The organism is Agrobacterium deltaense RV3 (assembly GCF_900013505.1).
Taxonomy (GTDB): Bacteria; Pseudomonadota; Alphaproteobacteria; order Rhizobiales; family Rhizobiaceae; genus Agrobacterium; species Agrobacterium leguminum.
The window spans coordinates 913,732-970,212 of record NZ_LT009745.1; the positions used below are offsets into that span (position 1 = coordinate 913,732).

Here is a 56,481-nt window from a genome sequence, read left to right on the forward strand (position 1 = left end):
CAAGGGCAGCGATAGACCGAGAGCTTGCCCCCTCATCCGACCCTTCGGGCCACCTTCTCCCCGACGGGGAGAAGAAACCCAGCCGCACTCGCCCGGTCCCTGGGCGCTCGCTCCGCCTTGAAGCGCAAAGGTGCCAAAGACCAGGTCTTCGGAGGAAACCTCATGGAAAACAAGGTTCAGGAAATGTCTGTCGCATCTGTTTCCGGTTGTGCGGAAAAGGGCGAGGGCGCTATTGTCCCGCACATGAAGATTCTTGTCATTGAAGACGACCTCGAGGCTGCGGCCTATATGACCAAGGCGTTCCGCGAAGCCGGGATCGTCGCAGACCATGCGAGCGACGGTGAGAGCGGCCTGTTTATGGGTTGCGAGAACGCTTACGACGTGATGGTGATCGACCGTATGTTGCCGCGCCGCGACGGACTTTCCGTCATCAGCGAGCTGCGCCGCCGCGGCATCGAGACGCCGGTTCTGATCCTTTCTGCGCTGGGGCAGGTGGATGACCGCGTCACCGGCCTGCGCGCCGGCGGCGACGATTATCTGCCGAAACCCTATGCCTTTTCCGAACTGCTCGCCCGTATCGAGGTGCTGGGCCGCCGCAAGGGCAAGCCCGAGCAGGACATGATCTACCGGGTCGGCGATCTCGAACTCGACCGGCTCTCCCACGATGTCCGCCGCAATGGCAAGGAAATCCTGCTGCAGCCGCGCGAATTCCGCCTGCTCGAATATCTGATGAAGAATGCCGGTCAGGTCGTGACCCGCACCATGCTTCTCGAAAACGTCTGGGACTATCATTTCGACCCGCAGACCAATGTCATCGACGTGCATGTCTCGCGCCTGCGCTCGAAGATCGAGAAGGACTTCGAGAAGCCGCTGCTGAAGACCATTCGCGGCGCCGGTTACATGATGAAGGACGAGGGCTGATTGGCGAAAATGGCCCGCCTCAGAATAGTGTTCCGGTCGACAGCGGTGCGCCTTTCGGCGCTCTATATTTTGCTGTTTGCGCTCTGCGCCGCCTTCCTGGTCTTCTATGTCACCGCCCTTTCCGAACGGCTGCTGAACCAGCAGACGCGTGACGCCGTCTTGCAGGAAGTTTCGGATGTGCAGCGCATCTATAATCGCGGCGGCATCAACCCGCTGCTGCGGATGATGGAACGCCGTGCCCGCCAGCCGGGGGCGAGCCTTTACGTCATCGCCGGGCCGAATGGCGAAATCCTTGCCGGCAACGTCGCTTCGGTGCAGCCGGGCGTTTTCGACAAGGAAGGCTGGACCGGTTTTCCTTTCCGTTACGAGCGTTACTCCGAAAGCGGCGACAGCGTGCAGCATCTGGCCACAGCCAATGTCTTCATGCTGGACAATGGCCTGCGCATCCTGATCGGGCGCGACCTCGGCGAACCCACCAAGTTCCGGGCGCTGGTGCGCAACGCGCTGATGGTGGCGCTCGCCATCATGGGCGGCGGCGCGCTGCTCATCTGGTTCGGCATCGGCCGCAACGCGCTGAAACGCATCGACCGCATGTCAGCCGCGACCAAGAAGATCATGGCGGGCGACCTTTCGCAGCGCCTGCCGCAGGGCCGCTCCGGCGATGAATTCGACCGCCTGTCCGGCTCGCTCAACGCCATGCTGGGCCGCATCGAAAAGCTGAATGAAGGCCTGCGGCAGGTCTCCGACAATATCGCCCATGATCTGAAGACGCCGCTGACGCGGCTGCGCAACAAGGCGGCCGCAGCGCTTGACGACAATGACGAGACGAAACGGCGCGCAGCGCTTGAAGGCATCATCGCTGAATCCGACCAGCTTATCCGCACCTTCAACGCACTCCTGATGATTTCCCGCGTCGAGGCCGGCTCAATTGCAGCAGAAATGACCGATGTGGACGTCTCGGCGATTGCCGCCGACAGCGCCGAACTCTACGAGCCGGTGGCCGAGGATGCGGGGCTTGTGCTGGAGGCCGAAATAGAGGCTGACCTTTCGGTAAAGGGCAACCGCGAGCTGATCGGCCAGGCACTCTCCAACCTCATCGACAACGCCATGAAATATGCCTGCGAGGGCGAAGGCGATAAAAAACTCGTTGTGCGTCTGGCAAGGGAACCGGAGGCCATCGTGCTCTCCGTCGCCGATAACGGCCCCGGCATTCCCGCCGACAAACGCGGCGAGGTGCTGAAACGCTTCGTCAGGCTGGATGAAAGCCGCTCGAAACCCGGAACCGGGCTCGGCCTGTCGCTGGTGGAGGCCGTGATGGAGCTGCATGGCGGATCGCTGACGCTGTCGGACACGGATGCCACGAATACCGCCTGTCCGGGGCTTACCGTTTCGATGGTGTTTCCCCTTCCGAAACCCTGATGCGTCTCGTACGAACCCGGCATGGTACATAACAGTCAAACCGCGCCGGTAAAACAGGGTCGAATTTTGCAGGAATTCGTGGCGTCAGAGACGCCTGCAATCTGTCCTGTGACGCAAGCGTTCGTAACCAATGGTGATCACCGATGTTTGCGTGGAAACTCCTCGAAAAATAACTGTCTTTTGCGATTGAATTGACAGATGATCGGAAGAATATTCGTCTGGATTATTGCTGAACTTCATAGGTCGGTTTGATGTGATCGACAAAAGGACTTGCGACGGATGGCAGGCACAATTCCCTTCGCCGGCGACCGGCATCACCCGATCATCCTCTTCGATGCCGAATGTGTGTTGTGTTCCGTGAATGCGCAATTCGTTCTGCGGCATGACAGGCGGGGATACTTCCGGCTCGCATCCATGCAGGGAGAAGCGGGGGCGGAAATCTATCGGCGTCATGGCATGGACCCGAAAAATCCGGTCAGCCTGCTGGTCGTGGATGGCGACAGGGTGCGGCAGGACAGCGATGCCGTGTTGAGCATATATGAAGCATTGGGCATGCCCTGGCGGCTGGTCACCGTACTACGCATCGTTCCCGCATTCCTGCGCGATCCCGTTTATCGCTTTGTCGCCCGCAATCGCTACCGCTGGTTCGGAAAACGCGAAGAATGCTGGGTAGCGCCGCCGGAGTACCGGGAGAGAATCCTTTGACCATGGCAATGGCCACCCGTTCAGGTAAACCGGGCATCGGCACAGAGGCGTCTGCTGGGCAATGAAAATATTGATCCTCGGCGGTTATGGTGTGTTCGGCGGTCGGCTGGCGGAACTGCTTGCCGATATGTCCAGCCTTGAAATTCTCGTCTGCGGCCGCAGCGTCGCACGGGCGGAGGCCTTTTGCACAGCCTGGCGCGGACAGGCGCAATTGCGCCCGCTGATGCTCGATCGCCGCGATGTCGCGGACGCCCTGCGCATCCACAAGCCCGATCTTGTCGTCGATGCATCGGGGCCTTTCCAGACCTATGGCAGCGCATGTTACGGCGTGATAACGGCATGCATCGACGCTGGAATAGACTATCTCGATTTCGCCGATGCCGCCGATTTCGTTTTCGGCGTCAGCCAATTCGACGAGCGGGCAAAAGCCGCCGGTGTTTTCGTCCTGTCGGGCGTCAGCAGTTTTCCCGTCCTGACGGCCGCCGTTCTGCGCGAAATGGAAAGGACCATGGACATTCTCGCCGTCGAGGGCGGAATAGCGCCGTCTCCTTATGCCGGGATCGGCCTCAACGTCATGCGGGCGGTCGTGGGTTATGCCGGCGCGCCGGTAAAACTCTGGCGGCATGGCGGGCCGTCGCATGGCGTCGGCCTTGCGGAAAGCAGGCGCTTCACCGTCGCCGTGCCCGGCAGGCTGCCGTTGCGCAATATTCACTTTTCGCTGGTCGATGTGCCGGATTTGCAGGTGATTCCACCGGAACACCCGTCGATGACCGATATATGGATGGGGGCCGGTCCCGTGCCAGAGTTTTTGCACCGCATGTTGAACCTTCTGGCGAAAGCGCGGGCGCGGTTCGGCCTTCCCTCATTCGCGCCGCTATCGCCGCTGTTTCATGCCGTGCTGAACCGGATGCGCTTTGGCGAACATCGCGGCGGCATGTTCGTCCGCGCGCAGGGGCGTGCAGCGGGCAGGCCGATGGAGATGAGCTGGCATTTGCTGGCCGAAGGCGATGACGGTCCCTACATCCCTTCCATGGCGATCGAGGCTATTGTCCGCAAGATGCTGAGCGGCGAGCGCCCGCTGCCCGGCGCACGCGCTGGCACGGATGCGCTGAACCTTGCCGATTACGACCGGCTTTTCCGCAGCAAGACGATCTACACGGGGTTCCGCCGCGAGGAACGCGACGTCCCGCTGTTCCGCCAGCTTCTCGGCCCGGTTTTCGATGACTTGCCGCCGCGCCTGCGGGAACTGCACGACAGCAAGGATCCGCGGCAATGGAGCGGGGTCGCCGAGATACGCCGCGGGCAGGGCATGCTGGCCCGCATGATTTCCGCGCTCGTCGGCTTTCCGCAGGCGGGAAAGCAGATTCCCGTCAGCGTCACCTTCACGCCGGAAAAGGGCAAGGAGCGCTGGACGCGGAATTTCGGCGGGCGGCGCTTCTCGTCCACACAGTCGGCCGGCTTGGGCAAGGATCAATATCTGCTGGCGGAGCGCTTCGGCGTCGTTACCGTCGCTCTGGCGCTGGTGCTCGATGGCGGCCGGCTGGCTCTCATCCCCCGGCGATGGCATCTTCTGGGCGTACCGCTGCCCGGCTTTCTTCTGCCGAAGGGTCAGAGTTTCGAGTCAGAGGAAAACGGCCGCTTCCACTTCGATGTGGAAATTTCTCTGCCCTTCATCGGTCTCGTCGTCGCTTATAAGGGCACGCTGGAACCGGTCGCTCGTTCTGTGGAACATCGCGGTCCCGGTGAAACGCTTTGCGGCGCTTCACCGGGTGAGGAGGCGTGAGGGCAGGGACGCCTTTCCTCATTGGGGACGTCGCGGAGTTCGCATCCGTGGCCGCGCGGTTCTCCTGCTCGCGGTTCAGAACGTGTAAGCCACGCCCACCATCGCAAACGGCTGAATATCTTTCTTCGACAGGGGGCTGTCCTTGGCATCGCCCAGCAGGAAGCCGACGCCGCCTGTGCCGGTGATAGACCAGTTCTCGGTCATAAGGTAAGTGACGGAGGCGCTGGCGTCGACGCGCTTGAAGCCCGATTTCGCGTCGAAGCGGCGCAGGCCCGAGCGGGCGGACTGGGCCGGGGTGACGCCGAAATAGGATTTCATGTGCTTGTCGTCCGCCCAGGTGGCGGAGAGGTCGGCGCCCAGGATGAACTGATCGACCTTGTGCGAGACGCTGGCGCCGATGGTCGCGGTCAGGCCTTCGCTGCCGTCGATTGTCTTGTCCACCTTGGCGTAGATTTCGAAGGGGTCCACGCCATAGGCGATAACGCCGCCGACCACGCCGGCCGCCTTGATATCGCCCATTCCGCGCAGGTTTTTCCTGTCGTCCTTTTCCTTGCGCCCGGCTTCCCAGCCGCCCTTCACACCCAGTCTGAAGCCGTTGTGGTTCAGCAGGTTGACGGTGACGCCGCTGAAATCGATGCTAAGCGTATCGCCATATTCGATGGAAACCAGCGGCACGGCGCCTGCTTCCAGCTTGTCCGAACCCTCATATTTCGGGGCGTAGGCGGCACCGACACCGAGCGTGATCTTCCAGTCGCTGGAACTGCTGTAGCGGGCATTGTCGAAATTGCCCTGCGGATCGGCCACCCGGTCCGATTTGCCGATATCGGCGGCAAAAACGGGCGTGCAGACGGCCTGCGCCATGGGCAGCGTCGTCAGGCAAAGGGCCATCGCGCGCAGGTTCTTTTGCAATTTCACCGTAAAAATCTGTTTCATGATCATATCCGTTGCAACACCGAGCGTTGGAAAACCGGGGAGTCGGGTTTCTTTGAGGCTGACGCTACGCGGGCACAATTGCGGAGACATTACGGGGTAGGGCGCTTTGGAAAACATCGCCATCGACGGTTTTATGATCGCAAAGCGGCCTGCATTTGTTACAACGCCAGATGCATGCGCCGGGAGGATTCCAAGAGGTGCGGCGGCAGGGACGTTTCGGGTGCGGCGCATCCGGTCCTGAAAACCGCATGTCAGGGAGCGGCGAGAGGATAGTCGTAAGAGGGAGAGACACAGTGACGAAACGGGAAACCGCTGAAAGGCGGCTGAGCGAGGTTCTGCCGGGCGTGATCCGCCCCTACACGCAGACGGAACTGAAATCCGTTCTTTCGACGCTGAAGGATATCGGCAAAAGCGAGCCGCCGGTGGCCGCGCTGCTTGCCGGGGAAAGTCCGCTGAAGGATTTTATCGCCGCGGCTTTCACGCTGTCCCCCTATCTGCGTGACCTGGCGTCGGCGGATGAGGGGCTTTTGTCGCTGGCGATATCGAAACCGCTCGAGCCGCTGCTGGCGGGTCTTGTCCATGAGGCGCGCGATTGCTGGAAGCCGGGCGAAGAAGGCGGGGTGCCGAGCGAAAACGAGGTGATGTCGCGGCTGAGGGTAGCCAAGCGGCGGCTCTCTTTCATCGCAGCACTTGCCGATCTGGCGCGCATCTTCACCGCGCGCGATACGACACGCTGGCTGAGCGACATGGCGGATGCATCGCTTTCCGCCGCCATCGATCACCTGCTGCTCGCCGCCCATGAGAGCGGCAAGCTGAAACTGAAGAATGTCGCAGCCCCCAGCGACGGGTCGGGTCTCATCGTGCTCGGCATGGGAAAGCTCGGCGCGCGCGAACTGAACTATTCTTCCGATATCGACGCCGTGGTGTTCTTCGAACCCTCCGCCGGCATCATGGACGATCCCTATGATGCGACGGAGAATTTCGGCCGGATGATGCGCCGCCTCGTCCGCATCATGCAGGAGCGCACGGCCGATGGCTACGTTTTCCGCACCGATCTTAGGCTCCGGCCCGACCCCGGCTCGACGCCGCTCGCCATCCCCGTGGAGGCAGCGCTGCTTTATTATGAGGGCAGGGGCCAGAACTGGGAACGCGCCGCCTATATCAAGGCGCGGCCGGTAGCCGGCGATATCAAGGCGGGTGAGAATTTCCTGCGCGAGTTGACGCCCTTCATCTTCCGCAAATATCTCGATTATGCGGCGATTGCCGATATTCATTCCATCAAGCGGCAGATCCATGCCCATAAGGGCCACGGCGCGATTGCGGTGAAGGGCCACAATGTCAAGCTCGGGCGCGGCGGCATCCGCGAGATCGAGTTCTTCGCGCAGACACAGCAGCTTATTGCCGGCGGCCGCATGCCGGCGCTTCGGGTGCGCGCAACGCAGGAGGCGCTTGCGGCGCTAACCGAGGCGAAATGGATCGACGCCGAAACGCGTGACAGCCTGACGGAGGCCTATTGGTTCCTGCGCGAGGTGGAGCACCGCATCCAGATGGTGCGCGACGAGCAGACCCATGTGCTACCCGACACCGAAGCCGAACTGAAGCGCATCGCCTTCATGTTCGGTTTCGAGGACACCAAGGCCTTTTCGGAAAAGCTGGAACAGGTGCTGCGGCTGGTGGAGCGGCGTTATTCGGCGTTGTTCGAGCAGGAGGTGAAGCTGTCAGGCGAGGCCGGCAATCTGGTCTTCACCGGCCAGAAGGACGATCCCGATACGTTAAAGACGCTCTCCGCCCTCGGCTTCGAGCGGCCGGAGGATATTTCCCGCGTCATCCGCACCTGGCACAATGGCCGTTACCGGGCGACGCAATCGGTGGAGGCGCGCGAGCGGTTGACGGAGCTGACGCCTGACCTGCTCAGGGCCTTCGGTGAAAGCAAGCGGGCCGATGAGGCGCTGCTGCGTTTCGACAATTTCCTCTCGGGTCTGCCCGCGGGCATCCAGCTCTTTTCGCTGCTCGGCAACAACCCGGCGCTGCTTGACCTGCTGGTGACGATCATGTCGTCCGCACCGCGCCTTGCCGAAATCATCGCCGCCCGCCCGCATGTCTTCGACGGCATGCTGGACCCGGCATTGATGAGCGACGTACCGACTCGCGATTATCTCGCCCACCGCATGGGAAGCTTTCTCTCCAACGCCCGGCATTATGAGGATATTCTCGACCGGCTTCGCATTTTCGCCGCCGAACAGCGCTTCCTGATCGGGGTTCGGCTTCTCACCGGCGCAATCCGCGGCGAGGTCGCCGCCCGCGCCTTCACCCACCTTGCCGATCTGGTAATCGAGGCGGCGCTGAATGCGGTTCTGGCGGAGATGGAAGCGGCGCATGGGCCTTATCCCGGCGGGCGCGTGGCTGTCATGGGCATGGGCAAGCTCGGCTCCTTCGAACTGACGGCAGGTTCGGATGTCGATCTCATCCTGCTTTACGATTATGACGACGACGCCCATGAATCGACCGGCGCAAAGCCGCTCGATGTCGTGCGTTACTTCACCCGCGTCACGCAAAGGCTGATTGCGGCGCTTTCCGCACCGACGGCAGAGGGTGTGCTTTACGAGGTGGACATGCGGCTTCGCCCCTCCGGCAACAAGGGGCCGGTGGCGACGCGTATCTCCGCCTTCGAGAAATACCAGCGCGAGGAGGCCTGGACCTGGGAGCACATGGCGCTCTCCCGCGCCCGCCTGATCTGCGGCGATGCCTCGCTGATGGAGGATGCGCGCCGCATCATCGCTTCCATCCTGTCGCAGAAGCGCGATGTGGCCAAGGTCTCTACCGATGTGCTGGAGATGCGCAGCCTGATCGAGCAGGAAAAGCCGCCGGAAAACAACTGGGATTTCAAGCTCATCAATGGCGGGCTGATCGACCTCGAATTCATCGCCCAATATCTGGCGCTGGTGGGGCCGGTGAAGGGGCTTGCCGCGCACGAACCGGGGCGCAACACGGCCGAGGCGCTGCAAGCGCTCGCCGCCCCTGTCATGGAGCCGCAGGCTTTCGATGACTGCATGGCGGCGATGGGGCTTTATACGGAAATATCGCAGATCGTACGGCTGTGCATCGATGGCGCCTTCAACCCGAAGGAGGCGCCGGCGGGCCTCACCGATCTCGTTTGCCGGGCGGGGGATTGCCCTGACATTCCCACACTGGAGGGAGAGGTGAAGCGGCTAGCGAAGGCGGTGCGGAAGGCGTTTGTGGGAACGGTGAAGAATGGTGGGTGATGTTTCACCCCTCTGCCCTGCCGGGCATCTCCCCTCAAGGGGGGAGATCGATATGCGGCAACGGTGCGATCATCTCAAACGTTGCGAATTTGGCGGGGAGCATCCGTCTAGCTGATCTCCCCCCTTGAGGGGGAGATGCCCGGCAGGGCAGAGGGGGGTAATCGCGCACGCGACCTGTACATATTGCAGGAAACTCAGCGCGCCCGACGCCAACTCAATGCACCGTCCCGCAGCACCCCGCCGCATGCGGAATGATGATTGTCACCACCGTGCCACGGCCCTCACACGAGCGGATTTTCATCGTGCCGCCATGCAGCTTGACGAGCGAGCGGGAAATCGCAAGCCCGAGGCCGGAGCCGCCCTGGCTCTTGGCATATTGGCTCTGCACCTGTTCGAAAGGCTGGCCGATCTTGTTGAGCGCCTGGGCGGGAATGCCGATGCCGGTGTCTGCGATGGTGAGGATCATGGCCGCCTGATGCACATGGGTGCGCAGCGCGATGCGGCCGCCGTCGCCGGTGAATTTCACGGCGTTGGAGAGCAGGTTGAGCATGATCTGCTTCATGGCGCGACGGTCGCCCTGCATGGTCAGCCCAGCGCAGACCTTCTGCTGCACGGTGATGTTCTTCTGCTCGGCCTGAATGGCGGTCAGCCGCAGGGTTTCCTCGATCAGCGGCGCGAGATCGATTGTCTCGCGGTTGATGCGCATATGGCCCGCCTCGATCTTCGACATGTCGAGAATATCGTTGATGACGTTGAGCAGGTGTTTGCCGCTATCGTGAATATCGCGGGCATATTCGGAATATTTCGGCGAACCGACCGGTCCGAACATTTCGTTTTGCAGGATGTCGGAAAAGCCGAGAATGGCGTTGAGCGGCGTGCGCAGCTCATGGCTCATATTGGCGAGGAATTCGGATTTCGCCCGGTTGGCGGCCTGGGCGCGCTCTTTTTCGGCGAGGTAATTGGCGTTGGCGTCGGAAAGCTCGGTCTTCTGCCGCTCCAGCTTGTGCTGCGAGGCGGAAAGATCGCCGATGGTGGCCATCAGCCGGCGCTCGGAATCGCGCAGTCGCTCCTGATGGCGCTTGAGAAGGGTAATATCGGTGCCGACCGAGACGAGACCGCCATCGCGGGTGCGGCGTTCGTTGATCTGCAGCCAGCGGTCATCGGCAAGCTGCACTTCGGTGGTGCGCGACAGGCCGGACTGGTCGGGGTCGGCAACGCGACGTTCAACGACGGGGCGGGCGGCTGCGGCATAGACGGTGCTTTTTTCCGTGCCGGCCACCAGCACGCTGTCCGGCAGGCCATAGGCCTTCTGGTAATGGGTGTTGCACATCACCAGACGGTCGTTCTTGTCCCACAGCACGAAGGCTTCCGAGGTGGACTCGATGGCGTCGGCAAGGCGCTGGTCGGCCTCTGCGTAGCGTTGGGCAAGACGGTGCTGTTCGGTGACGTCCATGGCGATGCCGATGACGCGCGGGCCGTTATTGGTGCGGATGACCTGGGCGCGGGCGCGCAGCCAGACATAATGGCCCTTGGCATGGCGCATGCGGAAGATCTGGTCGATCTGGCGCAGATTGCCGCAGCCGACGGCGCGGGCAAGCTCATAGAGATTGCCGTCTTCGGAATGCATCATGCGGGCGGCGTCGGAGAAGGAGAGCGGCGCGGCCTTCGGCGGCAGCCCGAGAATTTCGTAGAGCGAACCGGACCAGAACATGCGCCGCGTGGAAAGATCGAAATCCCACAACCCGCAGCGGCCGCGAGACAGCGCGGTTTCGACCCGCAGGTTGGATTCGGCGAAGATGTCGTCGGCGTCGCGGGCGCGCTTAACCTGCATGTAATACGCATAGAGCACGACCAGCAGGATCGAGGAGATGCCGGCGAACAGCGTCACGTTCATGGCGATTTCGCTGCGCCAGAAGGAACGGATCGGCTGTAGCGAGCGGGCCGCGATCACCATCGCGCCATCGTCGCCGAAGGGGATCATCGTCGCATAGTGCTGCTGGCCGTCAATATTGGTCTCGATGGTGCCGGGCGCGCCGGGGAAACGCTGCACGATGGCTATTTCAGGAAGCAAAGCCGGCAGCGACGTGCCGATATAAAGCATCGCTTCCTTGCCGGCGCCGGCGAAAATGCGGCCATTGCTGCCCGAAAGAAGCACCATGGTGCCGTCGGCAAGGCTGCCGGATGGCAGCGCCGCGACCAGGTTGGCTTCGGCGCGGGCACGGTCCTGCGCGGTGAAAACGATATCGTTGTTGAGAAGGGCCGCCTTGGCCGTCAGCGCCGTCAGCGCCGTGGAATGGCGGGCGGCCTCTTCCATGCGGCTATATTCGGCAACGATGCCCAGCATGCGCGAGGCCGCGACGACGACGAGAAAGGCGAGGATGAGAATGGGAATGAGACGTTTCAGCAGGGTCTCGACCTGCGGCATCGGGCGGTCGGAGCCATTCATCAAACCCATCAGGTCGCTGGAAAGCCTTTCGCCCCAGGCCGCAAGATCAGAAAATTTGGCATACGGCCGCTCATCGCCCGCAGTCGCCCGCCGCACGTTCGTCATTGTCCCGCCTTCAAGATGTCCCCAGTGATTCGAAGCGCCGCCGCTCGAATATGACTAGTGAATCAAATGCGATTCGCCGTGTCCAGAGGCAAAAGTTAAAAGAATTTTAACCCCTTGAACCGACTCCGTATTTTTTCGGGACGGTCTGTTTCCGCTTTGGCGGAGGCGGGAATTATGAACGAAATCAGTGAGCCGGCAATCCGATCCGGTTGTTGCGGAACGCGGGAGAAACAGGCTTCATGCTCCGTCGAAGGCCTCGAGAGCGGGGCCAAGCGCGCTGATCACGCCATTGCCCGCAGCGGGAAGACCGGTCAGCACCGCGCTGATGATATCGTCACGGCTTGCGCCCCGCACCTTGGCTTCCATCACGTGAAAGGCGAGGCCGCTTTCCAGACGCAGGGCGGCAAGAATGCCGATATAGATCAGGCTCTGTGTTTTCGCATCGAGCGTGGACGCCGCCCCTAGACCCTGCACGGCCTGAAACCATGCCGCCTTGTGGGCCGGAGCATCGGTCATGAAGCGCTGAAACGAAGCGCTGGTCCTGGACATATCCGTCATCTGAAATTCCTTTCCGGTCTTCAGCCGTTCCCGGCCTCTCGCGCACCATCATATCGCGCAACGCAATACGCCGCCTTGATGGCGATCAAGACGGCGTATCGGCATTGTCCGGAGTTTTGGCGGGGCGGTCAGCCCTTCAGGATGCGCCCGACGATGTCGCTTACATCCGTCGACAGGCCCTTGGCGTCGGCGATCGTCGAAAGCGCCGCCTTGGCGTGCTCGGCACGGCTTGCCTCCAGCGACCGCCAGGAGCGCATGGAAGTGAGAATGCGGGCGGCAAGCTGCGGATTGCGCTTGTCGATGGCGATGATCTGCTCCGCCAGGAACCGGTAAGCGGCGCCATCGGCGCGGTGGAAGCCGGTAGGGTTGGCGAAGGCAAGCGTGCCGACGAGCGAGCGGACCCGGTTCGGATTGGTGGCGATGAAATGTTTCGATTTCATCAGTGCCTTGATCCGGTCGAGTGCGCCGTCGCCCGGAATGGCTGCCTGCAGCGAGAACCACTTGTCGAGCACGAGCGCATTGTCGGCAAAGCGCTTTTCGAAGGCGGCAAGCGCTTCCTTTGTCTCCGTACTTTCCGGGAAACGCTGGGTCAGCACGCTGAGCGCATGGGCGAGATCGGTCATGTTGGTGGCCTCAGTAAAGGCCTTTGCCGCGCGGGCCGGCGTTTCCTCGGCAAAGGCGAGGAAGGTCAGCGCGCCGTTGCGCAGCGAACGGCGTCCCGCACTTACCGCATCCGGGCTGTAGGCCTCGCCATCAGCCGTGCTTTCGGCAAGCCGCCGCAGCGTTTCGAGCCCGGCTGTCGCAATGGCCTTGATGGTGGCGTTGCGCGCCTTGTGGATGGCGTCCGGATCGTTGTCGCCGCCCATTTCGCGGGCGATATCCGTTTCGCTCGGCAAGGCGAGAGCCTGCGCCCGGAAGGCGGGCTCAAGTGCGTCATTGCCGATGATTTCGATAAGCGTTGCGGTCAGCTCCGCATCCGTTTGAACGTCCTTGCCATTCTGCACGGCCCTGGTGGCGGCAATCAGCGCTGGCAGGGCAAGATCGGTCAGCGCCTGGAAGCGCGCGAACATATCCGTCTCATGCCGGGCGATCTGCACCAGATCGGCCGCATTCTGCTCGAAATCCAGATTGATCGGCGCCGAGAAGCTGCGGTTGATCGACAGCACCGGCCGCGAGGAAATGCCGGAGAAGGAGAATGTCTGGTTGCGTTCCGTCAGGTGCAGCACGCCGTCGCGATAATCGCCGCCTTCGACGGCCTGAGGCTCGGCGATCTGGCCATTGTCGAGGATCAGCGCCAGCGACAGCGGAATGTGACGCGGCTGTTTTACCGGCTGGCCGGGCGTCGGCGCGGTTGTCTGTTCCAGAGTGAGCTTGAATGTGGACTTGCCCGCATCATAAGCCGAAGACACGGAGACGAGCGGCGTGCCCGCCTCGGTGTACCACAACGAAAACTGCGAAAGGTCACGGCCGCTGGCGTCAGCGAAGCTCCTCACGAAATCCTCGACGGTGGCGGCTTCGCCGTCATGGCGCTCGAAATAGAGGTCCATGCCCTTCTTGAAGTCGTCCGCGCCGAGGATCGTGGCGATCATGCGGGTGACTTCGGCGCCCTTTTCATAGACGGTCGTCGTGTAGAAATTGTTGATTTCGCGATAGGTATCGGGGCGCGGCGGATGTGCCAGCGGGCCGGAATCCTCGGGAAACTGCTCTGATTTCAGATGGCGCACATCGGCGATGCGCTTGACCGGGCGCGAGCGCATGTCGGCGGAAAATTCCTGATCGCGATAGACCGTCAGGCCTTCCTTCAGGCAGAGCTGGAACCAGTCGCGGCAGGTGATGCGGTTACCGGTCCAGTTGTGAAAATATTCATGCGCGATGATGCGCTCGATATTGGCGTAATCCGCATCGGAGGCGGTTTCCGGGTCGGCCAGCACGAATTTGTCGTTGAAGACGTTGAGGCCCTTGTTCTCCATCGCGCCCATGTTGAAATCGGATACGGCGACGATCATGAAGATATCGAGGTCGTATTCGCGGCCGAAGCGCTCTTCGTCCCACTTCATCGAACGCTTCAGCGCGTCCATGGCATAGGCCGCACGCGGCTCCTTGCCATGCTCGACGTAAATCTTCAGCGCCACGTCGCGGCCGGACATGGTGGTGAAGGTATCTTCCACCACGCCGAGATCGCCGGCGACGAGTGCGAAGAGATAGCTGGGCTTCGGATGCGGATCGAACCATGCCGCAAAGTGACGGCCTTCATCGTAATTGCCGCCGCCGAGGAAATTGCCGTTCGAGAGCAGCAGGGGATTGCCTTCCTTCGCCGCGATGATCGTCACCGTATAGGGCGCCAGAACATCGGGACGGTCGGGGAAATAGGTGATGCGGCGGAAACCTTCCGCCTCGCATTGGGTGCAATAGACGCCATTGGTGCGGTAAAGCCCCATGAGCTGCGTATTGACCTGCGGATTGATGTAATTGGTGACGCAGATTTCGAAGGGCGCCTCCGCCGGCAGGTCGCGGATGGTCAGGCTCTCCGGCGTCGCCTCATATTGACCGGCGGGAAGTTCCACCTGGTCGAGCAGCAGGCTGGAAAGCTTCAGCTCGTCGCCATCCAGAACCAGCGGCGCTTGCCGCTCGGCGCCTTCGCGCCGGTGAAAGATCAGACGGGCTTCGACCTTGGTATTCTTGGGGTCGAGTTCGAAGGTGAGATCCACCCGCTCCAGAACGAAATCGGTGGGGCGGTAATCTGCCAGGTGAACGATCTGGCCCGTGTCTGTTCGCATGACTGTCCCTGAATAACTTTGCGTGGTCTTCCCGGCATCATGTCGTCATAAGGCCCGGATGTAAAATGGGTAGAATATTCGTCACGTTCATGTGCGCGTCGAAGGACGTTCTGTCCCGCCATGGAAGGCTTTGCCGGCCATGCAGACAATCCTCCCGCCGCCGGACCTGTGGACCATGGCAGCAAATGTTGAACGATTGCTGAAATTATATTTTATTTTCTTCAAATTTTAGCGCGCGTCGCTTTTGGTTTGCATCATTTCCGCAGCCGCGAAAACAATCCCTCCCCAAATCGACGGAATTCACGGGTAAATTACATTTTTTGTTGTAAAGCGCCGGAGGAATGCTCTAGCCTTGCGCAATTCCAATTCCCCTGCGTCGTCCTCCCCGCATGAAAAATCTCCCGATGGCGTGTTTGCGCAGCCGATATGAGTAGTTGCCAATGAACGCCGAACCGATGAATCCCTTTCGCGGGATTAGCCTGAAGCTGATTTCGGTCGGCTTTTTTCTTGTCATGCAGACCTGTATCAAGGCCGCAGGCGATGTGCCTGCCGGCCAGATCACCTTCTTCCGTTCCGCTTTCGCCATTCTCCCGATTGTCGTTTATCTGGCGTGGCTGCATGCGCTGACCAGCGCGCTGCACACCAATAATCTTTTCGGCCATTTCAAGCGCGGGTTTCTGGGCATCCTGTCCATGGCCTGCGGCTTTTACGGGCTCACCATGCTGCCGCTGCCGGAATTCATCGCCATCGGTTATGCCTCGCCGCTTCTCGCGGTCGTTTTTGCCGCCGTCATCCTGCATGAAAAGGTGCGCATCTATCGCTGGAGCGCAGTCTTCGTCGGCATGACTGGCGTGCTGGTGATTCTCTGGCCGAAGATGACGCTTCTGAGGGAAGGCGGTTTTGCCGCGGGTGAGGGGCTGGGGGCCATTGCCGTATTGTGCGGTGCGGCGCTCGGCGGTCTGGCGATGATCCAGGTGCGGCAACTGGTGGAGACGGAAAAGACGCCGACCATCGTGCTTTATTTTTCGCTCACCGCCACGCTGCTGTCGCTCGTCAGCGTGCCTTTCGGCTGGAGCGCGCTGAGCATGACGCAGGCCATGCTGCTGATCACCAGCGGCATCTGCGGCGGGGTTGCGCAAATCTTCCTGACGGAGAGTTATCGGCACGCCGAAGTCTCCGTCATCGCGCCCTTCGAATACAGCTCCATCATCTTCGGCATCGCGGTCTCCTACATTCTGTTCGGAGATATTCCCACGGTGACGATGCTGATCGGCACGGCGATCGTTATCCTCGCCGGCATCTTCATCATCTTTCGCGAGCATCAGCTGGGCCTGGCAAGACGGGCGGCCCGCAAGGCCTCGACGCCGCAGGGGTGAGAGATGTTATTGCCGGTGTTTCATGGCAACCGCTTCCGTCATCCCGGCCTTGAGCCCGGATCCAGCCGACGCGCGTCCGCGCGGCGAAAAGAGTTCTTTCAGCCCAAGGACTTGGGCTGGCTGGATGCCGGATCAGGTCCGGCATGACGGAGACTTATGATCGTAAAAACCGCAAAAGCAAAAGGCGCCTTCCCGAAGAAAAACGCCAGCGCGCAATCATATCTGTGGACCAGCGCTAGACTGGCCTGAGTGCTTCTCAGCGCTCGCGGAAATCCGCGAAGACTGCCGAGGGACGCGTCACGCGGACCTGCTGCATGGCAGCGCGTGCGGTCATCTGTTCGTTTGCGGCTGCGCCGAAACGATGGTAGCCCTGACTGGAGCGAGGGCCGAGGCCCGCCAGGCGGAGCGTTTCAAAGCCGGAATGGACCGGACGGAAGCGAGTGGTCATTGCCTTGGTTCCTTAAACCTATTCCTCCCAAGACATGGGGCCTATATCGCAGCGCAGCATGGATTCGGCAAGCTGAGCAAATGCGCCGCTGTTATGCGCATTGTGCATGGCTTTTTTCATATTTCATTTACATTGAGCAAGAGTAAGGCAATCAGCCTTCGGCAATCTTTGCCTGAAAAGCCAATAAATCCTGCCATGCCAATGACTTGCTGGCCGGCGCATTCAAAAGTTCCTGCGGATGCAGGCTGGCCAAAGCCGGCAAAATCAGGTGTCCGGCTGCGACATCACGCCACTGTCCGCGCAGCGTATGGATGGTGCCGGTGCCGCCAAAGAAGAAACGTGCGGTAAAGTTGCCGAGAAGCAACAGGTGTTTTGGCTCCGCAAGGGCGATCTGACGCTCGATGAAGGGCCGGCAGATATCCATTTCGGCCTGAGTCGGCGGGCGGTTGCCCGGCGGCCGCCACGGCACGACATTGCCGAGCATGATGGTACTGCGCTCAAGCCCGATGGCTGCCAGCATTCGGTCGAGCAACAGCCCGGCCTTGCCGGCGAAGGGCAGGCCCTCGCGGTCGTCATCGGCATCCGGCATCGGGCCGATGACCATGATGGCGGAAGCGGGGTCGCCTTCGGTAAAGATCGTATTGCGCGCGCTGTTCTTGAGGTTGCAGCCGCTGAAACCGTCGAGCGCGGTTTTCAGCTCGGCAAGCGACCGCGCGCTTTCGGCCGCAAAACGCGCCGCCGCCACCGCCTGCTCGTCCGGCATGGCGACATTCTGCTGAATGGCGGGAGCCGCCGGTGCGCCGCGCGCCGGGGCGCTGCGCGTCGCCGCCTGCCGCTGAGGCGCATCGGCACGGCGGTCCGCCGGCCTTTCCATCTGGCGTGAAGCTGCTGCGGCCTCCTGCGCAGGCGCGGATCGGGCCGGGCGGGCGGCGGCAAATTCGGCGAAACGATCGACCGGCTGGTCTTCCAGCAGCCAGTCCACGCCCGCATCCGCATGGAAATGCAGGAGGGCGGCGAGTTCGGCCGGGGAGAGGTCGTGAGCGGCGATCATGGGCGGAAATTACCCCATGTTCCCCGCCCGGGAAACCCGCAAATCACACTGTCCAGCGCTGAATGTCGCCGCTTTCGCCGATCATGGCCAGACCATGGGCAATCGAGAGCAACTCGCCGCCGCTTTCGATGCGGTCGGCGTCGAAACGGCGGGTGAAAAGCTCCCGAACCGCCGGCACGAAGGAGGTGCCGCCAGTCAGGAACACCTTGTCGATGGCTTCGGGCGAGACTTTCGTTTTTTCCAGAACCTCGTCGAGCGCTTCTTCTATCTTGGCGAGGTCTTCGGCGATCCAATTGTTGAAATCGCTGCGCTTCACCATCTTGCGGCCGGCCTTGCCCAATGGTGCAAAGTTGAATTCCGCTTCTTCCGCCGAGGAGAGCGCCATCTTGGTGGCGGAAATCGCCTGATAGAGCGGATAACCCTCGTCATGTTCGACCAGATCGATGAAGAGTTCGAGCTTTTCCGGCTCCAGCGCCGAGCGCACCAGCGATTTCAGGTCGGTGAACTCCTTCGAGGTCTTGAAGATCGACAGCTGGTTCCAGCGGCCGAAATTCACGTAATAGCCGGAGGGTACGTCCAGCACCTTGTCGAAGCTCTTGAACTTGCTGCCCTTGCCGATTTCCGGCGAGACCAGATTGTCGATCATGCGGAAGTCGAAATGATCGCCCGCCACGCCGACGCCGGAATGGCCGATGGGGGTGGCGGAAAGCTTGCCGGCATGGGTCTCGAAACGGATCAGCGAATAGTCCGTCGTGCCGCCGCCGAAATCCGCCACCAGCACATTGGCGTCCTTCTTCAGGCTCTGGGCGAAATAATAGGCGGCTGCCACCGGCTCGTAGACATAGTGGATTTCCGGGAAACCGGCGCGGGTGAGCGCCTCGTTGTAACGGGCGAGCGCCAGCGTTTCATCCGGATTGCTGCCGGCGAAACGCACCGGCCGGCCGGCGATGACGGTGGAGACATCCCCCGGCCATTCCTCGCCCGCATAGGTCTTCAGCTTGCGCAGGAACACGTCCATCAGATCCTCGAAGCTCTGGCGCTTGGCGAAGATCAGCGTGCCCTGAAACAGCGGCGAGGCCGCAAATGTCTTGATCGACTGCAGGAAACGGCAGTCGCCGGCATTGTCGATGAATTGCCGGATGGCGGCATGGCCGGCTTCCACATGCAGGGCGGCCGCACCAAGGCCGGCATCCTTCATGAAGGAGAGCGCCGTGCGCATGCTATCATCCGTGCCCGCGCTGCTGGTGAAGCGCATGGAACGGCTGGCACCGCCCGCGTCGGAAAGAGCCATGACCGTGTTGGTCGTGCCGAAATCGAGGCCGAGAGCCCGCTTTTGCGTCATCGCCATATCCTTGTTGCCGATAGAAACACCCGCCCGGCCTGAAAGGCGGCCCGGCGTGAAAATAAGGGATGCCTTTGGCACCCCGATGTCAGAGGAGGGCGGTTGATTGCACAGGGCTGACGGAATGGCAAGCGCCTGCACCCGGGTTTATTGTGAAAATTGCATGAAGTAATCACCATGGCTGGAAGGCCGTCATGCCGCCGGCATTAAATATTTTTTCGCATAAAGCGAGTATAAGGCTGAACTATAGCGTTAAAGAGCAGATTTATTTTTGTATTTGTTGTGTTTGCAGACGCGGAGCCCCGATGTCCCGAAAGCCGGCCCGTTCCACCCTCGAAGACGTGTCGCCGGCACAAAACGCCCGCGGCGATGCGGAGAGCTTCAACCGCCATCTCATGGACCTGATGGCGGCGTCCCAGCAGGGTTATGCCCTTTTCGACGGCGAAGATGAACTGCGTTTCGCCAACGCGGCGTTCCGCATGGCGCTCGGCATCGGGCCGGACGAATTTCCGACATGGGCCGATCTGATGCGCATCGGTTACCGCAACTCCACCGGCACGGCCGTCGAGACCGCCGATTTCGAATTATGGCTGCGCTCGGCGGGAACGAGGCGCGGTAAGCTGCCGTATCGCACCATTGAAACCAGCCTCAATGACGGGCGCTGGATGCTGACGACCGAGACGACGCTGCCGGGCGGCTGGATGCTTTGCGTCGTCACCGATATTTCCGAACTCGGTGTTGAGCTGCGCGATCTTCGCCAGGAGCGGGACAGGGCGCTGAAATTCGCCCTGAGCGACGAGTTGACCGGCCTCGGCAACCGTCGCTACGTCATGGATATTCTCAATCACAGGCTTGGCCCCAACAAGGCCGAGGCCCTTGCCGTCATCATCATGGACATAGACCACTTCAAGTCGGTGAACGACCGATTTGGCCATGCCTGCGGCGATCTGGTTCTCAAGGACTTCGCCGCCCGACTTTCTGCTGCGGTCGCCCGCGACGATCTCGTGGGGCGGATCGGCGGTGAGGAGTTCCTGCTGATGCTCGCCGGTTCGCGCGTTTTGGGCGTTGAGGCGGTCATGCAGGAAGTGCTGTCATCACTGGCGCAGGCCTCACCGCTCGCAGACATGCCCGGTTTCCGATACAGCTGCTCGGCGGGCATTGCCTTTGCAAATCCGGGCGAGAGCGCAAGCGATGTCCTGCGCCGCGCCGATACCGCCCTCTACGAGGCCAAGAATACCGGCCGGAACCGTTACGTGATCTACGGAGCGGCTTCCTGACCGGATTCGTAGCTCTGTGGCCTTAATTCGACTTCGCCGCGCCGCCATCTACCCTGAGCATCGTGCCGGTGATGTAGCTTGCCGGCACCGAGCAGAGGAAAGCGCCAGCGGCGGCAAATTCCTCCACCGTCCCGAGACGACCGGCCGGAATGCTCTTGACGGAAGCCTCGCGAATTTCCTCGACGCTTTTGCCCAGACGCTTGGCGTTGGCGCCATCGAGTTCATCGATGCGGTCGGTGTGGATACGGCCGGGCAGCAGCAGGTTGGAGGTGATGCCGAAACCGGCCACTTCGGAGGACAGCGTCTTGCTCCAGCCGACCAGTGCGCCGCGCAGCGTATTGGACAGCGCCAGATTGGCGATCGGCTCGAATACGCCGGAGGAAGCGACGGTCAGGATGCGGCCGAAACCCTGTTCCTTCATCTGCGGTAAAAGCGCATTGGTGAGCGTGATGACGCGCAGCACCATCGACTGGAAGAAGGTATCCAGCTTGTCGGACGTCATTTCCTGCGCAAGGCCCGGCGTCGGGCCGCCGGTGTTGTTGACGAGAATATCGATGCCGCCGAGCTTTTCCCTGACGGCCTGAACCATGGCCTCGACGAAATTGTCCTCGGCCAGATCGCCCCAGACCCAGTCGGCCTTGCCTTTGCCGAGCGCATTGATCGCCTTGCAATTCGCCTCCAGCTTTTCGCCGCTTCTGCCGACAAGAAGGACATGTGCGCCTTCTTTCGCCAGCGCGGTGGCAATGCCCAGCCCAAGGCCGCGAGAGGAGGCGAGAACGAGGGCGCGTTTGCCGGAAATGCCGAGATCCATGGGTTTTGTCCTGTCTTGTGAGTGCTCAATGTGCTGTTTATAGAGTATTTCCAGGAAAAGTGGACCCCGGTTTTCCGCCCGGAAATGCTACAAAACAAAGAGTTAGAGGGTTTTCTCGATTCAAGGAAAAGGGAAAACGCTTCGAGCAAGGTAGCGTCCGGTTTGAAGGTAAAGACACGTCATGACAGAACAATCCCTGCTCAAATTCTCCATTGCCGTCACGGTTCTCCTGGCGCTCTTCGGCATCGGCGCAGGCCTGTTCTCCGGCTCCTTCGCCGTGGTTTTCGATGGTGTCTATGCGCTGACGGATGCTTTCATGACGGTGCTGGCGCTGCTTGTCGCGCGGCTGATCGCCGCTTCCGCCGCGCCCAAACCCGGCGGTCGGCTGGTGGAGCGTTTCACCATGGGCTTCTGGCATCTGGAGCCGATGGTGCTCGGGCTTAACGGCACCCTCCTGATGGGGGCGGCGATCTACGCCCTCATCAATGTCGTCGACAGCCTGATGGATGGCGGCAGATCGATCGAGTTCGATTACGCCATTGTCGTCACCTTCGTCAGCTTCGCCGTCTCGCTCGCCATGGCATGGTTCGTCAAACGGCAGAACCGCCGGCTGAAATCCGCCTTCGTGGCGCTGGACGCCAAAAGCTGGCTGATGAGCGCGCTTCTGAGCATGGCGCTCTTCGTCGCCTTCGCCGTGGGTTACGGGCTCACGGGAACGGCGCAGGCATGGCTCGCACCCTACATCGACCCGGCCGTGCTGGCGCTGGTCTGCCTCGTCATCATCCCCATGCCGCTCGGCAATGTGAAACAGGCGCTGGCGGATATTCTTTTGGTCACCCCGCTGGAATTCAAGCAGCATGTGGACCGGGTGGCGGCCGAGACGGTGGAGAAATTCGGTTTCTCCTCGCACTATTCCTATGTCGCCCGCGTCGGCCGCGGCCGTCAGATCGAACTCTTTTTCATCGTCCCGAAAAACTGGCCGCCCCGGCATCTGGAAGAATGGGACGCGATCCGCGACGAGATCGGCGATGCGCTGGGCGGCGAGGGGAGCGACCGCTGGCTGACGATCGTGTTCACGACGGATGAGGAATGGGCGGTTTGAGTGGGGAGGTCTGAGGGGCAGGGTTGCAGCCCCTTTGCGTCAACCGGGTATGAACTGCTACTGATCCATAGCGCAAAGCCCGTCGCAATTCTGGTTCATGAAGAGCGATTTCAGCGCCTGCGCCTTGTCGTGTTCAAGCCCGGACAGTTCCGGCAAAATCGTGTCGATCTGGGTGGCCATGGCGGTTCGGTCGGCAAGGGAGGTCGCGGCGACCACGGGAATGGCGCTGGCATTGAGGGCGTTCAGCAAAATGAGCCGGTTCTCGGATCGCAGATTCGGTGAGCGCAGCATAAGGGTCAATCCGGTAAACTGCTCCATGATGCCAAGGCGCATCTGGCGCAGGCCATCGCGACGCGCCTTGTTCATCTGATCGGCAGGAAGCACAGCGACAAAATCGGTAATCGCCTCCAGCTGAGCCGCGTGGACATGTAATAGATAGGCTCCGGCGCGTGCGATTTCGTCCTGGTATTTGAACGTATTTGCCGCTGTGTCCGGAAGGCTGCCGTTCTGTGGGGTAAACAGTGCATAGGTTTTAAGAACGGCGCCCGCATTCGCGCCGATGGCAATGAGCGCTGGAACATCGGCGGACCGGTATGGCTGCCTGCCAAGGGTCCCCTCCACATTCCAGAGCCGGTCCAGCACCTTCGCATGAGCGGGGTTGGACAATCGCGGTAAATCCCCCTGCGCGCGCGTTTCCCGCGCGAGCGTGTCGAGGCCCTGAAATGCTGCGGCCGATTCGTTTTGATTGGCGGAAGAGACATCGGCCTTTGCCACCAAGGGCATCGCGCCAAACCACGACAATAACAACAGCGCTGGAATCAATCGCTTCAAGGTGGCGTTCTCCTCAATTGAACTGACGTTCTTTTTCACGGTGCATGACAGGTTTTATGGCGCCCGCAACTCGAGCGCAACGTCAGGTAGCAATTCCGACGACCTGCCGAACGGCTTGCGCCCCTTGCTGCGAATCGCGCAACCCGCTAGCTTTCAACCACAGGCTAGACCCAAGCCTCCCCCCTCCTTTCGGGAAAGCATCGCACATGCAGGGTGACGCCAAATCATCGAACCATCTGTTCGAGCATCGCATGAGGAGGGGTTGCGTTTCGGCTCGCGATGGAGGTCTTTGATGAAACTTTCTGCACCGATGTTTCAGCTTAAACGCCGTGCAAAGCTGATGGCGCGAAACAATGATGTTCCGCTGAATGAAGCGCTGGATCAGATCGCGCAAGAAGAGGGCTTTGCAAGGTGGAGCATGCTGTCGTCCCGAATGTCTTCCAGGCCACTTTCCGAAACGGTGCTTTCCCGCCTCGATGCCGGCGACCTTTTACTGCTCGCTGGCCGACCCGGGCAGGGCAAGACCATGCTTGGTCTTCAGCTTCTGATCGATGCGGCCCGGGACGGCCGCGAGGCGTTTCTGTTTACCTTGGAATTGACCGAAAAACAGGCGGGAAAATATCTCCAATCGCTTGAAAAAGAGAATGAAGGCTTCGCCAACCAAGTTCAGATTGTCACTTCCGATGAAATTAGTGCGGACTACATCATCGATCGGATGTCGGGGTCGCGACCGGGAACAGTCGCGGTGATCGACTATCTCCAGGCGCTGGATCAACAGCGGAGCAAGCCCGTTCTTTCCGAGCAGCTACGAGCCCTCGGTGATTTTGCGCGACGGACAGGTTGCGTTCTGGGCTTCATTTCGCAAATCGACAGATCGTTCGATCCGGAAAGCAAGCGGCTTCCCGACATTCGCGATATTCGCCTTCCGAACTTCGTCGATCTCGGCCTTTTTAACAGGGCGTGCTTCCTCCACGACGGCGAAGCGCAGCTTCAGGACGTCACCTGATTGCCTGCCGCGACTTGACGGGTCGCGGCAGTCACTCTCCTGAAATCTGGTTTCGGCATAGCGCGGACACGTGCCTGAAACCGCGTGAGAAGACAGCGGAAAACGCCAAGCAACTGCGGAAATAGGGCCGCCACAGCCTTGCCGCCTTCTTCAGTATCCGGCTTTAACAACCCTTGACGCCCGTGCGCGTCACTCCTATTCTTTTATTTACGTGAACGTAAAAGTAATAAAGCAATCATCAGGTTGTCTGACAATTGACTGGCGTGCGACATGTTTTGCCGCTATAGAAGCTCGACAAAGGCGTCCTGCTTTGCGAAGACAGGCGCTGGTGGATGCGGTGTCGCGGATGGCTTTTTGACCGGCGCAGGCGATGCGCCGGGAATGCCGGAAAGCGGATATAACAACAGCCGGATGGGACCGGCGATGCGGAGAGGATGAGATGACGGAAGCGATGGAACTGCCCGAACGCGAAGCGATGGAATTCGACGTTGTGATCGTTGGCGCGGGTCCTGCGGGCCTTGCCGCCGCGATCCGGCTGAAGCAGGTGGAGCCGGAGCTTTCGGTCGTCGTTCTCGAAAAGGGAGCCGAAGTCGGCGCGCATATTCTCTCCGGCGCGGTGGTCGATCCGATCGGCATCGACAGGCTGCTGCCGGGCTGGCGCGAAGAGGAGGGGCATCCCTTCAAGACCGAGGTCAAGGACGACCAGTTCCTGTTTCTCGGCCCGGCCGGCTCCATCCGCCTGCCGAATTTCATGATGCCACCGCTGATGAACAATCACGGCAATTACATCGTCTCGCTCGGGCTGGTCTGTCGCTGGCTGGCGGAAAAGGCGGAAGGGCTCGGCGTCGAGATCTATCCGGGCTTTGCCGCAACCGAAGTGCTCTATAACGATGAGGGTGCGGTGATCGGTGTCGCCACCGGCGATATGGGCATCGAAAAGAACGGCGAGCCGGGCCCGAACTTCACCCGCGGCATGGAGCTGCACGGCAAATACGTGCTGATCGGCGAAGGCGTGCGCGGTTCGCTCGCCAAGCAGCTGATTTCCAAATTCGATTTGTCCCGGGATCGCGAGCCGCAGAAATTCGGCATCGGCATCAAGGAACTCTGGCAGGTGAAGCCGGAGAAGCACAAACAGGGTCTCGTGCAGCATTCCTTCGGCTGGCCGCTCGGTTTCAAGACGGGCGGCGGTTCCTTCCTCTATCATCTCGAAGATAACCTCGTCGCCGTCGGCTTCGTGGTGCACCTCAACTACAAGAACCCCTATCTTTATCCCTTCGAGGAATTCCAGCGCTTCAAGACGCATCCGGCCATCCGTGAGACCTTCGAGGGCGGCAAGCGCATTTCCTATGGCGCGCGCGCCATTACCGAAGGCGGCTACCAGTCGGTGCCGAAGCTCACCTTCCCCGGCGGCGCGCTGATCGGCTGTTCCGCCGGTTTCGTCAATGTGCCGCGCATCAAGGGCAGCCATAATGCGGTGCTGTCGGGCATGCTGGCAGCGGAAAAGATCGCCGCAGCGATTTCCGCCGGCCGCGCCCATGACGAGGTGGCGGAGATCGAGGCCGAATGGCGCGACGGCGATATCGGCAAGGATCTGAAGCGGGTCAGAAACGTCAAGCCGCTGTGGTCGAAATTCGGCACGCTCATCGGTGTTGGTCTCGGCGGTCTCGACATGTGGACCAACCAGATCTTCGGCTTCTCCGTCTTCGGCACGCTGAAGCATGGCAAGACGGATGCGGAGAGCCTTGAGCCGGCCGCAAAGCATAAGCCGATCGCCTATCCGAAACCGGATGGTGTGTTGACCTTCGACCGCCTCTCCTCGGTGTTCCTGTCCTCCACCAACCATGAGGAAGACCAGCCGGTGCATCTTCAGGTGAAGGACATGGCGCTGCAGAAATCGTCCGAGCACGACGTCTTTGCCGGCCCTTCGACGCGTTATTGTCCGGCCGGCGTTTACGAATGGGTGGAGAAGGACGGCGAAGAAGTCTACGTCATCAACGCCCAGAACTGCGTGCACTGCAAGACCTGCGACATCAAGGACCCCAACCAGAACATCAACTGGGTGCCGCCGCAGGGCGGCGAGGGGCCGGTTTACGCCAATATGTGATGGCGATTACGGCCGAAGCCTTCTCTTCCGTCATGCTCGGGCCTGTCCCGAGCATCTGCAACGGATTGATTTCACGATACGTGGATAGGTCCTCGGGACGGCCCCGAGGATGATGCCGAGCGTGGGAAGACCGCTCGCAATCACTCTCAGCCATTGTGTCATACGGCCGAGAGGGACGACATTTGTGGAACGAGCAGACCTCTGATCGAAGGGCCAATTTCCCGCGAAGCAGACGCGTCGTTAACGGTTGCCGTGTCTAGCCCGGGATGAGAGAGCGGCGTTCACAGCCCGTCTCCCCGTCAGTATTTGTGGATTGCTCTTCGATTTCCTACATATAGGATGTTGGGGTGTTGCGTGGTCGCGTGGCCCGTGGATTGTGGTTCAGCGATGCGGTAACGCCTTGAATGTGCATATGGTCCTAGGTACCGTCGCCCGACGGCAGGGAGTGAAGGAATGTCCGGCTTTCAAAGGCTGAATATCGTGCGGAAGACAGGATTCGTTGCCGGTGTGGCGGCGCTTGCGATGATTGCGGTTTCTTTCAGCGGCGGTCCGCTGGTGGCCGCAAGCTGCCGTACCGACGCCATGGCCGGCATCGACTGGCGCGAATGCAACAAGCGTCTGCTGATGCTGGGCGGCAGCAATCTCGATTCGGCAATGCTTTACGGCACGGATTTCACCTATACCGACCTGCGCGGTTCATCGCTGAAGGGCGCCAATCTCGAGAAGGCCAAGCTTATCCGCACGGCCCTTGGCGAGGCGAACCTGCAGGGTGCCAATTTGACCAAGGTGGAAGCCTATCGCAGCGATTTTTCCGCCGCCGACGCCACCAACGCCAAATTCGTCAATGCCGAAATGCAGCGGACCAAATTCGAAAACACCAAGCTGGACGGCACGGATTTCACCAAGGCCGAACTCGGCCGCGCCGATTTCGAGGGCGCGACGCTGAACGGCTCGAAATTCTCCCTGACCAATCTGTCGCGAGCCCGTTTCGGCGGCGCCAAGCTCGGCGGTCCGGTGGATTTCACCAGCGCATTCCTGCTGCTGACGAGGATCGAAGGGGTCGATCTTTCCGCTGCCACCGGCCTTGATCAGAAACAGATCGACATTGCCTGCGGCGACGCCAAGACCAAATTGCCGAACGGCCTCACCGCGCCGGCCTCCTGGCCGTGCCCGGAAGATCCGGACGACGATTGACAGGAATAGCCGGGCGTTTTTGCGCTCGGCCCAAACATCTCCATAAGCGGAAGAGAAGCGTCCGCGATGCGGACGCCTCACCTTCGATCAGAAGCCCGAAAGCACGATCTTGCCCTTGGCCCTGTTGCTCTCGATCAGCGCATGCGCCTTGATGAGATTTGCGGCATTGATGGTGCCGAAAACCTCGGTCAGCGTCGTCTTGATCTTGCCGGCATCGACCAGTTCCGCCACGTGGTTGAGCAGCCTGTGCTGTTCGATCATGTCAGGCGTCTGAAAAACCGCGCGGGCGAACATCATTTCCCAATGGATCGATACGCATTTGCGCTTGAAGGCCATGACGTCGAAACCGCCGGCCGGATCGTCGATCAGCGCGAAACGGCCCTGCGGCGCAATGGTCGCCACGCTGTCGGCGGCATGAATGTCGCTATGGGTGGTGGAGAAGACAAAGCCCGGCGCACCGAGACCGAGCGCCTCCACCTGCGGGGCGATCGGCTTGCTGTGATCGATGACGTGATGCGCGCCGAGTTCCTTCACCCACGCAATCGTCTCGGGCCGTGAAGCGGTCGCAATGACGGTGAGATCGGTCAGCGCCCGCAGAAGCTGGACGGCGATGGAGCCGACGCCGCCCGCGCCGCCGATGACCAGAATGGCGTTGGCCGCGCCCGGAACCGGCTCCTTCACCCGCAGCCGGTCGAACAGTGTCTCGTAAGCGGTGATGGCGGTGAGCGGCAGGGCGGCGGCTTCCTCGAAATTCAGGGACCTTGGCTTTGCGCCGACGATGCGTTCATCGACCAGATGGAACTCGCTGTTGGAGCCGGGGCGGTTGATGACACCGGCGTAAAACACCTCGTCGCCCGGTTTGAACAGCGAGACCTTGTCGCCGACGGCCTTTACCACGCCCGCCGCATCGAAGCCGAGCACGCGGGGTTCGCCGTTTTCCGGCGACTGATTGCGGCGCACCTTGGTATCGACGGGGTTCACCGAAACGGCCTTCACTTCCACGAGAATATCATGCCCCTTCGCTTCCGGCTGGGGCAGGTCGATATCGATGAGGGCGTCTTTCACGGTGATGGGCTGGCTGGTCCTGTAACCGATGGCGCGCATGAGCAGTCTCCTTTGCTTGTTTGCGTGCCTCTTACTTGATACATATGAACATCGATCGCAAGAATGCACATTTTGTGATGATACATACAAAAAGGATACTGTGATGTCGCGACCGCGCGCCAAGCTCACCGGCAACTTTCCCGGCTGCCCGGTGGAATCGGCCTTAAGTTTCCTCGATGGCAAATGGAAGGGCGTGATCCTGTATCACCTCATCAATGAGGGCACGCTGCGCTTCAACGAGCTGCGCCGCCATATTCCGAGTGTCACCCAGCGCATGCTGACCAAGCAGCTGCGCGAACTGGAAGAGGCCGGCCTGATTTCCCGCACCGTCTTCCCGGTGGTGCCGCCGCGCGTGGACTATGCGCTGACGCCGCTCGGCGAGACGATGATACCGGTGATTTCGGCGCTAAAAAGCTGGGGCGACGCGCATGTCGTGTGCAGGAACGGCGCGAAATATACCCGCCTTCCCGAGGCGAAGGAAAAGGCCGCCTGAAAAATCACAGGTAAAAGCGCACCCCTCCGTGCGCCTTTTTCATGGTGCGATGCAACATGTATTTGCCCCGATTGATGCATAATGCTGCGATCTCGATTCGCAGCAGGGACACCAGGACACATGAGCATCGGTTGGTTGGAGGCCGCATTTCTCGGCTTTTTGCAAGGGCTTACGGAATTTCTTCCGATTTCTTCAAGCGCGCATCTGAGGATCGCCGGGGAGTTCCTGCCCTCCGGCGCGGATCCGGGAGCCGCCTTCACCGCGATTACGCAGATCGGCACCGAAGCGGCCGTGCTGGTTTATTTCTGGTCGGATATCATGCGCATTGCCATCGCCTGGCTCCGGCAGAACTTTCGCCTCGGCGAGTATAACAAGGCCGATGCCCGGCTCGGCTGGCTCATCATCATTGGTTCCGTGCCGATCGTCTTTCTTGGCCTGTTCTTCAAGGATGCCATCGAGCACTCGCTGCGCAACCTTTACATCACCGCCGTGATGCTGATCGTCTTCGGCATCGTTCTCGGCGTTGCCGATAAAATCGGTGAGAAGCGTTACAAGCTGAACCAGCTTATCTGGCGAGACGGTATCCTGTTCGGTTTCGCGCAGGCCATGGCGCTCATCCCCGGCGTTTCGCGCTCGGGCGGCACCATCAGCGCCGGCCTGCTTTTAGGCTATACCCGCGAGGCGGCCGCACGTTATTCCTTCCTGCTCGCCGTTCCCGCCGTCTTCGGTTCCGGCTTTTACCAGCTCTTCAAAAGCATCGGCGAAGACAATCCAGTCGGTTGGGGCCCGACGGGGCTCGCGACCCTGATCGCCTTCGTTGTCGGTTATGCCGTGATCGTCGTCTTTCTCAAGGTCGTCTCCACCAAGAGCTACATGCCCTTCGTCTGGTACCGCGTGGTCATTGGCGTTATTTTGCTTGGACTGCTGGGAACGGGCGTCATCAATGCCGGTGGCTGAGGGTAGGGCTGTTCGCTTTTCCCCACCGCAAATGAAAAGGCCCGCTCTTCCGAGCGGGCCTTTCGTCTTTAGAGCAACGTACCGCTGAGGATCACCAGCGCCACCGAGAAGTAGATGATGAGCCCGCTGACATCCACCAGCGTCGCGACGAAGGGGGCCGAGGCGCTGGCGGGATCGAGCCGCAGGCGCTGCAGCACGAAGGGCAGCATGGAGCCGGCGAGCGAACCGAAGGTGACGATGCCGACGAGGGCTGCGAAAACGGTGGCGCCGACCAGCAGCCAGTGTTCGCCATAGTCGTAAAAACCGGCCTGCTGCCAGAGGCTCAGGCGCAGGAAGCCGATGGCGCCCAGAATGCAGCCGAGCGTCAGGCCCGTCGGGATTTCCCGCAGCAGCACCCGCCACCAGTCGGAAAGCTTGAGTTCGCCAAGCGCCAGCGCCCGGATGATGAGCGAGGTGGCCTGCGAACCGGAGTTGCCGCCCGACGACATGATGAGCGGAATGAACAGCGTCAGCACCACGGCCTTTTCCAGCTCGCCCTCGAAATGCTGCATGGCGCTGGCCGTCAGCATTTCACCGAGGAAGAGCGCTGCGAGCCAACCGGCGCGCTTGCGGATCATGTCCGGAAAGCCGATCGTCATATAGGGCTTGCCGAGCGCCTCCATACCACCGAACTTGTGGGCGTCTTCCGTCGTGTCGGCGATCATGGTGTCGATCACGTCATCGACGGTGACGATGCCGAGGATATGCGAACGGTCATCGACGACGGGAAGCGCCAGAAGGTCGTGCTTGCGGATCAACCGGGCGACATCCTCCTGCGACATCAAGGGGCTGGCGCAGACGATGCCTTCCTTCGATGCGACGGAGAGGATGGAGGCGCCAGCTTCGCCGGTCAGCAGGCGACGTAGCGTCACGACGGTGGAAAGCGTTCCGTCCTCAGCCAGCACATAGATGGCATAGACCGTTTCACGCGACCGCTCGACGACGCGGATGTGCGAAAGGGTCTGTTCCACCGTCCAATTGTCCGGCACGCTGACGAATTCCGTGGTCATGATCGAGCCGGCGGTACGCGGCGGATAACCCATCAGGTGCTGGATGGAGAGCGCCGTCGTGCGGTCCAGCCGGGAAAACAGCTTTGCGCGCGGCTCTTCGGCCATTTCCGCCATGACGTCGGCAACGCGGTCGTCAGACATCAGATTGACGAGGCGGGCGGCCTGTTCGACAGGAATATGGGCGATTATGGCGGCGGCGCCATGCAGTTCTGGCCGGTCGAGAATGGCGACGGCCTTTGCCTGCGGCATGGCGAGGAGGGCGGTTACGGCCTCGGCGACATCCAGCGTGTTGAGGTGCTCGACGCGTTCGGCAATGGTGGTGGAGGAACCGGCGTTTCCGCTACGAAGAAGACGTGCGGCCTTGCTGGCCCTCTGGGAGAGGTTGTGGAAGTTCATGATTGCTCACCTTTCCGTCGATTCGCCGATCACGGCGAACGCGGTGGTGAGCCGACAGAGGTCGGATCAGTTCACGTTCGCCGGTCTCGGCAAAGGCAATCGACTGCTACTGTCGCTAGACATCCAATGATGCTCCGTTGAAATCCGCGCCGTGCTGATTGGCCTGCGCGTAAGGCCGTGTTGCGCCTGAAACCGAAAAGAGTCAAGCACCCGATTGTGAAATTTCCGTAAGCTGCGATAGGGCCGGCTCAGGCCGCCTTTTCGCGCCGTTCGACGGTGACGGAAACAAGGAAAACGCCAAGCCCGAGAAGGGAAAGAACCGCGCCGACATAACCAGTGGAGGCGTAACCGAAACCCATGGCGATGACGAGGCCGCCGAGCCAGGCGCCGAGCGCATTGGCGATGTTGAAGGCGGAATGGTTGGAGGCGGCGGCCAGCGTCTGCGCATCCTGCGCCACATCCATCAGCCGCGTCTGCACGGCCGGACAGGCGGCGAAACCGCAGCCGATCAGGAAGACGCAGAGGCAGAGCATGAAAGGATTGTCCGCCGTCATGCCGAACACGGTCATGACAAGCACGTTGAAGGCGAGCATGCCGCCAATCGTGCCGTTGAGCGAGATATCGGCCAGCCGCGAGCCGACTACATTGCCGACATTCATGCCGATGCCGAACAGCGCCAGCACCATGGAGACGGTGGAAACCGGCATCATCGCCACATCGGTGGTGGTCTTGGCGATATAGCTGAAGACCGAGAACATGCCGCCGAAGCCGACGGCGGCGATGGCGAGCGTCAGCCACACCTGCACGCGGCGGAAAGCGCCGAGTTCACGCCATACGCTGGCGCCTTCCTCCACCCTGTCACGCGGCTGGAAAAACCAGAGCAGGGCCACCGTCAGAAGCGCGATGCCGCCGACCAGCATGAAGGCCGCGCGCCAGGACAGCAGCTGGCCGAAGAAGGTGGCGAGCGGCGTGCCGAGCAGGGTGGCGATGGTGAGGCCGAGCATGACGCGGCCAACGGCGCGGGCGCGCTTGTGGATCGGCGCCATGGAGGCCGCCACCAGCGCCGCAACCCCGAAATAAGCCCCATGCGGCAGGCCGGTGATGAAGCGCAGAACGGTGAAGCTCAGGAAATCCGGCGCGACGGCGCTCAAGATATTACCGGCCGCAAAAAGCCCCATCAGGCCGAGAAGCAGCGTGCGGCGCGTCATGCGCGCGGCGAGAACCGCGATGATCGGCGCGCCGATGACGACGCCGAGCGCATAGGCCGTGATGACATAACCCGCCTGCGGAACGGTGACGCCATAGGTGGTGGCGACGTCGGGAAGCAGGCCCATGATGGCGAATTCGCCGGTGCCGATGCCGAAGCCGCCGGCGGCAAGCGCCAGTTCGATGAGCGCGATGGCAAGCGGGGAGAGGGCCACGGCAGGAGCGTCCGTGTAAACGGTTTCATTCTCCGCGCCAAGGCGGGCTTCGGACATATTCGACTGGCTCATCGTGACCTGAAAAGCGGGAAGGGCCCACAGAAAAAAGGGCAAGACCGTATGGGAGCGGTCTGCCCTGACTGGAGATGCGCGGTCATGAAAATGACCTTAAGTGATCCCTAACATGAAATGATGCGTTGCGGTAGAGCGATTCTCGGCAAAAGAGCATCTTCACGCGATGGTGTTCGGAACCCTATATAGGGTCAGGCATTTACGCGCGGCTGCCTCACTGGATCGGGTTGGAAACATGAAGCTCATTGCAATTTTCAATCGTGACGGCGGCACGTTTCGCACCACCGACATGGAGGCCTATTGCGACCATGCCCGCGAGGTCTTCGCCCGCGCCGGCCACGCCATCGATTGCCGTCTGGTCTCCGGAAAGGATATCGTCGAGGAAATGGAGCGCGCCGCCGATGAGCCGGGCATTGAAGGCATCATTGCCGGCGGCGGTGACGGCACGATTTCCGCAGCAGCCGCCATCGCCTGGAAACACGGCATCGCGCTCGGCATCGTTCCGGCCGGCACCATGAACCTCTTTGCCCGCTCGCTGAAGCTGCCGCTCGATATTCGGCAGGTGCTGGAGATGCTGGCGAATGGCGAGATTGCCAGTGTCGACATCGCAAGCGCCAATGGCCGCCTCTTCGTCCACCAGTTTTCCGCGGGCCTGCATTCGCGCATGGTGCGCTATCGCAACAATCTCGCTTTTGCCTCCCGCCTCGGCAAGATCAAGGCAAGCATCCGCGCCGCCATCAACGTCATCCTCAATCCGCCGGTCTTCGAAGTGGAATATACCGTCAACGGCGAAACGCAGCATCGCAAGGTCTCGGCCATTTCCGTCTCCAACAATGAATTCGGTCAGAGCTCGCTGCTGGTGGCGGATAATGTCTCGGGCGGCCATCTCGGCTTTTATCTCACCGACCCGTTGCGTCCTTCCGGTGTCGCGAAGCTCGCTTTCGACATTCTGCGCGGCAGGCTGAAAGAAAACGCCGCCGTGACCGCCATGACCGTGACGGATGTGGAACTGCATTTTCCGAAGAGACGCCATGACCTGCGCTGCGTCATCGATGGCGAATTGCTGCCGATGGAGCGGGATGTGGCGCTCGAAGTCCATGCCGGCGAATTGAAGGTGCTGGTGGGTCGGTCGTTCTTCGCATAACGCAACCGCATGTGACTTGAGTGTTATCCCACCGGCAATCTAGCTTCCATACCCCTAAAAAACGCCAGCCTTGCCAAATCGAAGCCGCCCGGCCATGTTCGGCGGGCGCGGTGGCGTGAGCGCCGTTGCCTTTATGGGAGTGCGATCTGTCATGAATGAAATCTCCAAGCCGATGTCCAATCTCGCCGCCATCGATGCCGCCCATCACCTCCACCCCTTTTCCGACATGGGCAAGCTTAACGCCGCCGGCACCCGCATCATCGAGCGCGCCGAAGGGGTGTTCATCTATGACAGCACCGGCAGGAAATATCTCGACGCCTTTGCCGGCCTCTGGTGCGTGAATATCGGTTACGGACGCCGCGAGATCGCCGATGTCGTGCAGCGCCAGATGAACGAACTGCCCTATTACAACGCGTTTTTCGGCACCACCACGCCGCCTGCGACGCTGCTGGCGCAGAAGATCGCCTCGCGCGCCGGGCCGAAGATGAACCATGTCTTCTTCACCAATTCCGGCTCGGAAGCGACCGATACCTGGTTCCGCATGGCGCGGGTTTACTGGAAGGCGCTCGGCCATCCGACGAAGACGAAGGTTATTGCCCGCCGCAACGGCTATCACGGCTCGACGGTGGCGGGCGCTTCGCTCGGCGGCATGAAATGGATGCACGAGCAGGGCAACCTGCCGATCGAGGGCGTGGCCCATATCGGCCAGCCCTATTGGTATGCCGAGGGCGGCGATCTTTCACCGGCCGAATTCGGCCTGAAGGTGGCGCGCGAACTGGAAGCGAAGATCGATGAACTCGGCGAGGAAAATGTCGCCGCTTTCGTGGCCGAACCCATTCAGGGCGCCGGCGGTGTTATCGTGCCGCCGGAAACCTACTGGCCGGAAATCGCCCGCATCTGCAAGGCGCGCAACATCCTGCTCGTCTCCGATGAGGTGATCTGCGGTTTCGGCCGTCTCGGCTCCTGGTTCGGTTATCAGCATTTCGGCGTGGAGCCGGATTTTGCGCCCGTCGCCAAGGGGCTGTCTTCCGGTTATCTGCCGATTGGCGGCGTCATCGTCTCGGATCGGGTGGCGGAGGTGATGTTGTCTGAGGTCGGTGACTTCAACCACGGCTTCACCTATTCCGGCCATCCCGTCTGTGCCGCCGCCGCCCTGGAAAACCTCCGCATCATCGAGGAGGAGGGACTGGTGGAACGGGTACGCGGCGATATCGGCCCTTATTTCTCTGAGGGCTGGAAAAGCCTGACGGATCACGAACTGGTCGGCGAGGCGGTGAATGTCGGCCTGATGAGCGGCCTTCAGATTACCGCCGACAAGGCGACGCGCCGGCGTTTCGCCAAGCCGGACGACATCGGAACCGCCGTGCGCAACCAATGCCTGGCAAACGGCCTTGTGATGCGCGCCACCGGCGACCGCATGTTGGCCTCACCGGCACTGACGATCAGCCGCTCGGAGGTGGACCAGATCATAGAAACGCTGCGCAAGGGGCTCGACCACCTGCGCGATACGCGGGAGCATTTCCAGTAAATCGGCGTAGCGGTTTTACGTTCGGAAAATGCGACGAAAAACTCTTAGGGAGGACTAACATGGCAGGACAGGAACATCATTACGCCGTTCAGGTGAAATGGACGGGCAATCGCGGCAAGGGAACGTCGGGCTATCGCGACTATGAACGCGACTACACGATTTCCACGGCGGGAAAGGCTGACATCGCCGGCTCCTCCGACCCCGCCTTTCGTGGCGATCCCTCCCGCTGGAACCCGGAAGACCTGCTGGTCGCCTCGCTCTCGGCCTGCCACAAGCTGTGGTACCTGCATTTCTGCTCGGTCAACGGCATCATCGTTGAAGACTATGTCGACAATGCCGAAGGCACGCTGGTGATGGAAAAGGATGGCGCGGGGCAATTCAGCGAAGTGGTGCTGAAGCCGGTCATCACCATTTCAAAGGGGGATGCCGCCCGGGCGGATGAGCTGCACCATGATGCGCATGACAAATGCTTCATTGCGCGCTCCGTGAATTTTCCGGTGCGGGTGGAAGGGACGGTGAAGGTGGTTTGAGGCTCACGCCAGGCGCAGACCGAGATGATCGGCCATCGGCTGAAAGTCTCGGTCATTTTGCAACAGCTTGTGCCCGTGCTCGATACAGTAGGTACCGATAATGAGGTCGTTGCTTTTTCTGATCGTATAGCCGCGCTCCCGCAGGAAGCGGTAATTGGCGGCGGCCTTGATGGCGAGCTGGGGCGACATCATCGCGACGCAGGGAAATTCGCCCAGCATCTGCTCAAGTCGGCGCGCATGATGACCGTCACGCGCGCCTCTAAGCACCTCAAGAAGAATGATATCGCCGATCAGAATTTCGCCCTGCGCCATTAAGGCGCGAAACTTGGCGGAGAGGGTAGGCGCGTCTTTTCGAATAAGTGAAATCCAGGCAGAGCTATCTGCTACGATCATTTGGCGTTCTTCACATCCAAGTCCGTCTCAGCATCCCAATCCGTCCGCATCTCGTCCAGATCACCTTCCCAGCCCATGCCCTCCAACGCATCGAGGGCGCGCATCTGACGATGAATGCGCACCAGATCGCGCAACGCCTTTTCCACCGTTGCCTTTTTTGTCGAAAGGCCGGTGATTTCCATCGCCTCGGCGAGCAAGGCGTCATCGAGTTCAATGTTGGTGCGCATCGAAAACTCCTTGGTGTATCGATTTTCGAAATAATACACCAAGGACGCTTTCCGCGATATCTGTTTTTACTGGAACGCCGTCTCGTAAAAGCTTCGAAGCTTGCGCGAATGCAGCGTTTCGGTGGGCATGGCCGCGAGTTTCTGCACGGCGCGGATGCCGATCTGTAGATGCTGGGCGACCTGGGTGCGGTAGAACTCCGTCGCCATGCCGGGCAGTTTCAGTTCGCCATGCAGCGGCTTGTCGGAAACGCAGAGCAGGGTGCCGTAGGGCACGCGGAAGCGGAAGCCATTGGCGGCGATGGTGGCCGATTCCATGTCGAGCGCTATGGCGCGCGACTGCGACAGGCGCTTGACGGGGCCAGCCTGATCGCGAAGCTCCCAGTTGCGGTTGTCGATGGTGGCGACGGTGCCGGTGCGCATGATGCGCTTCAGCTCGAAGCCCTCGTAGCCGGTAACTTCCGCGACGGCGCCTTCCAGCGCCAGCTGCACTTCGGCAAGCGCCGGGATCGGCACCCAGACCGGCAGGTCGTCATCCAGAACGTGGTCCTCACGCACATAGGCATGCGCCAGAACATAATCGCCAAGCCGCTGGCTGTTGCGCAGGCCAGCGCAGTGGCCAACCATCAGCCAGGCATGCGGGCGCAGCACGGCGATGTGGTCGGTGATCGTCTTGGCGTTGGAGGGGCCGACGCCGATATTGACCAGCGTGATGCCGGCATGGCCCTTTTTCTTCAGGTGATAGGCGGGCATCTGCGGCAGGCGCGCGAGCACGGCATCCGTTTCCGGCTTGTCGCAACCGGCGGGGGTGACGATATTGCCCGGCTCCACGAAAGCCGTGTAACCCTCGCCGCCATTCTTCATCAACTGACGCGCCCATGCGGCGAATTCATCGATATAGAACTGGTAGTTGGTGAACAGCACGAAGTTCTGGAAATGGTTGGCGCTCGTCGCCGTATAGTGGCTGAGGCGGGCCAGAGAATAGTCGATGCGCTGCGCGGTAAAGGGCGCGAGCGGCGCGGGTTCGCCCGGCACCTGATCATATTCGCCATTGGCGATGAGATCGTCGGTATTGTTGAGGTCGGGCGTATCGAACAGATCGCGCAGCGGCACGTCGGACAGCGAGGAGGCCGCCGCCGCCTCGACATAGGCGCCTTCGCCGAAAGCGAAATGCAGCGGAATGGGCGTGGCCGATTCCGAAACCGTGACCGGAACGCCGTGGTTCTTCATCAGAAGCCCCAGCTGTTCCTTGAGGTAATGGCGGAAAAGCTCCGGCCGGGTGATGGTCGTCGTGTAAACGCCGGGGGCGGTGACATGGCCGTAGGAGAGACGCGAATCGACATGGCCGAAGGTGGCGGTCTCGAGGCTCACCTGCGGATAGCAGGCGCGGTAGCGCCCGGCAATCGGCGCGCCCTTGGCAAGCTCGGTGAAGGAATTGATCAGGAACGCCGTATTGCGTTCGTAAAGCGCGGTCAAAGCCGCCACAGCTTCTTTCGGGTCCGTGAAGGACTGCGGCGCGAAAGGCTCGGGGCTGATGAAGGTGAGGGGCGGAATCGTTCGTTTTGCTATTGTCATGGCCCATTATAAGAGGCCAATTTCGACAGGCAAGCGACAGAAATACGAAGAAACTGAAAAGAAACGCAAAAAGGCAGTTCGAATAACAGCGGGTCGGCGGAAATTTCAGCCGAGCGCGCCACGCTGCAGGCTCATCAAAAGCACGAAGCCGGCGCCCTTGGAAGCGGGGCGGGGATCGGCCTTGTAAACCGCAAGTCCGGCGACCGGACCTAGAAAGATCGAGGCCATCAGCACCAGCCGCAGCGCGGAAAACAGGCCGTTGGAAAAACTTGTCGTCATCGGCCTGTCTTCACAACACGACGGGGCAATTGGTGGCGGGCGAGGGGCTGTGCTGGCAGGCGATTGCCGCGCCTGCATTCACCCGCTGGAAACTGCGGTTCGGATTAACGACGAGCGAGGCGAAGGACATGGCGAAGATCGCCATGAGAAACGCGAAGATTGCCAGTCGGCTGATCAGCTTTGCCATGTCCATTCCCCTTATTGGAGTTGATGGACAGAGTTTTGCCACACTCGGACTGAACGGACCCTGAGACCCCGGTTCATATGGCATTCAGGGATGTTAACAGGCGGTGACATGACGGATTGATGCCGCAATGGCGCCGGGCATCTCGCGGGCCACCCGATTTTCGATCAGGACAGCGGGGCTTCCGCACGTGCAGCCAGATCGGTCAGCAGGGTCTCGAATGCCTGAGGCTGCGTCACATCGACAACCGGCACGCGGTGCTCCTGCGCGGATGCCAGCATGTCCGTATTTTCCCGCAACGAACGCTCGATAAAGGCGTCGATGATCCGCCGCTTCTCAGCCGCTGCATCTTCATAGCGGGCGTGAGAGCGCATTCTCTCGAGAAGAAAATCATTGCCGGCATGGAGAAAGACACCGGCGACCTTGCCGCCAAGCAGTGGCGAGATGAATTCCGGCCGCAGCGCCGCGCCCTCGAAGATCGTGGGAGTGCCGGTGCCGGACCTGCTGTCGATCATCGTGCGGATCAGCGGCCAGATGTTCTGATGATGTATCTTCAGGAACCAGTGAATTGTTTCCGCCGAGAGCCGCGCGTAATATTCTTCCACCGGTGCCGGAATGCCCGGCCATGGCCTGCCCGGATGGCGGGCGAGACTGTCGGTCGATATTGCCTCGCAGCGCAGCCTTTCGCTCAGCAGGCCGGCAAGGGTGCTTTTGCCGACATGCGAGGTGCCCGCAATCAGGATTGTCGAAAGGGTGGGGCGCATGCGTCGCTCTCGTTGGTGTTGGGCGCAACGATACATCAACGGATATATGGCTTCCATGCGGCGTGCGCCCGCAGTCTCGGGCAAAATCCTTGGCAGCGCACCGTCCCGTCAGGCGCGGGATCGCAGGCGGCAGGACAGAAGCCCGCCCGCCGCCCTGTCGATTACAGCCGCGTCCAGGTCTGCGATTTGCACAGAACCTTCAGCACGCAGCCCTTCATGCTCAGCGAGTTGCCGGAAACGGTGCCGGAGCCGCTATAGGTCTTGTCATTGGCGGGATCGGTGATTTCACCCGAATAGCTGTTTCCCTTGCCAGAAAGCTTGCCGATCTGTTTTCCGGCGTGTTTGCCGGTCTTCAGCGTCACGCAGAAGGCGCCGCCGCAGGGGCCGATCACGGCAGTTTCGCCACTGGCGGTCTTCCAGTTGCCTTCGATTGCCTCGGCGGCGAAGGCAAGGTTGCCGCTCAGCATGAGGGCGGCGGCAATCGTCATTATACGCTTCATAAAATTCCTCCCGAAATGCGCGCAGGCTTCCTCGAGCCGGCGGCCCAAAGACGCGATGCGCAGATCAAACCCTTTTGGCGGGCGAATGCGCCATCTCTGGCCCAAGCCGCCTGCGGCGCAACGATTGCTCCTTGCACCGCGCTATCCTGTGCCCGTTTCATCCTCATGACGGGCAGGGCGGATAGTATTTGACGTTCACGTAAAAGGAAACAGAAATTTGCGGCTCCGGCGCGGCATTTGCAGCGGCGGGACGAGCGAAAGAGGAAGAATTGGAAAATCGCTGTTTTGATCGTGGTGAAGGAAGGGTTTAAATCCAATTCTAAACTTTTCGTAAAATTCGCCGCAAAGTCCTTAATTTCCGCGGCTCGTGATATTTAACGAAAACCCAATTTTACCAATCGTTTGCAGTTTGTTTGCGGCCCATTAATCATGCCTTTTAAGCGACCGTTGAAGGCCCCGTGGCATAGTGAACTCATCAAAAGCGCAGGGAAAACCTGCCGGACGAAAGGACAAAAAAGCCGCAAAAGACGGCAGGTCCGGACGATGGCCTCGACAAGAAGGCGAATGATGAAACAGGCAGAAGGACAGGGATTAAAACAATGGCACGCTTTGAAATTCGCGATATCGAAATGGCTGCCGGTGGCGAAACCCGCGCCGACACTCTTTGCAATCTCGGCTTGGTCTATGCGACCGGCCGGGGCTGCAAGGTGGACCTGATCGCCGCCCATAAATGGCTCAACATCGCCGCGATCCGCGGATCGGAAAGAGCCGCTTCGCTGCGCGCCGATCTCGCCCGCAACATGACCAAATCGGAACTGGCCGAAGCGCTGCGCGCCGCCCGCGACTGGATGACGATGCACTGATTTACCCAAGCCATTATTGAGATTTCCGGTCCGGTTCCCTCCAGTCCCGATGACCGGCGCAAAGGAAAGTAAACCCGAAGGGGAACGCGGCGAGGGCTTTGAAAAGGGCTTTTGCGCTGACACATCAAACCGCGACCGGCAGGAACAAGGCCGGCGCGGTTTTCTTATGTTTGGCGATGTCTCTGCGCCGGAAAACGATTCGCGGGCAAGGGCTTGCGGGAGGATGTTGAATCGCATTCGCACCATCCTGTGATGAGGATGAAACCGCTACGGCAGGCATGACAGGTGCGGTTTTCGAATCGCTTCCTTCTTCCGTCATGCCGGACCTGATCCGGCATCCAGCCACGCCGCGTCTGCGGCGTGAAAGGGTCTTTCGCGATCAAGGACTTGATCGCGCTGGATTCCGGCTCAAGGCCGGAATGACGGCACTCGATATCAGCCGATCGACTTAAGAACCTTCGGCAGCGCCTCCTCGAACAGATCGAGCTTGTCACCCGGCCCCACGCTCACGCGAATGCAGCGGTTGAGCGGCGCGACGCCCGGCATGCGGATGAAGACGCCATGTTCCATCAGCCCATCGACGATGGCGCGGGCATAAGCCCCGTCGCGGTGGCAATCGATGGTGACGAAATTGGTGGCGGAGGGGAGCGGGGAAAGGCCGTTATTGCGCGCGATTGCCGAAATGCGCTCACGGGCGTCAGAAATTTTACCAACGACTTCACGCAGATAGGCCTGATCCTTCAGGGCCGCCAAAGCGCCGGCGACCGAAATGCGCGCCATGCCGAAATGGTTGCGGATCTTGTCGAAGGCTTCGACATTGCCGAGCGTGCCGATGGCGTAACCCACGCGTGCACCCGCCAGCCCATAGGCTTTCGAGAAGGTGCGCATGCGCAGGATGTTCGGTTGGCCGATCAGCGCATCGATGGCCGGAACGGCGCTCGCAGGCGCGGTTTCGCAATAGGCCTCGTCCAGAATAAGCAGGCAGGTTTCGGGCAATGCACGGGCAAAGGCGACGACTTCGCTCGCTTCCCACCAGCTTCCCATCGGATTGTCGGGATTGGCGAAATAAACGAGCGGCGCATTTTCCCGGATGACGAGATCGAGAAGCCCGTCAAGGTCTTCGTGATCGTCGACATAGGGTGTGGTCACGAGTTTCCCGCCAAAACCGTTCACATGGTAATTGAAGGTGGGGTAGCCGCCAAAAGAGGTGACGACAGGCTTGCCCGGCTCGACGATCAGCCGCGCGATTTCACCCAGCAGCCCATCGACGCCGCTGCCGATGGCGATATTGCCGCGTGCAACGCCATGGTGGATGGCAAGCGCTTCCTTCAGCTCATAATTTTCCGGATCGCTGTACATCCACGTCTCCGCCGCTGCATCGCGCATGGCCAAAAGCACGGAAGGGGCGGGGCCGAAGCCGCTCTCATTGGCGCCGATACGCGCTTCAACCTTCAGGCCGCGGTTGCGCTCGATGGCTTCGGGGCCGACGAAGGGAACGGTTGAGGGAAGCGAAGCGGCAAGCGGCGTGAGGCGGGAAAAGGCTGACATTGGCTGAGAGTTCCGGTACCTGTGTTTAAAACCCGGCTCACAATAGGTGCAAAAAAACCGGACGCAAGGCGCAGCCGGTTCCGGCACGACTGTTTTGGAACAGAATTTTACGTCCCGGCGAGGAGACGGAAAAGCCATCGGCCTGTCATGTCAGGATCACGCGTTGGTCTCGAAGCTCAGGCGTCGCACATGGTGCAGGAACTCCGCATCTATCAGCATATTGAAGCCGATCGTCACTTTTTCCTCTTCGCGGCGGATCAGCGTGCAGCCGATCTCATCGCGGATACCGAGAATTTCCAGATAGAAATTGGCCGGCATTTCCAGATCGGGACTGACATCCAGTTCCGCGCCGTAAAGGGAAATAGTCCGCACCAGGCAGCGCATGGTATCCTTGGCGCTGAGATGATGCCCGATGAAGGTGATCTTGCCGGGCCGGTCGATCTGAAATTTCTCGTACATTTCGTCCTGGGGGACGTTCTGACGGGGATCCATATGCAAAGCCATGACAACCTCCCGGATTGCCTCTTTTGATGCCGATTTTAACGCCGCTTCCTTGCCAGGGCATGAAGGAAATCCGCGCAATTGTCTGTTCTGTGTCTCGATCTCGACCAATCTTCCCTTCGGAAGCCGATGTTTCCGCTATGGAAATGCGTTCGGCCCCATCCGGTTGCAGCCTGTGCTGATACTGCGTCTCGCTTGCACGGGGCTGGTGTTGACTGGGGCCGTACTTGGCGTTACGCCTGAACCTTGCAATATCGCATCGCGGGGCGCGGCAGGACCGGCGCTTCGTGATTCTTCTGGGAGTGGACTGTGACGGGAAGGCTGGTAATCGTCGGGGCGGGGCAGGCCGCTTTCGCGCTGGCGTCGAAGCTTCGGGCGCTGAAGGATGAGCGCCCCATCACCATCATCGGCTCCGAGGATGCCTATCCCTATCAGCGGCCGCCGCTCTCCAAAAAATACCTTCTCGGCGAGATGAGCTTCGACCGGCTGATGTTCCGGCCGGAGGAATGGTACGCCGAAAACAATGTCGATATCCGGCTTTCCACCTGGGTCGAGGAGATAGACCGAGCCGCCAAATTCCTGCGCATGCAGGACGGCAGCACGCTTTCCTATGACAGGCTGGTGCTGGCGACCGGGGCGGCTCCCCGCCTGCTGCCCGCCAGTATCGGCGGCGATCTGGAAGGCGTCCTGACCGTGCGCGACAAGCGCGATGCCGACCGGCTTATGGAGGAGATGAAGCCGGGCCGCAGGCTGCTGGTAATCGGCGGCGGCTATATCGGTCTCGAAGCGGCCGCTGTCGCGCGCAAGCTCGGCCTCGAAGTGACCTTGATCGAAATGGCCGACCGCATTCTCCAGCGTGTGGCGGCGAAGGAAACCGCCGATATCATGCGCGGCATCCATCAGGCCCACGGCGTTTCCATTCGCGAAAAGACCGGCCTTGTGCGCCTTGTCGGCATGGACGGCCGGGTGGCCGCCGCCGAACTCTCCGACGGCTCGACGCTGGATGTGGACTTTGTGATTGTCGGCATCGGCGTGACGCCGAATGATCGCCTCGCTCGCGAATCGGGCCTTGATGTCGGCAATGGCATCGTGGTGGACGACCACACCCGCACCTCCGACAGCGCCATTCATGCGGTGGGCGACTGCGCGCTGCTGCCCTGGCGCGGCCAGCATGTGCGTCTCGAATCGGTACAGAACGCAGTCGATCAGGCCGAGGCGGCTGCTGCCGTGCTGACCGGGGCTGAAGCCGCCTATGATCCGAAGCCATGGTTCTGGTCGGATCAATATGACGCCAAGCTGCAGATCGCCGGCTTCAACCTTGGTTATGACGAGACGATGCTGAGGCAGGGCGCGCGTGAGAGCAGCTGGTCCGTATGGTATTTCCGCGACGGTCGATTCGTGGCGGTGGATGCCGTCAACGATGCCAAGGCCTATGTCGCGGGCAAGAAATTGCTCGATACCGGCGCGGAGCCGGATCGCGCCATCCTGGCGGATGCTTCCGCCGATCTGAAATTACTGCTTTCCTGAGGACATCATGCCTGCTCCCGAAAACCGTTTCAAAACCGCCATCCATGCCGGCAAGCCGCAGATCGGCCTCTGGCTCGATATGGGCGAGGCCATCACCGCGGAAATCGCCGGTACGGCGGGGTTCGACTGGCTGGTGATCGACGGCGAGCATGGGCCGAACGATCTGCGAAGCATCATCGATCAGCTGCGCGCCCTTGCCACATCGCCTGCCGAACCGGTGGTGCGCGTGCCGGTCGGCGAAAGCTGGATGATCAAGCAGCTTCTGGATGGGGGTGCGCGCACGCTTCTGGTGCCGATGGTCGATTCGGCTGACCAGGCGAAGGATCTGGTCAGCGCCATGCATTATCCGCCGCGCGGCATTCGCGGCATGGGTGCTGCCGTTGCCCGCGCTTCCGCCTTCAACACGATAACCGACTATGCCGACAGCGCCTCGGACAGCGTCTGCCTGCTGGTGCAGGCCGAAACGCGCGCGGCGATCAACGATCTCGACAATATTCTTGCGGTGGAGGGCGTGGACGGCGTCTTTATCGGCCCGGCGGATCTGGCTGCCGATATGGGCTATCTCGGCAGGATAGATGAGCCGGAAGTGCAGGCGGTGATCGAGGCGGCCATCGTCAAGATCGTCAAGGCCGGCAAGGCCGCCGGTATTCTCACCTTCAACGAAACCTATAATCGCCGCTATCTCGAACTCGGCGCGTCCTTCGTGGCCGTCGGCGCGGATGTGACGGAATTTGCCAGCACCCTGCGTGCGCTGTCGGCTCGTTACAAGGGCGGAGCGGCGCCCGCACCATCACGGTCTGGCTATTAATTCAGTCGTCATTGCTGGCGTTCAGCTTTTCCGGCGGAATGCCTTCTTCGCCGGAGGCGAGATAACCGCTATTGATAAGGGCGGCGCGAATGATGCGCTGGATGGCCTCATCCCTTTCGACGCCATGATCCCTCGCAAAATCCGACAGAGCCGCTTCAATATCGTCGGTGAATTGCATATCCGCCCCCATTCATCACATTTCCAACCAGTAAGAAAAGGCAAGGCAGGATAGACCCGCCTTGCCTCAATTTTAATTCGGTCAGGCGATCAGCGCCAGCGATAAAGGCTGCTGTTCGACGAGTTCTGCTGCGTGCTCGCGCCAACTGCATAACCGATGGCAAAACCGAGTGCGCCAACGATCGTCAGCAGGGAAGTCGCCGTGCCGGGATTTTCCTTGACGGCTTCCACGACATTCTGGCCCTGAGCGCGGACATTATGCGCGGCCTTGCGAACGCGTCCGCGCGCCTCATCCAGAAATTCGGACGCATCCTCGCTCACACCTTCCGCGCGGGCGGATACGGATTTGGAGAGGGACGAGATCTGCGAACGCAGCTCCGCAATCTGGTTTTCGATCGTGTCTTCGACAACATTCAGTTTGGTCTGAGCCATTAGAACACCTCTTTTGTTACCGAATGCAGAACGTGCCGGCCTGCAAGAAGTTCCCGAAAGGCCCTCAAAGTTTCGCAGGAGGATGTTCAGCCAACAGGTTTTTGTGCTTCTTGGCGAAAAAGCCTTGCAATCATTTTTTTTACGCAATAATCAGGCCGCACCGGAGAGGTGGCCGAGTGGTCGAAGGCGCTCCCCTGCTAAGGGAGTATACGTCAAAAGCGTATCGTGGGTTCGAATCCCATCCTCTCCGCCACTTCGGCGCAAGACCGGAAAATCCCAGCGCCATCGTTCCCAGTACCAAGCCACCGCCGCAGCGCTTTGGCGACGGTCTCCGCATGTCGCTTGTTCTTCCGTCTGTTTCGAATTGACACGCGCGACAATCGGCTGCTGCCGATATTGACGGGCAATCGTCAAACGCGACGTCATGTCATCAAATCAGTTCTCGCGGCAAACCAGAGGGATAGCGGCGTGTCGGTATCGTAACCGACATGCGGCGAGTCTTTCGAATCGTTCTGCGGGGAATCGGGCGGCAAACGGCATGGGTTTTTCCATCGTTTCTTCATGCGCGCTGCGAAGGAGTGTCAGGTGCAGGGGTGTGAGGAAGCAAAAGTTTCCATCATCCTTGCCCGGCGAGGCAAGGCTTCGCCGAAAAAGCCGGTAGTTTAGAAAGACCTTGTTAACCTCGCTAACTAACGGATTTTCAAGCAATTTCTTAACGCATGGTAAAGCCGCCTGCGGGCCGGCTGCGCACTGTGTGTTGTTTCCGCAACAAACCGAAATGAAGCATATACGTAAATGCTATTTATCGGATGTTGGCGATTGCAAGCGGCGAAACCTTTTGTATTTTCACCACCAGAAGCGAGGCGGTGGATCGTTTGGCTTCTAAGAACACGGGAATGGGGCAGGGAATGCTGTCCTTCAGCGAAAGTACCCAGACCCACTTAAAAACTTTGACTGGAGGTCAACCATGAACATCAAGAGCCTTCTGATCGGCTCCGCTGCGGCTCTCGCAGCAGTATCCGGCGCTCACGCTGCCGACGCTATCGTCGCTGCTGAGCCTGAGCCCCTGGAATACGTTCGCGTTTGCGACGCTTTCGGCACCGGCTTCTTCTACATCCCCGGCACCGAAACCTGCCTGAAGTTCGACGGTTACGTCCGTTTCCAGACGGACTTCGGTCGCAACCAGTCCGGCACTTCCGACTGGGATGCTGCGACGCGCGGTCAGTTCAACATCGACCACCCGCACCGACACTGAACTCGGCGCTCTGCGCGGCTACATCGGTCTGCGCGGCCAGGCCGACAACGACACCGACCGTAACATCGTTCTCGATCAGGCTTTCATCGAACTCAGCGGCCTGAAGGTCGGTTTTTACTACAACTGGTGGGATGACGGTCTCTCTGGCGAGTATGACCAGCTCAGCTCCAACCGCACCCGTCTGAACGCTGTCCGTTACACCTACGACGCCGGCTCCTTCTACGTTGGTGCCGCTACTGAAGAGCTGGAAGGCTCGCGCAAGGGTACATCAGAGCTTGGCGTTTCAAAGGGTGGCAAGTTCAAGACCAACACGAACGATGTCGGCGTCAGTGCTATCATCGGCGGCAAGTTCGGCGGCGTTAAGGCCAACCTGCTAGGCGCGTACGACACCAACCAGGAAAACGGTGCAATCCGTGCAATCCTCACGGCTGACATCGGTCCGGGCACCCTCGGCCTCTCCGGCGTATGGGCTTCCGGCGCCAACTACTACTACGAAGAATCCGAATGGTCCGTTGCAGCTGAATACGCCATCAAGGCAACCGACAAGCTGACAATCACCCCCGGCTTCCAGTATTTTGGCACGATCGACATCGGCGCAAACAACGACTTCGTAGGCAACCGCGATGCATGGCGTGCTGGCGTCGCTGCTGGCTACAAGATCACTTCCGGCCTCTCCACGAAGGTTGCGGTTACCTATCAGGACGTCGACGGCCGCGAAGGTCGCGACAGTGGTGCTGGCGACAGCTGGACCGGTTTCGTTCGTCTCGAGCGTTCGTTCTAATCTGATCTGACATTGTCAGTGATGGAAAGCCCGGCTCTCGAGCCGGGCTTTTTTGTTTGAATGGCATCTTGATAGGGCGGACATCGCGGCGGGTGGCGAGATCGTGGCGGCGTTTCGATTTTCCGCAGGTTTATCCTCTGAGCAGACCGCTACACATGCCCATCGATTCGCTCGGTAATGGGAGCCTTGAGTCGTTTAAGGAATCCGAATCTGCGGGTTTTTGCTTTTCGGTCAGTTTTTTCTTGCAGAGGTAGGGTCCTCTGCACATTGCAATCGTCTTTTGAACAATTTCCGGTGGCCTGATCGTGTCCAGATTCAGGTGATCTCGTGGGTTTTCTCACGGCGGATTTTTCGAGCCTATTGTTAAGTTATTGAAAAGCATAAGTTATTAACGATTTTTTAACGAATGGGGTCCCGTCGGTTAGAATTGTAGCTATTTCGCAACAATGAAAAACTAAGGACACCTTACTGTCTTCCTTCTGTCATGATTACGATTGCCTGAGCGACCGGTTTTGGCTCTAATCAGCTTCATAAGCGGCACGCATTTCTGAAGTGCTTTCCCACCCGCTGCTTAGAAGATTAAGCGTTTGACTGGAGGTCAACCATGAACATCAAGAGCCTTCTCATCGGCTCCGCTGCAGCTCTCGCAGCAGTATCCGGCGCACAGGCCGCTGACGCTATCGTCGCTGCCGAGCCCGAGCCCCTGGAATACGTTCGCGTTTGCGACGCTTTCGGCACCGGCTTCTTCTACATCCCCGGCACCGAAACCTGCCTGAAGTTCGACGGTTACATCCGTTTCCAGACCGACTTCGGCCGCAACAAGTCCGGCACGTCTGACTGGAACTCGTTCACGCGCGCCCAGTTCAACATCGACACCCGCACCGACACCGAACTCGGCGCTCTGCGCGGTTACATCGGTCTGCGTGGCGAAGCCAACAACGACAGCGACCGTGGCGTCAACGTCGACCAGGCTTTCATCGAACTCGGCGGCCTGAAGGTCGGTTACATGTACACCTGGTGGGATGACGATCTCTCCGGCGAAACCGACATCCTGTCTTCGAACACGACCCGTGGCAACGCTCTGCGTTACACCTATGACGCTGGTTCCTTCTATGCCGGCATCAGCGTTGAAGAGCTTGACGCCACCCGCGACGCTACGTCGAACCTCGGCATTGCCAAGGGCGGCTTCTTTGAAGGCCCGAACAACGTTGGCGTAAGCGGTATCATCGGTGCCAAGTTCGGTGCTGTCAGCGCAAACCTGCTCGGCTCCTACGACACCGACCAGGAAAATGGTGCAATCCGTGCAATCGTTACGGCTGACATCGGTCCGGGCACCTTCGGTATCTCCGGCGTTTGGGCTTCTGGCGCGAACTACTACTATGAAGAATCCGAGTGGGCCGTTGCTGCTGAATACGCCATCAAGGCTACCGACAAGCTGACCATCACCCCCGGCGCTCAGTACCTCGGCACGATCGATATCGCTCCGGACGGTGACTTCACGGGCGACCGCGACGCATGGCGCGCTGGTCTGACGGTTGACTACCAGATCACCCAGGGTCTGGCTGCCAAGGTTGCTGCCAACTATCAGGACATCGATGGTCCGAATGGCGACAGCTGGACCGGTTTCGTTCGCCTTCAGCGTTCGTTCTAATCTGATCTGACATTGTCAGTGATGGAAACCCCGGCAGAAATGCCGGGGTTTTTCGTTTTGAAGCTCGGGTGGAAATATAAGTCTTTCGAGAATTGCTTATGCTTTGAAGCATCCACCAGCCGGCCTCGCGCTTATCGGCAAATCTGCCCAAGCCGTCGACGTTATCACCGGGACTCGTCCCAGTGATCCAATCACGTCGCATGAAATCTAAACGTCGCAAATGCTCGGGACAGGCTCGAGCATAACGGAAGAGAACTTCAGGCTTTTCAGCGGTCTCGAGCGCTGGCCGGCAGGCGCTTGATTGCTCCGCTCGTCACCTGAGGAAGCCGGCTTTACCCCGCACGCCCATGGCGCAGGTCGTCAACGATATCGGCCTGTTGCCCGAGCCTCGTCTTGTAGACCTGATAATTCTCCATCACCCGCTGCACGTAATTGCGGGTTTCAGGGAAGGGGATGCGCTCGATCCAGTCGACCACCTCGTCGATCGGCTTGCCGCGTGGGTCGCCATAGCGGGCGATCCATTCCGGCACGCGCTTCGGCCCGGCATTATAGGCGATGAAGGTGAGGATGTAGGAACCGCCGAAACTGTCGATCTGCTCACCGAGATAATGCGCGCCGAGCGTGGCGTTATAGCCCGCATCGGTGGTCAGTCGCGCCTGGGTGTAGGGCAGGCCATGGCGTCCGGCCACGCCTTTGGCGGTTCCGGGCAGCAGTTGCAGAAGACCGCGCGCATTGGCGGCGGAGACGGCGGCCGGGTTGAAGGCGCTTTCCTGCCTGGCAATCGCGTAAGCAAGCGCCTTGCCGGAGCCGGCAATATTGGCGCTGGCGGGAATGACGCCGAGCGGATAGGCGAGTGCGGCCGCATCAATGCCGCGGCTGAAAGCCGTCTTGCCGATTTGCAGCGAGACTTGATGATTGCCATTGCCCTCCGCCCGCGCCGCCAGAATGGCAAGCTCGCCGGGACTGTCGAGCTGTTCCGCCAGCGACCGGTAAAGGCTGTCGGCCCACCAGCCGTACCCGGTTGCTTCCAGCCGGTCGATGGCGCGCACGGCTTCGCGGCCGGCGAAACGTTCGCGGTCGCCGCTGCTGGGGCTTGGATAGGTGACATTCAGTGTCTTGGTGCCGATTCGCGCGGCGGCAAGCTGGCCATAAAACGTGCCGGGATGAGCGGCGGCTTTGGTGAAAAAGTCGCGGGCATCCCCCGGTCCGCCCGCTTCCGCCGCCCGCCCGAGCCAATAATAGGCGCGCGACGCCGAAAGTGGCCGGTTCGAAGTCTGAAGCAGCGTGTTGAAGTGGCGTGAAGCCGTGGCCGGATCGCGCAGCGCTCTTAGCGCATACCAGCCGGCATGGAATTCCGCATCGGCGGTATCGACGGCAGAGGTGGCCGAATGATTGGCGACGATGCGATAGGCCTCGGCGAAATCGCCGAGATCGGCGACGCCGCGCGCGATGATGCGCCGCTCGTTCCACCATTCGCCCGGATTGACGAGCTTGGACGTTTCCTTCGGGGCCTGCCGCAAAAGCACGGCGGCTTCGGAATATTTCTGCTGGTTGCGCAGGTTTTCCACCCGCGCGAAAAGATAGGCGGGGTCGCTGCGCCAGGAGGCGTCGACTTTGCCGAGCAGCGCAGTCGCAGTTGTGGATCGCTGCAACACGGCCGCCCACGCATTGTAAAGCGACTGCGCCTTGCCGAGATCGCCGAAACGCTTCGCCTGGCTGATGCGGCTGCGATACATCAGATAATCCATGCGCGCCTTGTGGTCGGCGGGCGTCAGATAAGTGGGAAACTCGGCAAGCACACGGTCTTCCATGTCCTTGTCCATGCCTTCGCTCACCCAGAGCTGGCGAATGAGACGCTGCGATTCCGCACCCTTGCCGGAGGAGGCGAGCGCCTTGGCGAGCACCACGCTGCCTTCCGCGGTTTCCGGCCGGCTATTGCCGAAGGCGGCAAGCACCTGCGATGCCGGCGGATCTTCGCGGTAAAGCGCTTTTTCGGAATTGGCGCGCAGGGTGGCGGCACCCGGCCAGCCGGAGAGCTCGCGCTGGGCGGCGGCGATTTCGGCCGAAGCGACGTCCTTCTGGCCGGAAACGGCGATTGCCCAGGTAAGGATATGGCGGTCGAGGCTGCCGGTCGGCATGGTGTTGCGCAACGCAATCGCCCGGGCCGCATCGCGGCTGGAAAGCGCGTCGAGGCCGGCCTTCAACTGGCTTGTATCGTCGGGGCGGTCGAGGCGCGGTATGGCCCCGGTGATCTCGGGTGAGGCCGGCATGAAAGCCGGAACGGTCGGCGCATTCGGCTTGACATAGGGAAGCGGTGCCGCACCTTCCGGCAGCGGCCCGGCCAATGCGTTCCAAACGGTTGCGGCAAGGCCCGCCGCCATCAATCCCCAGACTGTCTTTTTCATGCCGTTCTTCATCGTGTAACGGAGTTGCCGACTTTCCTGTAATATCATTTCATTGCGGCGGGATTGCCGAAACCGGTCTGATGTCCCACCCGGAAATCTTGGGATTTCAGGCTTAATGAAATGTTAATCGCCGCCCTGCAATTCAATCAACTTTTATTCACCGTCCCGCGAGCGGCGTCTCATTTCGACGCCTGCTTTTTATGCTTGCCGATTGCAGCCCGGAGACTGTCACACTTCCGACAATTTCGGACAAAATACCCTGCCTTTGCGCTTGTCGGCGCCAAGGGCTGGCTCTAATGTGTGCCGGTTTTAACCATCGAATGCGGCCGAAGCATGAACCGGCTCGGCGCCAGGAGCTTTGCATGTTCAAGGGATCAATTCCCGCCCTCATTACCCCGTTCACGGACAATGGCGCCGTGGACGAACAGGCATTTGCCGCCCATGTGGAATGGCAGATCGCCGAAGGCAGCAACGGACTTGTGCCCGTGGGCACGACGGGGGAATCTCCAACCCTGTCCCACGACGAGCACAAACGTGTCGTCGAGCTGTGCATCGAGGTAGCGGCGAAACGGGTTCCGGTCATTGCGGGCGCTGGCTCCAACAATACCGATGAGGCGATCGAGCTTGCGCTGCACGCGCAGGAAGCCGGCGCGGATGCGCTCTTGGTTGTCACCCCATATTACAACAAGCCGACCCAGAAGGGCCTGTTCGCCCATTTCTCCGCTGTCGCCGAAGCGGTGAAGCTGCCTATCGTCATCTACAATATCCCGCCGCGCTCGGTGGTGGATATGTCGCCGGAAACCATGGGCGCGCTGGTCAAGGCGCACAGGAACATCGTCGGCGTCAAGGATGCGACCGGCAAGATCGACCGCGTTTCCGAACAGCGCATTTCCTGCGGCAAGGACTTCATCCAGCTTTCGGGTGAGGATGGCACGGCGCTCGGTTTCAACGCCCATGGCGGCGTCGGCTGCATTTCCGTCACCGCCAATGTCGCGCCGCGCCTCTGTTCGGAGTTCCAGGCGGCGATGCTCGCCGGCGATTATGCCAAGGCGCTGGATTATCAGGATCGCCTGATGCCGCTGCACAAGGCGATCTTCATGGAGCCCGGTGTTTGCGGCACAAAATATGCGCTGTCGAAGACGCGCGGCGGCAACCGCCGGGTCCGTTCGCCCTTGATGAGCACGCTGGAACCGGCAACGGAAGCGGCCATCGATGCGGCGCTGAAGCACGCCGGCCTGATGAACTGAGACAGGCCCGAAAGCGTTTAAGGCGCGCCATGAACCGCTTCGCAACAGAAGCCGTTCGGCGCGCCTTTTCTTTTCGCGGCGACAACATTAAATAGGGGTTCGAAAACCGCTCTCGGCGGTAAGCCGAAGGCGCAATAAGAAAAACAAGGGATTGAAATATCATGGCCCCCAAAGGCAGCCAGCGCGTGGTGAACAAGATCGTTGCGGAAAACCGCAAGGCTCGCTTCAACTACGAAATCATCGACACCTATGAGGCAGGGCTCGTGCTGACCGGCACCGAGGTCAAGTCGCTGCGTGAAGGCAAGGCGAATATCGCCGAATCCTACGCATCGGACGAGGGTGATGAAATCTGGCTCATCAATTCCCACCTGCCGGAATATCTGCAGGCCAACCGCTTCAATCACGAGCCGCGCCGCCGCCGCAAGCTGCTTTTGAGCAAGCGCGAGATCAACCGTCTGCGCGCCGGCATCAACCGTGAAGGCATGACGCTGGTGCCCTTGAAGATTTATTTCAACGACAGGGGCCGCGCGAAGCTGGAACTGGCGCTCGCCAAGGGCAAGAAGCTGCACGACAAGCGCGAGACGGAGAAGGAACGCGACTGGAACCGGCAGAAATCGCGGTTGCTGAAGGGTGGGGCGGCCTAAGCGGCAGGAGATTTCGCTGCGTAGAGGGTAGCGGCCTTTCGCCACTTGTTCTTCCGTCATGCCGGACTTGATCCGGCATCCAGCCACGGCGCGTCTGCGCCGTGGAAAGAGTCCTTTCAGCCCAAGGACTTGGGCTGGCTGGATCCCGGCTCAAGGCCGGGATGACGGGAGTGTGTTGCTGCCCGCTGCGCCCGTCACGCCGCCCGGTACGTCCGTTCCACATGCGCCTTCGTCGTCGAAACGCTGAACCGGCTGACAAGCGCCGCCAGATTGGCGCTGACATCGCTCAGATTATGCGTTGCCGCATTCGTCTCTTCCACCATGGCCGCATTCTTCTGGGGCAGATTGTCCATGCTGTTGATGGCGGCATTGATTTCCTGAATGCCGACGGACTGTTCCTGCGCCGCCTTGGTCAGCGAGGCGATATGCTCCTGAATATGATCCACCTTGTTGCCGATCGTATTCAAGGATTCGCCCGTCTTGTTGACCAACGAAACACCCTGCATCACGTCTTCGGAGGACTTGGCGATCAGCGTCTTGATTTCCTTGGCGGCGGTGGCGGAGCGCTGTGCGAGTTCACGCACTTCCTGGGCGACGACGGCGAAACCCTTGCCGGCCTCGCCGGCGCGCGCGGCCTCCACACCGGCATTCAGCGCCAGAAGGTTGGTTTGGAAAGAAATCTCGTCGATGACGGAGATGATCTGGGTGATCTTCTGCGATGAGTCCTCGATGGCCCCCATTGCTTTCACCGCTTCCGTCACAACATCGCGTGAGCGCGCGGCTTCAATGGCCGAGCTTTCGACAATGGCCTTGGCTTCTTCTGAACGCTGCGCCGACAATTTGGAAATGGTGGTGATTTCCTCGACGGCGGCGGCGGTTTCCTCCAGGGCGGCGGCCTGCTGCTCCGTGCGGCGGGCCATGTCGTCGGTCGCGGATGTCAGCTCGCGCGTATTGCCGGAAATCTTGTTCGCCTCTTCGACGATCTGCGCAAATGCGCCGGAGAGATTGCCGACCGCCGCGTTGAAATTGGCGACCAGCCCTTCGAATTGCGGTGCGGGTTTTTCGCCGATGCTGGAGGTGAGGTCGCCATTGGCCAGCCTGTCGAGAGCGCTGTTGAGCAATGCGAGAACGTGCTCCTGTTCCTTCTTCATCTGCGCCTGTTCGGCTTCCACCTTCTGCCGCTCGGCGGCCAGCACGTCGAGATAGACGGAGATCGAATAATCCATGTCGAGAAGAGCGGCCTTGATGGTGGCCGATAGGGCGTCCTTCACCTTTTTGGCCTTCTTTTCCATGAAAAAGCCCTTCAACTCGGACTCGATCAGGGCCTTGACGATGCCGTCGAGCATCAGGGCATAACCGCCGATGTACCATCTCGGCTCCAGCCCCAGCCTCGCATGGGTGCGGCCGATCGCGGTTACGGCGTCGGTATAATCCGCATTGAATGTGCCGGAGGCGATCCTCTCCCAGTGTTTGAGCTGCATGCTCTTGGCGTGGTGGATATGGGCCTCGCTGGAGAAAAACTTTGCCGTCTCCGGCACCGAGCGAACCTTCGTATAAAAACGATCGAGAGACGCCTCGAGAGAGCCGGTGATAACACCTTTCATCTCGGAGAGATTTTTCCGTTGCTCGTGGCCGAGCCCCAGAAAATTCAGTCTTTCGTCGAGTTGTCGGTCGGTTTTTGCTTGGCCATGCATGTCTAAACATCCTGATTTGGCACCGAAATCATATCGTTGGCGCCGTTACATCTTTTAGACACCTCTAAAATTAACCAAGTCATAATTTTGACTTATCGAATTTGATGTTTGTTAATTCTAAAAAGAATTTTTAACGCGCCGGCGTCTCGCCAAACAAAAACGCGCCCGTCTGTTGGACGGACGCGTTGATGATGTCTTCGCAGCAAAAGCTGGGATCAGACCGTCTCAGGACCCTCGGCGTGCCGGGCAGGGCGCTCGTTCGGGTCGCGCCCGATCTCGGCCTTCAGCGTCATCAGATCGATGAAGTGATCGGCCTGGCGGCGCAGGTCGTCGGCGATCATGGCGGGCTGCGTGGCCATGGTGGAAACCACGGAAACCTTGCGGCCCTTGCGCTGCAGCGCGTCTACCAGCGTGGTGAAATCGCCATCGCCGGAGAAGAGCACCAGATGATCGACCGTCTCGGACTGTTCCATGGCATCGACCGCCAGTTCGATATCCATGTTGCCCTTGATCTTGCGGCGGCCGAGAGCGTCGGTGAATTCCTTCGCCGGCTTCGTCACGACCTTGTAGCCGTTATAATCCAGCCAGTCGATCAGCGGGCGGATCGAGGAATATTCCTGATCCTCGATGAGCGCGGTGTAATAATAGGCGCGCAGCAGGTATCCACGCTTTTGAAACGCCTTCAGGAGCTTGCGGTAGTCGATATCGAATCCCAGGCTTTTCGATGCTGCATAAAGATTGGCTCCGTCTATGAAGAGCGCAATTTTCTCCCGTGGATCGAACATTCCATCCCATTCCTTTTTTTGGAAAGGCCATTATCTGGCTTTTATTTCCGGTCGATAACGCAAAAAAACATGTCGTATCAACGAGCTTTGCGTACCGC

The 56,481-nt window shown here is 60.4% G+C and carries 48 protein-coding genes, 1 tRNA gene and 1 pseudogene; 24 read left to right on the forward strand and 26 right to left on the reverse strand.

All coding sequences use genetic code 11. The annotated features are described in order from the left end of the window. Positions 1-162 precede the first annotated feature (162 nt). The 4 genes from AGR7B_RS04675 to AGR7B_RS04690 all read left to right on the forward strand — a co-directional run bounded on the left by AGR7B_RS04675 (position 163) and on the right by AGR7B_RS04690 (position 4,828). Positions 163-921 (forward strand): response regulator transcription factor, encoded by a 759-nt coding sequence (locus AGR7B_RS04675; RefSeq protein ID WP_031233368.1) that lies wholly within the window; start codon positions 163-165, stop codon positions 919-921. A 9-nt stretch (positions 922-930) separates the two neighbouring features. Beyond that, entirely contained in the window at positions 931-2,340 is a 1,410-nt protein-coding gene (locus tag AGR7B_RS04680; protein WP_065654169.1) for a sensor histidine kinase, read from the forward strand. Positions 2,341-2,619: 279 nt separating this feature from the next. After that, positions 2,620-3,045, forward strand: coding sequence for a thiol-disulfide oxidoreductase DCC family protein (locus tag AGR7B_RS04685; protein WP_080856142.1), 426 nt, complete (start codon positions 2,620-2,622; stop codon positions 3,043-3,045). Positions 3,046-3,106: 61 nt separating this feature from the next. Next, complete coding sequence (locus tag AGR7B_RS04690; RefSeq protein WP_080856143.1) at positions 3,107-4,828, forward strand: saccharopine dehydrogenase family protein; 1,722 nt, start codon at positions 3,107-3,109, stop codon at positions 4,826-4,828. 75 nt (positions 4,829-4,903) lie between these two features. Here the strand turns inward: AGR7B_RS04690 and AGR7B_RS04695 are convergent, their stop codons facing one another. Beyond that, positions 4,904-5,767 carry a MipA/OmpV family protein gene (locus tag AGR7B_RS04695; protein WP_162934051.1) on the reverse strand — a complete coding sequence of 288 codons (864 nt, stop codon included), beginning with the start codon at positions 5,765-5,767 and terminating at the stop codon, positions 4,904-4,906. 287 nt (positions 5,768-6,054) lie between these two features. Between AGR7B_RS04695 and AGR7B_RS04700 the strand changes: the two genes are divergently transcribed. Beyond that, the gene (locus AGR7B_RS04700; protein WP_080856144.1) at positions 6,055-9,024 is read left to right on the forward strand and encodes a bifunctional [glutamine synthetase] adenylyltransferase/[glutamine synthetase]-adenylyl-L-tyrosine phosphorylase; all 2,970 of its coding nucleotides are present in this window, start codon (positions 6,055-6,057) and stop codon (positions 9,022-9,024) included. A 214-nt stretch (positions 9,025-9,238) separates the two neighbouring features. Here AGR7B_RS04700 and AGR7B_RS04705 read toward each other — a convergent pair whose 3' ends face one another. From AGR7B_RS04705 to pepN, 3 genes are all read right to left on the reverse strand, one after another. Next, on the reverse strand, positions 9,239-11,575 hold the full coding sequence (locus AGR7B_RS04705; RefSeq protein ID WP_080856145.1) for a PAS domain-containing sensor histidine kinase: 2,337 nt from the start codon (positions 11,573-11,575) through the stop codon (positions 9,239-9,241). Between the two features lie 237 nt (positions 11,576-11,812). Then, complete coding sequence (locus AGR7B_RS04710; protein ID WP_080856146.1) at positions 11,813-12,133, reverse strand: carboxymuconolactone decarboxylase family protein; 321 nt, start codon at positions 12,131-12,133, stop codon at positions 11,813-11,815. Positions 12,134-12,261: 128 nt separating this feature from the next. Next, positions 12,262-14,910 (reverse strand): aminopeptidase N, encoded by a 2,649-nt coding sequence (gene pepN / locus AGR7B_RS04715; RefSeq protein WP_080856147.1) that lies wholly within the window; start codon positions 14,908-14,910, stop codon positions 12,262-12,264. Between the two features lie 440 nt (positions 14,911-15,350). Here pepN and AGR7B_RS04720 point away from each other — a divergent pair, with 440 nt between their 5' ends. Then, entirely contained in the window at positions 15,351-16,286 is a 936-nt protein-coding gene (locus tag AGR7B_RS04720) for a DMT family transporter (protein ID WP_059753763.1), read from the forward strand. A 256-nt stretch (positions 16,287-16,542) separates the two neighbouring features. Here the strand turns inward: AGR7B_RS04720 and AGR7B_RS04725 are convergent, their stop codons facing one another. The 3 genes from AGR7B_RS04725 to AGR7B_RS04740 all read right to left on the reverse strand — a co-directional run bounded on the left by AGR7B_RS04725 (position 16,543) and on the right by AGR7B_RS04740 (position 19,127). Next, a complete protein-coding gene (locus tag AGR7B_RS04725; RefSeq protein ID WP_003509784.1) occupies positions 16,543-16,734 on the reverse strand; it encodes a hypothetical protein in 192 nt (63 codons plus the stop codon). Between the two features lie 151 nt (positions 16,735-16,885). Continuing rightward, positions 16,886-17,785, reverse strand: coding sequence for a uracil-DNA glycosylase (locus AGR7B_RS04735; protein ID WP_078054244.1), 900 nt, complete (start codon positions 17,783-17,785; stop codon positions 16,886-16,888). Positions 17,786-17,828: 43 nt separating this feature from the next. Then, positions 17,829-19,127: an Hsp70 family protein gene (locus AGR7B_RS04740; RefSeq protein ID WP_080856989.1), complete on the reverse strand. Its 1,299-nt coding sequence runs from the start codon at positions 19,125-19,127 to the stop codon at positions 17,829-17,831. A gap of 305 nt (positions 19,128-19,432) precedes the next feature. On the opposite strand from AGR7B_RS04740, the gene AGR7B_RS04745 reads away from it, so the two are divergent. Beyond that, positions 19,433-20,404: a sensor domain-containing diguanylate cyclase gene (locus AGR7B_RS04745; protein WP_162934052.1), complete on the forward strand. Its 972-nt coding sequence runs from the start codon at positions 19,433-19,435 to the stop codon at positions 20,402-20,404. Between the two features lie 22 nt (positions 20,405-20,426). Here the strand turns inward: AGR7B_RS04745 and AGR7B_RS04750 are convergent, their stop codons facing one another. Further along, positions 20,427-21,215 carry an SDR family oxidoreductase gene (locus tag AGR7B_RS04750; RefSeq protein ID WP_080856149.1) on the reverse strand — a complete coding sequence of 263 codons (789 nt, stop codon included), beginning with the start codon at positions 21,213-21,215 and terminating at the stop codon, positions 20,427-20,429. Positions 21,216-21,396: 181 nt separating this feature from the next. Between AGR7B_RS04750 and AGR7B_RS04755 the strand changes: the two genes are divergently transcribed. Further along, on the forward strand, positions 21,397-22,317 hold the full coding sequence (locus tag AGR7B_RS04755; RefSeq protein ID WP_080856153.1) for a cation diffusion facilitator family transporter: 921 nt from the start codon (positions 21,397-21,399) through the stop codon (positions 22,315-22,317). A 57-nt stretch (positions 22,318-22,374) separates the two neighbouring features. Here AGR7B_RS04755 and AGR7B_RS04760 read toward each other — a convergent pair whose 3' ends face one another. Then, positions 22,375-23,187, reverse strand: coding sequence for a hypothetical protein (locus AGR7B_RS04760; protein WP_233282658.1), 813 nt, complete (start codon positions 23,185-23,187; stop codon positions 22,375-22,377). Between the two features lie 253 nt (positions 23,188-23,440). Here AGR7B_RS04760 and AGR7B_RS04765 point away from each other — a divergent pair, with 253 nt between their 5' ends. The 3 genes from AGR7B_RS04765 to AGR7B_RS04775 all read left to right on the forward strand — a co-directional run bounded on the left by AGR7B_RS04765 (position 23,441) and on the right by AGR7B_RS04775 (position 27,452). Beyond that, positions 23,441-24,154 (forward strand): DNA helicase, encoded by a 714-nt coding sequence (locus AGR7B_RS04765; protein ID WP_065654157.1) that lies wholly within the window; start codon positions 23,441-23,443, stop codon positions 24,152-24,154. Between the two features lie 439 nt (positions 24,155-24,593). After that, positions 24,594-26,258, forward strand: coding sequence for an electron transfer flavoprotein-ubiquinone oxidoreductase (locus AGR7B_RS04770; RefSeq protein WP_080856155.1), 1,665 nt, complete (start codon positions 24,594-24,596; stop codon positions 26,256-26,258). Between the two features lie 453 nt (positions 26,259-26,711). Then, entirely contained in the window at positions 26,712-27,452 is a 741-nt protein-coding gene (locus AGR7B_RS04775; RefSeq protein WP_078054240.1) for a pentapeptide repeat-containing protein, read from the forward strand. A gap of 87 nt (positions 27,453-27,539) precedes the next feature. Here the strand turns inward: AGR7B_RS04775 and AGR7B_RS04780 are convergent, their stop codons facing one another. Continuing rightward, entirely contained in the window at positions 27,540-28,556 is a 1,017-nt protein-coding gene (locus AGR7B_RS04780) for a zinc-binding alcohol dehydrogenase family protein (RefSeq protein ID WP_080856158.1), read from the reverse strand. Between the two features lie 103 nt (positions 28,557-28,659). Here AGR7B_RS04780 and AGR7B_RS04785 point away from each other — a divergent pair, with 103 nt between their 5' ends. Then, positions 28,660-29,049: a winged helix-turn-helix transcriptional regulator gene (locus AGR7B_RS04785; protein ID WP_078054238.1), complete on the forward strand. Its 390-nt coding sequence runs from the start codon at positions 28,660-28,662 to the stop codon at positions 29,047-29,049. Positions 29,050-29,169: 120 nt separating this feature from the next. Continuing rightward, positions 29,170-30,006, forward strand: coding sequence for an undecaprenyl-diphosphate phosphatase (locus AGR7B_RS04790; RefSeq protein ID WP_078054237.1), 837 nt, complete (start codon positions 29,170-29,172; stop codon positions 30,004-30,006). Positions 30,007-30,074: 68 nt separating this feature from the next. On the opposite strand, the gene mgtE is transcribed toward AGR7B_RS04790, so the two are convergent. Together mgtE and AGR7B_RS04800 are read right to left on the reverse strand one after the other, a co-directional pair. Next, positions 30,075-31,451: a magnesium transporter gene (gene mgtE, locus AGR7B_RS04795; RefSeq protein ID WP_078054236.1), complete on the reverse strand. Its 1,377-nt coding sequence runs from the start codon at positions 31,449-31,451 to the stop codon at positions 30,075-30,077. Positions 31,452-31,699: 248 nt separating this feature from the next. Then, entirely contained in the window at positions 31,700-32,944 is a 1,245-nt protein-coding gene (locus AGR7B_RS04800; RefSeq protein ID WP_078054307.1) for an MFS transporter, read from the reverse strand. Between the two features lie 235 nt (positions 32,945-33,179). Between AGR7B_RS04800 and AGR7B_RS04805 the strand changes: the two genes are divergently transcribed. The 3 genes from AGR7B_RS04805 to AGR7B_RS04815 all read left to right on the forward strand — a co-directional run bounded on the left by AGR7B_RS04805 (position 33,180) and on the right by AGR7B_RS04815 (position 36,146). After that, complete coding sequence (locus AGR7B_RS04805) at positions 33,180-34,088, forward strand: diacylglycerol/lipid kinase family protein (RefSeq protein ID WP_078054235.1); 909 nt, start codon at positions 33,180-33,182, stop codon at positions 34,086-34,088. A gap of 151 nt (positions 34,089-34,239) precedes the next feature. Beyond that, on the forward strand, positions 34,240-35,616 hold the full coding sequence (locus AGR7B_RS04810) for an aspartate aminotransferase family protein (RefSeq protein ID WP_162934053.1): 1,377 nt from the start codon (positions 34,240-34,242) through the stop codon (positions 35,614-35,616). Positions 35,617-35,675: 59 nt separating this feature from the next. Next, positions 35,676-36,146 (forward strand): OsmC family protein, encoded by a 471-nt coding sequence (locus AGR7B_RS04815; RefSeq protein ID WP_065654149.1) that lies wholly within the window; start codon positions 35,676-35,678, stop codon positions 36,144-36,146. Positions 36,147-36,149: 3 nt separating this feature from the next. On the opposite strand, the gene vapC is transcribed toward AGR7B_RS04815, so the two are convergent. From vapC to AGR7B_RS04845, 7 genes are all read right to left on the reverse strand, one after another. Continuing rightward, positions 36,150-36,539, reverse strand: a complete 390-nt coding sequence (gene vapC / locus AGR7B_RS04820; protein WP_080856162.1) for a type II toxin-antitoxin system VapC family toxin — start codon at positions 36,537-36,539, stop codon at positions 36,150-36,152. Next, positions 36,536-36,766 carry a type II toxin-antitoxin system VapB family antitoxin gene (locus AGR7B_RS04825; protein WP_080856991.1) on the reverse strand — a complete coding sequence of 77 codons (231 nt, stop codon included), beginning with the start codon at positions 36,764-36,766 and terminating at the stop codon, positions 36,536-36,538. Before AGR7B_RS04825 ends, vapC begins: the two co-directional genes overlap by 4 nt. A 66-nt stretch (positions 36,767-36,832) precedes the next feature. Next, positions 36,833-38,338: an AMP nucleosidase gene (gene amn, locus AGR7B_RS04830; protein ID WP_078054232.1), complete on the reverse strand. Its 1,506-nt coding sequence runs from the start codon at positions 38,336-38,338 to the stop codon at positions 36,833-36,835. 105 nt (positions 38,339-38,443) lie between these two features. Next, complete coding sequence (locus tag AGR7B_RS25815; protein WP_003509979.1) at positions 38,444-38,617, reverse strand: hypothetical protein; 174 nt, start codon at positions 38,615-38,617, stop codon at positions 38,444-38,446. A gap of 10 nt (positions 38,618-38,627) precedes the next feature. Further along, positions 38,628-38,810: a hypothetical protein gene (locus AGR7B_RS25820; RefSeq protein ID WP_162934054.1), complete on the reverse strand. Its 183-nt coding sequence runs from the start codon at positions 38,808-38,810 to the stop codon at positions 38,628-38,630. A gap of 158 nt (positions 38,811-38,968) precedes the next feature. Continuing rightward, the gene (locus AGR7B_RS04840) at positions 38,969-39,565 is read right to left on the reverse strand and encodes a P-loop NTPase family protein (RefSeq protein ID WP_080856163.1); all 597 of its coding nucleotides are present in this window, start codon (positions 39,563-39,565) and stop codon (positions 38,969-38,971) included. A gap of 161 nt (positions 39,566-39,726) precedes the next feature. Further along, positions 39,727-40,065 carry a DUF2147 domain-containing protein gene (locus AGR7B_RS04845; protein WP_003524108.1) on the reverse strand — a complete coding sequence of 113 codons (339 nt, stop codon included), beginning with the start codon at positions 40,063-40,065 and terminating at the stop codon, positions 39,727-39,729. 599 nt (positions 40,066-40,664) lie between these two features. On the opposite strand from AGR7B_RS04845, the gene AGR7B_RS04850 reads away from it, so the two are divergent. Beyond that, positions 40,665-40,928 (forward strand): SEL1-like repeat protein, encoded by a 264-nt coding sequence (locus AGR7B_RS04850; protein WP_003524109.1) that lies wholly within the window; start codon positions 40,665-40,667, stop codon positions 40,926-40,928. 435 nt (positions 40,929-41,363) lie between these two features. Here the strand turns inward: AGR7B_RS04850 and AGR7B_RS04860 are convergent, their stop codons facing one another. Next, positions 41,364-42,476, reverse strand: a complete 1,113-nt coding sequence (locus AGR7B_RS04860) for a pyridoxal phosphate-dependent aminotransferase (RefSeq protein WP_080856164.1) — start codon at positions 42,474-42,476, stop codon at positions 41,364-41,366. Between the two features lie 156 nt (positions 42,477-42,632). Next, positions 42,633-42,980 (reverse strand): hypothetical protein, encoded by a 348-nt coding sequence (locus AGR7B_RS04865; protein ID WP_035240153.1) that lies wholly within the window; start codon positions 42,978-42,980, stop codon positions 42,633-42,635. 306 nt (positions 42,981-43,286) lie between these two features. Between AGR7B_RS04865 and AGR7B_RS04870 the strand changes: the two genes are divergently transcribed. Together AGR7B_RS04870 and AGR7B_RS04875 are read left to right on the forward strand one after the other, a co-directional pair. Continuing rightward, positions 43,287-44,504, forward strand: coding sequence for an NAD(P)/FAD-dependent oxidoreductase (locus AGR7B_RS04870; protein WP_080856165.1), 1,218 nt, complete (start codon positions 43,287-43,289; stop codon positions 44,502-44,504). Positions 44,505-44,511: 7 nt separating this feature from the next. Then, on the forward strand, positions 44,512-45,312 hold the full coding sequence (locus AGR7B_RS04875; RefSeq protein WP_080856166.1) for an aldolase/citrate lyase family protein: 801 nt from the start codon (positions 44,512-44,514) through the stop codon (positions 45,310-45,312). Between the two features lies 1 nt (position 45,313). On the opposite strand, the gene AGR7B_RS04880 is transcribed toward AGR7B_RS04875, so the two are convergent. Continuing rightward, a complete protein-coding gene (locus tag AGR7B_RS04880; protein WP_162856870.1) occupies positions 45,314-45,490 on the reverse strand; it encodes a hypothetical protein in 177 nt (58 codons plus the stop codon). 89 nt (positions 45,491-45,579) lie between these two features. Continuing rightward, positions 45,580-45,921, reverse strand: a complete 342-nt coding sequence (locus AGR7B_RS04885) for a hypothetical protein (protein WP_065654142.1) — start codon at positions 45,919-45,921, stop codon at positions 45,580-45,582. Between the two features lie 162 nt (positions 45,922-46,083). Between AGR7B_RS04885 and AGR7B_RS04890 the strand changes: the two genes are divergently transcribed. The 3 genes and pseudogenes from AGR7B_RS04890 to AGR7B_RS04905 all read left to right on the forward strand — a co-directional run bounded on the left by AGR7B_RS04890 (position 46,084) and on the right by AGR7B_RS04905 (position 49,608). After that, positions 46,084-46,174, forward strand: a tRNA-Ser gene (locus AGR7B_RS04890). A 714-nt stretch (positions 46,175-46,888) separates the two neighbouring features. Beyond that, positions 46,889-47,957 (forward strand): annotated as a pseudogene (locus AGR7B_RS04900) (porin). Positions 47,958-48,561: 604 nt separating this feature from the next. After that, positions 48,562-49,608 carry a porin gene (locus AGR7B_RS04905; protein WP_080856167.1) on the forward strand — a complete coding sequence of 349 codons (1,047 nt, stop codon included), beginning with the start codon at positions 48,562-48,564 and terminating at the stop codon, positions 49,606-49,608. A 332-nt stretch (positions 49,609-49,940) separates the two neighbouring features. Here AGR7B_RS04905 and AGR7B_RS04910 read toward each other — a convergent pair whose 3' ends face one another. After that, positions 49,941-52,013 (reverse strand): lytic transglycosylase domain-containing protein, encoded by a 2,073-nt coding sequence (locus AGR7B_RS04910; protein WP_162934055.1) that lies wholly within the window; start codon positions 52,011-52,013, stop codon positions 49,941-49,943. 362 nt (positions 52,014-52,375) lie between these two features. On the opposite strand from AGR7B_RS04910, the gene dapA reads away from it, so the two are divergent. Beyond that, the gene (dapA, locus tag AGR7B_RS04920; RefSeq protein ID WP_003524121.1) at positions 52,376-53,260 is read left to right on the forward strand and encodes a 4-hydroxy-tetrahydrodipicolinate synthase; all 885 of its coding nucleotides are present in this window, start codon (positions 52,376-52,378) and stop codon (positions 53,258-53,260) included. A 161-nt stretch (positions 53,261-53,421) separates the two neighbouring features. Then, positions 53,422-53,904: an SsrA-binding protein SmpB gene (gene smpB / locus AGR7B_RS04925; protein ID WP_078054125.1), complete on the forward strand. Its 483-nt coding sequence runs from the start codon at positions 53,422-53,424 to the stop codon at positions 53,902-53,904. A 194-nt stretch (positions 53,905-54,098) separates the two neighbouring features. On the opposite strand, the gene AGR7B_RS04930 is transcribed toward smpB, so the two are convergent. Continuing rightward, positions 54,099-55,598 (reverse strand): globin-coupled sensor protein, encoded by a 1,500-nt coding sequence (locus AGR7B_RS04930; RefSeq protein WP_080856168.1) that lies wholly within the window; start codon positions 55,596-55,598, stop codon positions 54,099-54,101. Positions 55,599-55,813: 215 nt separating this feature from the next. Beyond that, positions 55,814-56,383 carry a LabA-like NYN domain-containing protein gene (locus AGR7B_RS04935; protein WP_004440903.1) on the reverse strand — a complete coding sequence of 190 codons (570 nt, stop codon included), beginning with the start codon at positions 56,381-56,383 and terminating at the stop codon, positions 55,814-55,816. Positions 56,384-56,481 lie beyond the last annotated feature (98 nt).

Bases quoted from the DNA above. Each gene is read 5' to 3' on its own strand.
- AGR7B_RS04745 (WP_162934052.1), top strand. From the start codon at position 19,433: ATGTCCCGAAAGCCGGCCCGTTCCACCCTCGAAGACGTGTCGCCGGCA.
- AGR7B_RS04910 (WP_162934055.1), bottom strand. From the start codon at position 52,013: ATGAAAAAGACAGTCTGGGGATTGATGGCGGCGGGCCTTGCCGCAACC.
- AGR7B_RS04680 (WP_065654169.1), top strand. From the start codon at position 931: ATGGCCCGCCTCAGAATAGTGTTCCGGTCGACAGCGGTGCGCCTTTCG.
- AGR7B_RS04705 (WP_080856145.1), bottom strand. From the start codon at position 11,575: ATGACGAACGTGCGGCGGGCGACTGCGGGCGATGAGCGGCCGTATGCC.
- AGR7B_RS04905 (WP_080856167.1), top strand. From the start codon at position 48,562: ATGAACATCAAGAGCCTTCTCATCGGCTCCGCTGCAGCTCTCGCAGCA.
- AGR7B_RS04845 (WP_003524108.1), bottom strand. From the start codon at position 40,065: ATGAAGCGTATAATGACGATTGCCGCCGCCCTCATGCTGAGCGGCAAC.
- AGR7B_RS04785 (WP_078054238.1), top strand. From the start codon at position 28,660: ATGTCGCGACCGCGCGCCAAGCTCACCGGCAACTTTCCCGGCTGCCCG.
- AGR7B_RS04755 (WP_080856153.1), top strand. From the start codon at position 21,397: ATGACAGAACAATCCCTGCTCAAATTCTCCATTGCCGTCACGGTTCTC.
- AGR7B_RS04935 (WP_004440903.1), bottom strand. From the start codon at position 56,383: ATGTTCGATCCACGGGAGAAAATTGCGCTCTTCATAGACGGAGCCAAT.
- AGR7B_RS04805 (WP_078054235.1), top strand. From the start codon at position 33,180: ATGAAGCTCATTGCAATTTTCAATCGTGACGGCGGCACGTTTCGCACC.
- amn (WP_078054232.1), bottom strand. From the start codon at position 38,338: ATGACAATAGCAAAACGAACGATTCCGCCCCTCACCTTCATCAGCCCC.
- AGR7B_RS04875 (WP_080856166.1), top strand. From the start codon at position 44,512: ATGCCTGCTCCCGAAAACCGTTTCAAAACCGCCATCCATGCCGGCAAG.
- AGR7B_RS04885 (WP_065654142.1), bottom strand. From the start codon at position 45,921: ATGGCTCAGACCAAACTGAATGTTGTCGAAGACACGATCGAAAACCAG.
- AGR7B_RS04865 (WP_035240153.1), bottom strand. From the start codon at position 42,980: ATGGCTTTGCATATGGATCCCCGTCAGAACGTCCCCCAGGACGAAATG.
- AGR7B_RS04800 (WP_078054307.1), bottom strand. From the start codon at position 32,944: ATGAGCCAGTCGAATATGTCCGAAGCCCGCCTTGGCGCGGAGAATGAA.
- AGR7B_RS04740 (WP_080856989.1), bottom strand. From the start codon at position 19,127: ATGACGCAAAAGCGGGCTCTCGGCCTCGATTTCGGCACGACCAACACG.
- AGR7B_RS25820 (WP_162934054.1), bottom strand. From the start codon at position 38,810: ATGGACATGGCAAAGCTGATCAGCCGACTGGCAATCTTCGCGTTTCTC.
- AGR7B_RS04690 (WP_080856143.1), top strand. From the start codon at position 3,107: ATGAAAATATTGATCCTCGGCGGTTATGGTGTGTTCGGCGGTCGGCTG.
- pepN (WP_080856147.1), bottom strand. From the start codon at position 14,910: ATGCGAACAGACACGGGCCAGATCGTTCACCTGGCAGATTACCGCCCC.
- AGR7B_RS04675 (WP_031233368.1), top strand. From the start codon at position 163: ATGGAAAACAAGGTTCAGGAAATGTCTGTCGCATCTGTTTCCGGTTGT.
- AGR7B_RS04695 (WP_162934051.1), bottom strand. From the start codon at position 5,767: ATGATCATGAAACAGATTTTTACGGTGAAATTGCAAAAGAACCTGCGC.
- AGR7B_RS04780 (WP_080856158.1), bottom strand. From the start codon at position 28,556: ATGCGCGCCATCGGTTACAGGACCAGCCAGCCCATCACCGTGAAAGAC.
- AGR7B_RS04860 (WP_080856164.1), bottom strand. From the start codon at position 42,476: ATGTCAGCCTTTTCCCGCCTCACGCCGCTTGCCGCTTCGCTTCCCTCA.
- AGR7B_RS04725 (WP_003509784.1), bottom strand. From the start codon at position 16,734: ATGACCACTCGCTTCCGTCCGGTCCATTCCGGCTTTGAAACGCTCCGC.
- AGR7B_RS04775 (WP_078054240.1), top strand. From the start codon at position 26,712: ATGTCCGGCTTTCAAAGGCTGAATATCGTGCGGAAGACAGGATTCGTT.
- AGR7B_RS04850 (WP_003524109.1), top strand. From the start codon at position 40,665: ATGGCACGCTTTGAAATTCGCGATATCGAAATGGCTGCCGGTGGCGAA.
- AGR7B_RS04880 (WP_162856870.1), bottom strand. From the start codon at position 45,490: ATGCAATTCACCGACGATATTGAAGCGGCTCTGTCGGATTTTGCGAGG.
- vapC (WP_080856162.1), bottom strand. From the start codon at position 36,539: ATGATCGTAGCAGATAGCTCTGCCTGGATTTCACTTATTCGAAAAGAC.
- AGR7B_RS04750 (WP_080856149.1), bottom strand. From the start codon at position 21,215: ATGGATCTCGGCATTTCCGGCAAACGCGCCCTCGTTCTCGCCTCCTCT.
- AGR7B_RS25815 (WP_003509979.1), bottom strand. From the start codon at position 38,617: ATGACGACAAGTTTTTCCAACGGCCTGTTTTCCGCGCTGCGGCTGGTG.
- AGR7B_RS04930 (WP_080856168.1), bottom strand. From the start codon at position 55,598: ATGCATGGCCAAGCAAAAACCGACCGACAACTCGACGAAAGACTGAAT.
- AGR7B_RS04840 (WP_080856163.1), bottom strand. From the start codon at position 39,565: ATGCGCCCCACCCTTTCGACAATCCTGATTGCGGGCACCTCGCATGTC.
- AGR7B_RS04790 (WP_078054237.1), top strand. From the start codon at position 29,170: ATGAGCATCGGTTGGTTGGAGGCCGCATTTCTCGGCTTTTTGCAAGGG.
- AGR7B_RS04735 (WP_078054244.1), bottom strand. From the start codon at position 17,785: ATGATCGCCGCTCACGACCTCTCCCCGGCCGAACTCGCCGCCCTCCTG.
- mgtE (WP_078054236.1), bottom strand. From the start codon at position 31,451: ATGAACTTCCACAACCTCTCCCAGAGGGCCAGCAAGGCCGCACGTCTT.
- smpB (WP_078054125.1), top strand. From the start codon at position 53,422: ATGGCCCCCAAAGGCAGCCAGCGCGTGGTGAACAAGATCGTTGCGGAA.
- AGR7B_RS04765 (WP_065654157.1), top strand. From the start codon at position 23,441: ATGAAACTTTCTGCACCGATGTTTCAGCTTAAACGCCGTGCAAAGCTG.
- AGR7B_RS04810 (WP_162934053.1), top strand. From the start codon at position 34,240: ATGAATGAAATCTCCAAGCCGATGTCCAATCTCGCCGCCATCGATGCC.
- AGR7B_RS04825 (WP_080856991.1), bottom strand. From the start codon at position 36,766: ATGCGCACCAACATTGAACTCGATGACGCCTTGCTCGCCGAGGCGATG.
- AGR7B_RS04770 (WP_080856155.1), top strand. From the start codon at position 24,594: ATGACGGAAGCGATGGAACTGCCCGAACGCGAAGCGATGGAATTCGAC.
- AGR7B_RS04710 (WP_080856146.1), bottom strand. From the start codon at position 12,133: ATGACGGATATGTCCAGGACCAGCGCTTCGTTTCAGCGCTTCATGACC.
- AGR7B_RS04685 (WP_080856142.1), top strand. From the start codon at position 2,620: ATGGCAGGCACAATTCCCTTCGCCGGCGACCGGCATCACCCGATCATC.
- dapA (WP_003524121.1), top strand. From the start codon at position 52,376: ATGTTCAAGGGATCAATTCCCGCCCTCATTACCCCGTTCACGGACAAT.
- AGR7B_RS04815 (WP_065654149.1), top strand. From the start codon at position 35,676: ATGGCAGGACAGGAACATCATTACGCCGTTCAGGTGAAATGGACGGGC.
- AGR7B_RS04720 (WP_059753763.1), top strand. From the start codon at position 15,351: ATGAACGCCGAACCGATGAATCCCTTTCGCGGGATTAGCCTGAAGCTG.